General features: G+C 55.3%; 53 protein-coding genes (1 of these 53 cut by a window edge). 28 read left to right on the top strand and 25 right to left on the bottom strand.

Features of this window, described 5'->3' with window-relative positions; genetic code table 11:
- The 3 genes in view from betA to betI are tightly spaced (at most 23 nt apart) and all read right to left on the bottom strand, a layout consistent with a single transcriptional unit that may run on beyond the window.
- Positions 1 to 903: the 5' portion of a choline dehydrogenase gene (betA, locus tag IBT54_RS06980; protein ID WP_013358122.1), read on the bottom strand. Its footprint begins 780 nt before the window's first position; the window shows 903 of its 1,683 coding nt (coding positions 1–903); its start codon is at positions 901 to 903; its stop codon lies off the left edge, out of view.
- Positions 904 to 926: 23 nt separating this feature from the next.
- Complete coding sequence (betB, locus tag IBT54_RS06975) at positions 927 to 2,399, bottom strand: betaine-aldehyde dehydrogenase (protein WP_033783300.1); 1,473 nt, start codon at positions 2,397 to 2,399, stop codon at positions 927 to 929.
- Positions 2,400 to 2,413: 14 nt separating this feature from the next.
- Positions 2,414 to 3,007 (bottom strand): transcriptional regulator BetI, encoded by a 594-nt coding sequence (gene betI, locus IBT54_RS06970; protein WP_013358120.1) that lies wholly within the window; start codon positions 3,005 to 3,007, stop codon positions 2,414 to 2,416.
- A gap of 256 nt (positions 3,008 to 3,263) precedes the next feature.
- On the opposite strand from betI, the gene IBT54_RS06965 reads away from it, so the two are divergent.
- From IBT54_RS06965 to IBT54_RS06950, 4 genes are all read left to right on the top strand, one after another.
- Positions 3,264 to 5,294, top strand: a complete 2,031-nt coding sequence (locus IBT54_RS06965) for a choline transporter (protein WP_201251873.1) — start codon at positions 3,264 to 3,266, stop codon at positions 5,292 to 5,294.
- 134 nt (positions 5,295 to 5,428) lie between these two features.
- Positions 5,429 to 6,787 (top strand): MFS transporter, encoded by a 1,359-nt coding sequence (locus IBT54_RS06960; RefSeq protein ID WP_201251872.1) that lies wholly within the window; start codon positions 5,429 to 5,431, stop codon positions 6,785 to 6,787.
- Between the two features lie 150 nt (positions 6,788 to 6,937).
- Positions 6,938 to 7,186, top strand: coding sequence for a DUF1272 domain-containing protein (locus IBT54_RS06955; protein WP_033783299.1), 249 nt, complete (start codon positions 6,938 to 6,940; stop codon positions 7,184 to 7,186).
- A gap of 232 nt (positions 7,187 to 7,418) precedes the next feature.
- Positions 7,419 to 8,066: a metallophosphoesterase gene (locus tag IBT54_RS06950; RefSeq protein WP_201251871.1), complete on the top strand. Its 648-nt coding sequence runs from the start codon at positions 7,419 to 7,421 to the stop codon at positions 8,064 to 8,066.
- Between the two features lies 1 nt (position 8,067).
- On the opposite strand, the gene rsmF is transcribed toward IBT54_RS06950, so the two are convergent.
- From rsmF to yebS, 3 genes are all read right to left on the bottom strand, one after another.
- Positions 8,068 to 9,495, bottom strand: coding sequence for a 16S rRNA (cytosine(1407)-C(5))-methyltransferase RsmF (rsmF, locus tag IBT54_RS06945; protein WP_201251870.1), 1,428 nt, complete (start codon positions 9,493 to 9,495; stop codon positions 8,068 to 8,070).
- 81 nt (positions 9,496 to 9,576) lie between these two features.
- Complete coding sequence (locus IBT54_RS06940; protein ID WP_201251869.1) at positions 9,577 to 12,210, bottom strand: PqiB family protein; 2,634 nt, start codon at positions 12,208 to 12,210, stop codon at positions 9,577 to 9,579.
- Positions 12,179 to 13,423 carry a membrane integrity lipid transport subunit YebS gene (yebS, locus tag IBT54_RS06935; protein WP_201251868.1) on the bottom strand — a complete coding sequence of 415 codons (1,245 nt, stop codon included), beginning with the start codon at positions 13,421 to 13,423 and terminating at the stop codon, positions 12,179 to 12,181. The genes IBT54_RS06940 and yebS overlap by 32 nt, the downstream gene beginning before the upstream one ends.
- Positions 13,424 to 13,637: 214 nt before the next feature.
- Between yebS and IBT54_RS06930 the strand changes: the two genes are divergently transcribed.
- The 4 genes from IBT54_RS06930 (at position 13,638) to htpX (ending at position 18,121) form a co-directional block, all read left to right on the top strand.
- Complete coding sequence (locus tag IBT54_RS06930) at positions 13,638 to 14,138, top strand: GAF domain-containing protein (RefSeq protein WP_013358112.1); 501 nt, start codon at positions 13,638 to 13,640, stop codon at positions 14,136 to 14,138.
- Between the two features lie 96 nt (positions 14,139 to 14,234).
- Entirely contained in the window at positions 14,235 to 14,936 is a 702-nt protein-coding gene (gene proQ / locus IBT54_RS06925) for an RNA chaperone ProQ (RefSeq protein ID WP_013358111.1), read from the top strand.
- A 19-nt stretch (positions 14,937 to 14,955) separates the two neighbouring features.
- Positions 14,956 to 16,995 (top strand): carboxy terminal-processing peptidase, encoded by a 2,040-nt coding sequence (gene prc / locus IBT54_RS06920; RefSeq protein ID WP_013358110.1) that lies wholly within the window; start codon positions 14,956 to 14,958, stop codon positions 16,993 to 16,995.
- A gap of 244 nt (positions 16,996 to 17,239) precedes the next feature.
- Positions 17,240 to 18,121 carry a protease HtpX gene (htpX, locus tag IBT54_RS06915; RefSeq protein ID WP_003852678.1) on the top strand — a complete coding sequence of 294 codons (882 nt, stop codon included), beginning with the start codon at positions 17,240 to 17,242 and terminating at the stop codon, positions 18,119 to 18,121.
- Between the two features lie 53 nt (positions 18,122 to 18,174).
- Here htpX and IBT54_RS06910 read toward each other — a convergent pair whose 3' ends face one another.
- On the bottom strand, positions 18,175 to 19,545 hold the full coding sequence (locus IBT54_RS06910; RefSeq protein ID WP_201251867.1) for an MFS transporter: 1,371 nt from the start codon (positions 19,543 to 19,545) through the stop codon (positions 18,175 to 18,177).
- 186 nt (positions 19,546 to 19,731) lie between these two features.
- Between IBT54_RS06910 and kdgR the strand changes: the two genes are divergently transcribed.
- Positions 19,732 to 20,523, top strand: a complete 792-nt coding sequence (kdgR, locus tag IBT54_RS06905) for a DNA-binding transcriptional regulator KdgR (RefSeq protein WP_013358108.1) — start codon at positions 19,732 to 19,734, stop codon at positions 20,521 to 20,523.
- Between the two features lie 30 nt (positions 20,524 to 20,553).
- Here kdgR and IBT54_RS06900 read toward each other — a convergent pair whose 3' ends face one another.
- Complete coding sequence (locus IBT54_RS06900) at positions 20,554 to 20,790, bottom strand: YobH family protein (protein WP_033732884.1); 237 nt, start codon at positions 20,788 to 20,790, stop codon at positions 20,554 to 20,556.
- Positions 20,791 to 21,002: 212 nt separating this feature from the next.
- Here IBT54_RS06900 and IBT54_RS06895 point away from each other — a divergent pair, with 212 nt between their 5' ends.
- The 4 genes from IBT54_RS06895 (at position 21,003) to rlmA (ending at position 24,103) form a co-directional block, all read left to right on the top strand.
- The gene (locus tag IBT54_RS06895; RefSeq protein ID WP_013358106.1) at positions 21,003 to 21,275 is read left to right on the top strand and encodes a YebO family protein; all 273 of its coding nucleotides are present in this window, start codon (positions 21,003 to 21,005) and stop codon (positions 21,273 to 21,275) included.
- A gap of 18 nt (positions 21,276 to 21,293) precedes the next feature.
- A complete protein-coding gene (locus IBT54_RS06890) occupies positions 21,294 to 22,298 on the top strand; it encodes an MBL fold metallo-hydrolase (RefSeq protein WP_201251866.1) in 1,005 nt (334 codons plus the stop codon).
- A 648-nt stretch (positions 22,299 to 22,946) separates the two neighbouring features.
- A complete protein-coding gene (gene cspE, locus IBT54_RS06880; RefSeq protein ID WP_003852684.1) occupies positions 22,947 to 23,156 on the top strand; it encodes a transcription antiterminator/RNA stability regulator CspE in 210 nt (69 codons plus the stop codon).
- Between the two features lie 137 nt (positions 23,157 to 23,293).
- Positions 23,294 to 24,103 (top strand): 23S rRNA (guanine(745)-N(1))-methyltransferase, encoded by an 810-nt coding sequence (gene rlmA, locus IBT54_RS06875; RefSeq protein ID WP_201251865.1) that lies wholly within the window; start codon positions 23,294 to 23,296, stop codon positions 24,101 to 24,103.
- On the opposite strand, the gene IBT54_RS06870 is transcribed toward rlmA, so the two are convergent.
- From IBT54_RS06870 to manX, 4 genes are all read right to left on the bottom strand, one after another.
- Positions 24,100 to 24,558: a DUF986 family protein gene (locus tag IBT54_RS06870; protein ID WP_201251864.1), complete on the bottom strand. Its 459-nt coding sequence runs from the start codon at positions 24,556 to 24,558 to the stop codon at positions 24,100 to 24,102. The two genes, rlmA and IBT54_RS06870, sit on opposite strands and share 4 nt — an antisense overlap.
- A 91-nt stretch (positions 24,559 to 24,649) precedes the next feature.
- Complete coding sequence (locus tag IBT54_RS06865) at positions 24,650 to 25,495, bottom strand: PTS mannose transporter subunit IID (protein ID WP_033783289.1); 846 nt, start codon at positions 25,493 to 25,495, stop codon at positions 24,650 to 24,652.
- Between the two features lie 15 nt (positions 25,496 to 25,510).
- Positions 25,511 to 26,311, bottom strand: a complete 801-nt coding sequence (locus IBT54_RS06860; protein ID WP_033733019.1) for a PTS mannose/fructose/sorbose transporter subunit IIC — start codon at positions 26,309 to 26,311, stop codon at positions 25,511 to 25,513.
- Positions 26,312 to 26,374: 63 nt separating this feature from the next.
- A complete protein-coding gene (manX, locus tag IBT54_RS06855; RefSeq protein ID WP_095707096.1) occupies positions 26,375 to 27,337 on the bottom strand; it encodes a PTS mannose transporter subunit IIAB in 963 nt (320 codons plus the stop codon).
- Between the two features lie 509 nt (positions 27,338 to 27,846).
- On the opposite strand from manX, the gene IBT54_RS06850 reads away from it, so the two are divergent.
- Positions 27,847 to 29,439, top strand: a complete 1,593-nt coding sequence (locus tag IBT54_RS06850; RefSeq protein ID WP_201251863.1) for a TerC family protein — start codon at positions 27,847 to 27,849, stop codon at positions 29,437 to 29,439.
- Positions 29,440 to 29,575: 136 nt separating this feature from the next.
- Here the strand turns inward: IBT54_RS06850 and IBT54_RS06845 are convergent, their stop codons facing one another.
- The 4 genes from IBT54_RS06845 to pabB all read right to left on the bottom strand — a co-directional run bounded on the left by IBT54_RS06845 (position 29,576) and on the right by pabB (position 34,841).
- On the bottom strand, positions 29,576 to 31,138 hold the full coding sequence (locus IBT54_RS06845; protein WP_201251862.1) for an EAL domain-containing protein: 1,563 nt from the start codon (positions 31,136 to 31,138) through the stop codon (positions 29,576 to 29,578).
- Positions 31,139 to 31,363: 225 nt separating this feature from the next.
- Positions 31,364 to 32,728, bottom strand: coding sequence for an L-serine ammonia-lyase (locus IBT54_RS06840; RefSeq protein ID WP_033783286.1), 1,365 nt, complete (start codon positions 32,726 to 32,728; stop codon positions 31,364 to 31,366).
- Positions 32,729 to 32,914: 186 nt separating this feature from the next.
- The gene (locus IBT54_RS06835) at positions 32,915 to 33,478 is read right to left on the bottom strand and encodes a CoA pyrophosphatase (RefSeq protein WP_135908516.1); all 564 of its coding nucleotides are present in this window, start codon (positions 33,476 to 33,478) and stop codon (positions 32,915 to 32,917) included.
- A complete protein-coding gene (gene pabB / locus IBT54_RS06830) occupies positions 33,462 to 34,841 on the bottom strand; it encodes an aminodeoxychorismate synthase component 1 (RefSeq protein WP_195858024.1) in 1,380 nt (459 codons plus the stop codon). The genes IBT54_RS06835 and pabB overlap by 17 nt, the downstream gene beginning before the upstream one ends.
- Before the next feature lie 110 nt (positions 34,842 to 34,951).
- Between pabB and IBT54_RS06825 the strand changes: the two genes are divergently transcribed.
- A complete protein-coding gene (locus tag IBT54_RS06825) occupies positions 34,952 to 35,146 on the top strand; it encodes a YoaH family protein (protein ID WP_013358092.1) in 195 nt (64 codons plus the stop codon).
- A gap of 12 nt (positions 35,147 to 35,158) precedes the next feature.
- Here IBT54_RS06825 and IBT54_RS06820 read toward each other — a convergent pair whose 3' ends face one another.
- Both IBT54_RS06820 and IBT54_RS06815 read right to left on the bottom strand, forming a co-directional pair.
- Positions 35,159 to 35,503: a RidA family protein gene (locus tag IBT54_RS06820; RefSeq protein WP_013358091.1), complete on the bottom strand. Its 345-nt coding sequence runs from the start codon at positions 35,501 to 35,503 to the stop codon at positions 35,159 to 35,161.
- 76 nt (positions 35,504 to 35,579) lie between these two features.
- The gene (locus tag IBT54_RS06815; RefSeq protein WP_013358090.1) at positions 35,580 to 35,939 is read right to left on the bottom strand and encodes a hypothetical protein; all 360 of its coding nucleotides are present in this window, start codon (positions 35,937 to 35,939) and stop codon (positions 35,580 to 35,582) included.
- Positions 35,940 to 36,280: 341 nt separating this feature from the next.
- On the opposite strand from IBT54_RS06815, the gene IBT54_RS06810 reads away from it, so the two are divergent.
- The 7 genes from IBT54_RS06810 to rnd all read left to right on the top strand — a co-directional run bounded on the left by IBT54_RS06810 (position 36,281) and on the right by rnd (position 44,508).
- On the top strand, positions 36,281 to 36,448 hold the full coding sequence (locus tag IBT54_RS06810) for a hypothetical protein (protein WP_013358089.1): 168 nt from the start codon (positions 36,281 to 36,283) through the stop codon (positions 36,446 to 36,448).
- 644 nt (positions 36,449 to 37,092) lie between these two features.
- Entirely contained in the window at positions 37,093 to 37,839 is a 747-nt protein-coding gene (locus IBT54_RS06805) for a carbonic anhydrase (RefSeq protein WP_195858025.1), read from the top strand.
- Between the two features lie 249 nt (positions 37,840 to 38,088).
- Positions 38,089 to 40,005, top strand: coding sequence for an ATP-dependent DNA helicase (locus IBT54_RS06800; protein WP_107319808.1), 1,917 nt, complete (start codon positions 38,089 to 38,091; stop codon positions 40,003 to 40,005).
- A 44-nt stretch (positions 40,006 to 40,049) separates the two neighbouring features.
- On the top strand, positions 40,050 to 40,748 hold the full coding sequence (tsaB, locus tag IBT54_RS06795; protein ID WP_033783280.1) for a tRNA (adenosine(37)-N6)-threonylcarbamoyltransferase complex dimerization subunit type 1 TsaB: 699 nt from the start codon (positions 40,050 to 40,052) through the stop codon (positions 40,746 to 40,748).
- 60 nt (positions 40,749 to 40,808) lie between these two features.
- Positions 40,809 to 41,405, top strand: a complete 597-nt coding sequence (locus IBT54_RS06790; protein ID WP_013358084.1) for a Slp family lipoprotein — start codon at positions 40,809 to 40,811, stop codon at positions 41,403 to 41,405.
- A 206-nt stretch (positions 41,406 to 41,611) separates the two neighbouring features.
- The gene (gene fadD, locus IBT54_RS06785; RefSeq protein ID WP_147789145.1) at positions 41,612 to 43,288 is read left to right on the top strand and encodes a long-chain-fatty-acid--CoA ligase FadD; all 1,677 of its coding nucleotides are present in this window, start codon (positions 41,612 to 41,614) and stop codon (positions 43,286 to 43,288) included.
- Between the two features lie 98 nt (positions 43,289 to 43,386).
- Positions 43,387 to 44,508 carry a ribonuclease D gene (gene rnd / locus IBT54_RS06780; protein ID WP_095707103.1) on the top strand — a complete coding sequence of 374 codons (1,122 nt, stop codon included), beginning with the start codon at positions 43,387 to 43,389 and terminating at the stop codon, positions 44,506 to 44,508.
- A gap of 53 nt (positions 44,509 to 44,561) precedes the next feature.
- Here rnd and minE read toward each other — a convergent pair whose 3' ends face one another.
- The 3 genes from minE to minC are packed head-to-tail and all read right to left on the bottom strand — an operon-like array spanning position 44,562 to position 46,394.
- Positions 44,562 to 44,831 (bottom strand): cell division topological specificity factor MinE, encoded by a 270-nt coding sequence (minE, locus tag IBT54_RS06775; RefSeq protein ID WP_008925314.1) that lies wholly within the window; start codon positions 44,829 to 44,831, stop codon positions 44,562 to 44,564.
- Between the two features lie 3 nt (positions 44,832 to 44,834).
- Positions 44,835 to 45,647 carry a septum site-determining protein MinD gene (gene minD / locus IBT54_RS06770; protein WP_003852716.1) on the bottom strand — a complete coding sequence of 271 codons (813 nt, stop codon included), beginning with the start codon at positions 45,645 to 45,647 and terminating at the stop codon, positions 44,835 to 44,837.
- Between the two features lie 33 nt (positions 45,648 to 45,680).
- Positions 45,681 to 46,394 carry a septum site-determining protein MinC gene (minC, locus tag IBT54_RS06765; RefSeq protein ID WP_013358080.1) on the bottom strand — a complete coding sequence of 238 codons (714 nt, stop codon included), beginning with the start codon at positions 46,392 to 46,394 and terminating at the stop codon, positions 45,681 to 45,683.
- Positions 46,395 to 46,549: 155 nt separating this feature from the next.
- On the opposite strand from minC, the gene IBT54_RS06760 reads away from it, so the two are divergent.
- The 3 genes from IBT54_RS06760 (at position 46,550) to IBT54_RS06750 (ending at position 48,314) form a co-directional block, all read left to right on the top strand.
- A complete protein-coding gene (locus IBT54_RS06760) occupies positions 46,550 to 46,825 on the top strand; it encodes a YcgL domain-containing protein (RefSeq protein WP_003852719.1) in 276 nt (91 codons plus the stop codon).
- A gap of 317 nt (positions 46,826 to 47,142) precedes the next feature.
- Positions 47,143 to 47,802 carry a fumarylacetoacetate hydrolase family protein gene (locus IBT54_RS06755; protein WP_201251861.1) on the top strand — a complete coding sequence of 220 codons (660 nt, stop codon included), beginning with the start codon at positions 47,143 to 47,145 and terminating at the stop codon, positions 47,800 to 47,802.
- A 65-nt stretch (positions 47,803 to 47,867) separates the two neighbouring features.
- The gene (locus IBT54_RS06750; protein ID WP_013358078.1) at positions 47,868 to 48,314 is read left to right on the top strand and encodes a YcgN family cysteine cluster protein; all 447 of its coding nucleotides are present in this window, start codon (positions 47,868 to 47,870) and stop codon (positions 48,312 to 48,314) included.
- A 71-nt stretch (positions 48,315 to 48,385) separates the two neighbouring features.
- Here the strand turns inward: IBT54_RS06750 and dsbB are convergent, their stop codons facing one another.
- On the bottom strand, positions 48,386 to 48,916 hold the full coding sequence (gene dsbB / locus IBT54_RS06745) for a disulfide bond formation protein DsbB (RefSeq protein ID WP_013358077.1): 531 nt from the start codon (positions 48,914 to 48,916) through the stop codon (positions 48,386 to 48,388).
- A gap of 471 nt (positions 48,917 to 49,387) precedes the next feature.
- Between dsbB and fadR the strand changes: the two genes are divergently transcribed.
- Complete coding sequence (gene fadR / locus IBT54_RS06740; protein ID WP_013358075.1) at positions 49,388 to 50,107, top strand: fatty acid metabolism transcriptional regulator FadR; 720 nt, start codon at positions 49,388 to 49,390, stop codon at positions 50,105 to 50,107.
- A gap of 41 nt (positions 50,108 to 50,148) precedes the next feature.
- On the opposite strand, the gene IBT54_RS06735 is transcribed toward fadR, so the two are convergent.
- Positions 50,149 to 51,684, bottom strand: coding sequence for a SpoVR family protein (locus IBT54_RS06735; RefSeq protein ID WP_013358074.1), 1,536 nt, complete (start codon positions 51,682 to 51,684; stop codon positions 50,149 to 50,151).
- Positions 51,685 to 52,188: 504 nt separating this feature from the next.
- On the opposite strand from IBT54_RS06735, the gene IBT54_RS06730 reads away from it, so the two are divergent.
- Entirely contained in the window at positions 52,189 to 53,490 is a 1,302-nt protein-coding gene (locus IBT54_RS06730; protein ID WP_013358073.1) for a D-amino acid dehydrogenase, read from the top strand.
- A 19-nt stretch (positions 53,491 to 53,509) separates the two neighbouring features.
- Entirely contained in the window at positions 53,510 to 54,580 is a 1,071-nt protein-coding gene (dadX, locus tag IBT54_RS06725; RefSeq protein WP_201251860.1) for a catabolic alanine racemase DadX, read from the top strand.
- On the opposite strand, the gene IBT54_RS06720 is transcribed toward dadX, so the two are convergent.
- Both IBT54_RS06720 and wbaP read right to left on the bottom strand, forming a co-directional pair.
- Positions 54,573 to 55,766: a multidrug effflux MFS transporter gene (locus IBT54_RS06720; protein ID WP_201251859.1), complete on the bottom strand. Its 1,194-nt coding sequence runs from the start codon at positions 55,764 to 55,766 to the stop codon at positions 54,573 to 54,575. The genes dadX and IBT54_RS06720 overlap by 8 nt on opposite strands.
- A gap of 127 nt (positions 55,767 to 55,893) precedes the next feature.
- The gene (gene wbaP, locus IBT54_RS06715; protein ID WP_201251858.1) at positions 55,894 to 57,360 is read right to left on the bottom strand and encodes an undecaprenyl-phosphate galactose phosphotransferase WbaP; all 1,467 of its coding nucleotides are present in this window, start codon (positions 57,358 to 57,360) and stop codon (positions 55,894 to 55,896) included.
- Positions 57,361 to 57,443: the final 83 nt, after the last annotated feature.

The raw sequence follows: 57,443 nt of genomic DNA, 5'->3' as shown, positions 1-57,443 counted from the left end.
CTCCAGGTGGTCCTGCAGGTTTTCACCCACGCCCGGCAGGTCATGCACCAGCGGGATGTCGAACTGCTTCAGCAGCTCAGGCGAACCCACGCCAGAACGCTGCAGGATCTGTGGCGAGGCGATAGCACCCGCGCACAGCAGCACTTCACGGCGAGCGGTGACTTTGTTAATGGTGTTGCTGTCGCCCTGCAGATACTCCACGCCGACCGCGCGCTTACCGTCAAAGATGATGCGATCGGTGGTAGCATGCGTAATGATCTTCAGGTTAGTGCGGCCTTTGGCCATATCGAGATAGCCACGCGCGGTGCTGGAACGACGACCCTTTGGCGTCACGGTACGATCCATCGGACCGAAACCTTCCTGCTGGTAACCATTCAGGTCGTCGGTGCGCGGATAACCCGCCTGCACGCCTGCCTCAATCATCGCTTCAAACAGCACGTTATTGCCCGCTTTCGGTGTTGCAACGCACACCGGGCCATCGCCGCCGTGGAAGTCGTTCGGGCCGATATCACGGGTTTCCGCTTTACGGTAGTAGGGCAGGCAGTCCAGATAGCTCCAGTTCTCCAGTCCCGGCTCGCTGGCCCAGTTATCCAGATCCATCGCGTTGCCGCGGATGTAACACATGCCGTTAATCAGGGATGAACCGCCCAGACCTTTGCCGCGACCACACTCCATGCGGCGGTTGTTCATGTAAGGCTCTGGCTCGGTTTCATACGCCCAGTTATAGCGTTTTCCCTGCAGCGGGAAGGCAAGGGCCGCAGGCATCTGGGTGCGAAAATCAAAACGGTAATCCGGGCCGCCCGCTTCCAGCAACAGAACGCTCACATTGCTTTCTTCGGTCAGGCGGGTCGCCAGAACGTTTCCTGCGGATCCGGCTCCAATAATAATGTAATCAAATTCCATTCGTCGTTCCTCAGGTTAAGTGATTAAAAGACTGACTGAAAACGCGTCAGCTCAACCTGCACTGACTTCACCTGGGTGTAGCTCTGCAGCGTCATCAGACCATTCTCGCGGCCAATGCCGGAATGCTTGTAGCCGCCCACCGGCATCTCTGCGGCGGACTCGCCCCAGGTGTTGATCCAGCAGATACCGGCTTCGATCTGATGAATCACACGGTGCGCCTTATTAAGGTCCTGCGTCACCAGTCCGGCGGCCAGACCGAATTCGGTGTCGTTGGCGCGGCGGATCACTTCTGCTTCGGTTTCGTAGCTCAGAATCGACATCACCGGCCCGAAGATCTCTTCACGGACAATCTTCATCTCATCCCGGCAGTCGGTGAACACGGTCGGTGCCACCCAGGCACCCTGGTCGAAATCGCCACCGGTCAGACGTTTGCCGCCGCACAGCACGCGTGCGCCTTCAGCAATGCCGGACTCGATGTAGCGCATCACGTTGTCGCGATGGCTGAAGCTGACCAGCGGACCAAAGTTGGTGGCCGGGTCACGCAGGTTGCCTGCTTTGATACGGGCAACGCGTTCGCTGATTTTGGCCTCGAACGCCGCCTGCAGTTTTGCAGGAATAAAGACGCGGGTGCCGTTGGTGCAGACCTGACCGGAGCTGTAGAAGTTCGCCATCATGGCGATGTCAGCGGCCAGATCGAGATCGGCATCATCGAAGATGATCAGCGGTGATTTACCGCCCAGCTCCATGGTGACCTCTTTCAGCGTTGAACCCGCAGCATTGGCCATCACTTTTTTGCCGCTGACAACGCCGCCGGTGAAGGAGACTTTGTCGATACCTGGATGCTCAGTCAGTAACTGACCGGTAACCGAACCGATGCCCGGCAGCACGTTAAACACGCCATCCGGCAGGCCCGCTTCGGTGTAGATTTCTGCCAGCTTCAGGGCGGTAAGCGGGGTCATTTCGCTGGGTTTGAAAATCATCGCGTTACCCGCAGCCAGTGCAGGTGCGGATTTCCACAGGGCGATCTGAATCGGGTAGTTCCAGGCACCGATACCGGCGACCACGCCCAGCGGTTCGCGGCGGGTATAAACAAAGGAGGTTTCACGCAGGGGGATCTGCTGACCTTCCAGCGCCGGAACCAGACCCGCGTAGTACTCCAGCACGTCTGCACCGGTGACGATATCGACCGCGGAGGTTTCGCTGTAAGGTTTACCGGTGTCGAGCATTTCCAGCTCTGCCAGCTCATCATTACGCTCACGCAGAATATCGACGGCGCGACGCAGGATGCGTGAACGCTCCATGGCGGTCATCGCGGCCCAGACCTTCTGGCCTTTTCTGGCGGCAGCAACGGCGCGATTGACATCGTCCTGGCCGGCGGCATGAACCTCTGCCAGCACTTCGCCGTTGACCGGATTGATCGTCTGGAACGTTTCGCCAGACGCTGCGGCAACATAAGCGCCATCGATGTAGAGTTTCTGCTCGGTGAATCTGGACATGTTTTCTCCTTCCGTTATTCGTGCTCGCCAGCCAGTTGCTGACGGATGAATTGGGTGGTCAGTGTGAGGGCGATAGCGGGATCGAATGGCTTACCGCTCAGCGCGGCGCGCAGCCACAGACCGTCGATCAGGGCCGCCAGGCCGTGTGCGGCCAGGCGTGCTTTATCCAGTGGCAGTTCACGACGGAATTCGACCACCAGCGTTGAGAAGAGCCGACGGCTGCTGACCCGCTCAAGTCTGTTGAGCTGGGGCTGATGCATGCTGCTCGACCAGAAGTCGAGCCAGGCTTTCATTACTGCGGTGTGCACCTGGGTTTCATCAAAATTCCCGTCGACAATGGCGCACAGCCGCTGTTCTGCGGAGGCATCGGCCAGCGGTTTCAGCCGCGTCAGCACCGCCTCGCGCAGCTGACGCGTCACGTCACGCATCGTGGCTTCCAGCAGACCGTTCTTGTCTTTGAAGTAGTGACTGATGATGCCGGTAGAGACCCCCGCCCGACGGGCGATCTGGGCAATCGTGGCATCATTAATCCCCATCTCATTAATCGTGCTCAGGGTCGCATCAATCAGTTGCCGACGACGTATCGGCTGCATCCCTACCTTTGGCATAGCTCCAGCTCCACCCTCAAATCGAGCCCCTATTAAATCTTTTTTTGATTGCACGTTCAATATAAAAAGAAAATTTGTTAGGGTAGTGTTCTTTAAATGTAGCGTAAGCGAAACGGTAATGAGTGCTAAGCTCTTTACCAGCCGCTGCGCTTAAACAGGAAGTGACAGAACGAGATGAGGCCGCACGGCCTGAAAACCCCGTGAGCGGCAAACGTTATCCATTGCGTATTTTCAGGATATTAACCAGAGGTAATTGATGAATAATCCACCTGCCGGTGAAAAAGACAGACTCAATCCCGTTGTATTTTATACCTCTGCCGGATTGATTCTGACGTTTTCACTTGTGACGATTCTCTACAGTGAACTGGCCGCGAGCTGGATCCTCAAGGCGGTCAATTGGGTTTCCGCCACCTTCGGCTGGTACTACATGCTGGCTGCCACCCTCTATATTGTCTTTGTGCTCTATATGGCCTGCTCACGCTTTGGCTCGATTAAGCTCGGGCCGGAGCACTCCAAACCCGAATTCAGTGTGCTCAGCTGGTCCGCCATGCTGTTTGCCGCCGGGATCGGCATCGACCTGATGTTCTTCTCGGTCGCCGAACCGGTGACGCAATATATGCAGCCGCCGGAAGGAGCAGGGCAGACGCTGGAAGCCGCCCGCCAGGCGATGGTCTGGACGCTGTTCCACTACGGACTGACCGGCTGGTCGATGTATGCACTGATGGGCATCGCGCTGGGCTACTTCAGCTACCGTTATAACCTGCCGCTGACTATTCGTTCGGCGCTCTATCCCATCTTCGGTAAACGCATCTATGGTCCGATAGGTCACACGGTAGATATCGCAGCCGTGGTCGGCACCATCTTTGGTATCGCCACTACGCTCGGCATTGGGGTCGTGCAGCTCAACTACGGCCTGAAAGTGCTGTTTGATATCCCGGAAGGCCTGACCGCGCAGACTGCGCTGATTGTCCTCTCCGTGGTGATCGCCACCATCTCTGTGACGTCGGGTGTGGATAAAGGGATTCGTTTCCTCTCCGAACTTAACGTGATCATGGCGCTGGGCCTGATTCTGTTTGTGCTGTTCTTCGGCAACACGGAGTTCCTGCTGAATGCGCTGGTGCTGAACGTCGGCGATTACATCAACCGCTTCATGGGCATGACGCTCAATACCTTTGCCTTTGATCGCCCGACTCAATGGATGAACAGCTGGACGCTCTTCTTCTGGGCGTGGTGGGTGGCCTGGTCACCGTTTGTCGGCCTGTTCCTGGCGCGTATCTCACGCGGTCGTACTATCCGTGAGTTCGTACTGGGCACGCTGATTATTCCGTTTACCTTTACGCTGCTGTGGCTGTCCGTATTCGGTAACGCCGCGCTGTACCAGATCATTCACGGCAATACGGAATTTGCGCAGGAAGTGATGAACCATGCGGAGCGCGGCTTCTACAGCCTGCTGGCGCAGTATCCGGCGTTCAAACTCAGCGCATCGGTTGCCACCATCACCGGGATGCTGTTCTACGTTACCTCGGCGGATTCCGGTTCGCTGGTGCTGGGTAACTTCACCTCGCGGCTGAAAGACATTAACAGCGATGCGCCGAACTGGCTGCGCATCTTCTGGTCCGTGGGGATTGGGGTGCTGACGCTGAGCATGCTGATGACTAACGGGATTACTGCCCTGCAGAACACCACGGTGATCATGGGGCTGCCGTTCAGCTTTGTTATCTTCTTTGTGATGGCGGGTCTGTTTAAATCGCTGAAGATTGAGGATCACCGCCGGGCCAGCGCGACGCGCGACACCGCGCCCTATCTGGCGCATGCGACCGACCGTCTGACCTGGAAGAAGCGTCTGTCACGCCTGATGAACTACCCTGGCTCGCGTTATACCCAGCAGATGATGGAAAAGACCATTTTCCCGGCGATGCAGGAAGTGGCGAAAGAGCTGGAACTGCGTGATGCCCGCGTCACGCTGGAAAGCGTCGAAGCAGATGAGGCGAATCCGATTGGCTATCTGGATCTGCGCGTCCATCTGGGCGAAGAGCAGGACTTCATTTATCAGGTCTGGCCGCAGCAATATTCGATTCCGGGCTTTACCTATCGCGCCCGCAGCGGTAAGTCGACCTACTACCGACTGGAAACCTTCCTGATGGAGGGCAGCCAGGGTAACGACCTGATGGATTACAGCAAAGAGCAGGTGATCATCGACATACTGGATCAGTATGAGCGACACCTGAACTTCATCCATCTCAACCGTGAAGCGCCGGGCAGCAATATCAGCTTCCCGAGCGTGTAAACCAGGCCCGCCAGCAGTGTGCTGGCGGGCTTTTTTTTGCCATCAACGAGTTGTTACACGCCGTCGCCTGCCGATATCGTCTATCTTTAGGGCTTTGCTGGCCTGATGCCTGAAGGGTATAGACAGGGAGTCATATGGGAAAAATATTCAGTACGTTTCTGCCGCTCTACACCACCACGCTGTTGATGCTGCTCGGTTCCGGTCTGCTGACCACCTATGTCTCCCTGCGGCTGGCCAGTGAGCAGGTTAACGGCGCGCTGATTGGTGCGATTATCGCGGCAAACTATATCGGGCTGGTGATTGGCGGCAAGGTGGGGCACAACCTGATCGCCCGCGTCGGCCATATCCGCGCCTATGTGGCCTGCGCCGGGATTATTACCGCCTCTGTGGTGGGTCACGGTCTGACTGACTTGATTCCGCTGTGGGTCTTTCTGCGTCTGATTATCGGACTCTGCATGATGTGCCAGTACATGGTGCTGGAGAGCTGGCTCAACGATCAGGCGGAATCGTCCCAGCGTGGCATGATTTTCGGCTTATATATGGTCGCGACCTACCTTGGACTGAGTGGCGGGCAGGTGATACTGAGCCTGCAGACCGGATTTGGTGTCAGCACGCTGCTGATTGTCGCACTCTGTTTCGCGCTCTGTCTGGTGCCGATAGCGCTGACCACCCGCACTCATGTCAGGCCGATGACGCCAGCCCCGATGGAGCTGGGCTATTTTATCCGCACTATCCCCAAACTGCTCGGCACCACGCTGGTAACCGGCATGGTAATTGGTGCCTTCTACGGTCTGGCACCGGTTTATGGCAGCAGCAAAGGCTTTACCACCAGCCAGACCGGCTATTTTATGAGTCTTACGATCTTTGCCGGGCTGGTGTCGCAGTTTCCGCTGAGCTGGCTTTCTGACCGCTACGATCGTCAGCGGCTGTTATTCATCATTGCGATGCTGTTTGCCGTCATCTGCGTGCCGCTGATCCTGCTGCCGCATCTGACGTTTGACTGGATGATCGGCATCGCCTTTGCCGCCAGCATGATGCAGTTCGCGCTCTATCCGTTGCAGGTGGCGCTGGCCAACGATCAGGTTGCCGCCGAGCGCCGCGTGTCGTTAACCGCCTGTCTGCTGATGGCGTTTGGTATTGGTGCCAGTATCGGCCCGCTGGTGGTGGGTGCGCTGATGCAGCCGCTGGGCAGCAATATGCTTTATCTCTTCTTTGCGCTCTGTGCGCTGGTGATTGGCGGACTGAGTTTTGTCCGTGCGCCAGGTCCGCTTCCGACAACCGAAGTGCCGTTGCCGCACGTGGTCATGCCTGACAGTCTGGCGACCTCGCCACTGGGTGCCGCGCTGATCCCGACGCTGGAAGAGGAGGTGATTCATGCGTCGATGGGCGGTCAGGAACCGGAAGTGGAGAGCGAGGAGGATGCTGATACGGCTGATGAAGAGGTGTTGCCCGATGATCATCCCGGTGATGTTCGCGAAGATCAGCGTCATTAATAGCCGCGACAGGGCATCACGTTGTTCGCCCCTCTCTGCGGGGGGTAAATGTATGATGTCCGGATCTGGCTCACTTCTGTCCGGTCGCTGGCTCGACATTCGGGCCAGCAGCGACGATGCTGGGTAACCCGTTTCTTCAGGAGTCACACCATGCTCGAACTGCGCCCTAATTGTGAACGCTGCGACGTCGATCTGCCGCCATCCTCTCTGGCGGCACGCATCTGCTCGTTTGAATGCACCTTCTGCGCTGACTGCGATGAGCATTTCGCGCATGTTTGTCCCAACTGCGGTGGTGAACTGGTGCGCCGTCCGGTGCGTCCGGCAGAGAAGCTACAGAAATATCCGGCTAAAATGCGCAGCCGATCTCAAATGACGACGAATACGTCAGAGGCAGAATAGCCTGCGCGGCCCGATGTCGTTATGATGAATTTCGTCCCTGACAGAGCTACCACCTTAACTGAGTGCCGGAGATAAGCGCCGGGAGGGACGTACTTTTCAGGCCCGGCGAATCTTTCATTCCCGACAGTGTGACGCCTTTTCTGTCACAACCTGCTTTCTCTCTCCTCACTCCTGTTCTCCGTCAGCTCTTATACTCTTAGGGTACTTTCAGCACAGAGAGGCACATGCACCGATGTATTATGAATTCCTGAATGGCGCAGCATGGCGACAGATCTGGGTCGTTGGCGATCTGCATGGCTGCCGCCGCGAACTTGATGCGCTGTTGCAGCAACATCAGTTTGATCCGCAGCAGGATTTACTGATTTCGGTTGGCGACATCATCGATCGCGGGCCCGACAGCCTGGGCTGTCTGGCGCTACTGCAGGAGCCCTGGTTTCGCTGCGTGCGCGGCAATCATGAGGAGATGGCGGTGTCGGCGTTACAGGGACAGGACATGGCGCTCTGGCAGATGAACGGGGGCGACTGGTTCTTTCGGCTGCGGGGCGCAGCGTTAATCGCGGCACGGCACGCGTTGCGGCACTGTCGTGAACTGCCGCTGATACTGCATCTGCAATTGGGTGAGCGCACTGTTGTGATTGCTCATGCGGACTATCCGGCACGGGAATACGCGCTGAATAAGCCACTCGACTGGCAAAAGGTGGTCTGGAGCCGTCAGCGACTGGAGGAGATGGAGTCAGGTGAGCAGGCGGGCATCCCTGGCGCAGATGCCTTTTACTTCGGTCATACTCCGCTGAAACAGCCGCTGACGATTGCCAATCTGCATTACATCGATACCGGCGCAGTGTTTGGCAATCATCTGACGATGCTGCAACTAAAGTGACTCAGCGGAACAGGCGGCCGTCACGCACCAGTTCGCGTGGATAGCTGTTCTTGATGCGACTGCCGACTTTCTTCGCCAGCCCCAGCGGCTGCTGCTGCCAGGTCACAATCATCTCATTGTTTGCCGGGGCAGTTTCCGGATAGATATCGCGGCCGCGATACCACTCTTCTGCTTCTGCCCCCGTGAGCTCAAAGGTCTGCGTCGCATCAGGTTGCGCCAGTGCTATCACCGCTTCATGTTGCCAGCGATAGCCTTTGGCAAAGGTTTCTGCCAGCTTCAGGCCAATGCGCGAGAAGCGCACTTTGCCCAGCAGCGGGGTGACCGCTTTAGGGAACAGCCAGATCTCTTTATCACGCTGCCAGAGTTCCAGTGACTCATCCCATTTGATAGAGACAGCAGCGGCGGCCTGTGCGATCTCACTTTCCAGCTTACGGCTGAGATGGGAGAAGGGCAGCTTGCCGACTTTGTAGCCCGGCACAGGCAGTGGCTCGACTGATGTGGTTTTACGCAGACGCGCCACGAAAAAGCCTTCGCTGTCGAACATCTGCGGGAAGACATGCAGATAGCCCTCGGGTGTCGCGGCCCGTTCGGCACCCTCAAACAGCCCGTCGAGCGGCACGACCTCAACCGCATCCGGATAGCGCTGCAACAGCCAGTCAATCACCTGCTGATTCTCAATCTGATTCAGGGTGCAGGTTGAATAAACCAGCGTGCCACCGGGTTTGAGTGCGTGAAAGGCACTGTCGAGCAGATCGCGCTGGGTCGCGGCGATCTCTTCGGTGCTTGCCAGCGACCAGTTTTTCAGCGCATCCGAATCTTTGCGGATCACTCCTTCGCCGGAGCAGGGCGCGTCCAGCAGGATGGCGTCGAACTGTTCCGGCAGGGCGGGCCCGAAGATCCGCGCGTCAAAGTGCGTCAGCGCACTGTTGCTGACGCCGCAGCGGCTGATATTAGCGTGCAGCACTTTTACCCGGCTGGAGGAGAATTCGTTTGCCAGGATAACGCCCTGATTGCCCATCCGCGCCGCAATCTGGGTGGTTTTAGAACCCGGTGCCGCTGCCATATCCATCACGGCGCTGACCTCTGGCTGGGCGTCAAACAGGGCGGTTACCGGCAGCATGGAGCTGGCTTCCTGGATGTAAAACAGGCCGCTGAGATGTTCAGCCACGCTGCCCAGCGGCAGGCTCTCATCTTCCCGGCTGATCCAGAATCCCTCGTCGCACCACGGCACCGGCGTCAGCTGCCAGTCATAACCCGCCGTCTGGCTCAGAAAATCGGCCACGCTGATCTTCAGGGTATTGACGCGAATACTGCGGCGCAGGGGCTGCTGACTGTAAGCGATGAACTGCGTGAAGCTCGCCTCATCGGGCAGGCTCTGACGCATTAATGAGAGAAAATCGGCGGGGAAAAACGAAGACGCATCTGACACGGGCACATTCCAGTTAAGGCAAAGGCGGCAGTGTACCATGAGGAATGAAAACGGGCAGCCAGGCTGCCCGTTCAGAGTAAATTAACGCGGAGACGGAATCGCCGTTCCCCAGTTGCGCCACTCTTTTGGCGCTTCATCCTGCAGCAGGAAGTGTTTATCCGGGTTCGCCTGCGGTGCCAGCGGCACCGTCGGTGGCGTCGCAAACTGAATGCCACCGCGAATAAACTGCTGGAAGGTCCCGGTTTTCACCACGCCGCCCACCAGACCGAAGTCGAGGTTGTAGCCGGACGCCAGCCAGAACACCGAATTGTTCCGCACCAGATGCTGATACTTCTTACTGATGCGCAGGGCGATCTGCACGCGGTCCGCCATATTCCCCAGTGACGTGCCGGTGACGGTACCCACTTCCACACCCCGGAACAGCACCGGCGTACCCAGCGACAGGGAACCTGCCTCGGTGGCATCAACATAAATGTTCAGGCCATTCAGGTAGCGCGAATCGGTAATGGTGCTCTCCTGCAATTCAAAGGTGCGTGCGGCACTGCCTTTGCCCGGATCAACGTTGACGTACGGCTGTAACAGGGTCTCCAGATGATTCACGCCGGTAGCGGAAATCTCCGGTGAAACCACTGAGAAACGGCTGCCGAGGCGGGCAAAATCATTCACATACTCAGGGTAAAGTACGGCTTTCGCCACGACCTGATTGTTATCTTTGCTTAACGACAGAGATTCTACCTGTCCGACGTTGATACCGAGATAACGAATCGGCATTCCGGCAGAGAGTTTGCTGGCGTCATAGGTGTGCAGCGTAATCTGACTGCCCACCGCGCGGGCAGCGGTTTCAGAGGAGTAGAGCATGCGTTTAGCCCCTTTGACCGACTGCGCACCACTCATATTGTCGAAACTGATTGCGCCTTTCAGCGCACGGTTAAGCGGCGAGGCCTGCACCGTCAGGCCGCTGCCGTTCAGGCTGACGCGTGCGCCACCCTCAGCCCAGAACACGCTTTCGCTGGTCAGCAGCTTGCGATACTCCGGCTGAATGTGCACCGCGATATCAAAAGCGTCAGCGCGCGGCGTCACTTTGACAATCTCACCCACCTGGAATTTACGGTAAAGCACGACCGAACCGGCCTGTACGTCAGGCAGGCTGTTGGCGGTCAGCATCAGCGTCGTGGACGGGCCATCGCCGGTAATGCCTTCGTCCGCTTTTTCAGCATCGGCAAACAGCGGATAGGCCGTTTTCGGCTCGCCTTTTTTGCCCGGCTCCAGCCGGATGCCACCATCCACCCACTCGCGGGCGCTGGCACCTAATACCTGCATGCCATCAAGGCCGAACTTCACATCGAGGCGACTGTTGACGATAAATTTGCTGTCGCCATGCACCAGATTGCGGTTTTCAGGATTGACCGCGACAACGAAATTGACGCCATTTTCATCCAGCGAACGCGACATCACCTGACCAATCTGCATACCGTGCAGCATCAGCGGCTGGCCCTGATCGATGCCGTAGCTCTCCGGTGCGCTGAGTTTTACCGTCAGCACGTTGGGTTTCTGCAGCAGGGTCTCATTGGACGCCAGCACGGTGTAGTGCTGCTGCGGTTCGCCTTCACCCGGCACAAGTTCCAGCGTATTGCCGGTCAGCAGTGCGCTGAGGCTGGTATCGGTCAGGCTGATTTTCGGGCTGTGCATCTCGATGCGGGTGCCGCTGCGCATCAGGCCAACTACAGAAGGATCAATCGTCAGCTCGCCGGTCACCTTGCCGCCATCCAGCAGATTCAGTTTAGTCAGCGTACCTACCTCCAGGCCCTGGTACATCAGCGGCGTGCTGCCGGCCTTGAGATTTTTACCGTTGGGCAGGTCAAGCGTGATCTGTACGCCGCGCTGGCTGTGCGCCAGATCGGGATAGAGCCGGTAGTTCTGCTCCGCTTTGGCGGTTTCGGCCCCCTGCGGTGAGTCAAACGCAATCGCGCCATTGACCAGCGCCGCCAGACTCTCCAGCTGGACTTTAGCCCCGCTCAGGCTGACGTCGGCATTGACGCCTGACACGTTCCAGAAGCGGCTGTTGGTCTTCACCAGATTGATAAAGCGACGGTCAATCAGCACATCAATTGCCACGCCATCGGCTTTATTATCAATGCTGTAGTCATAGACCCGGCCAACCGGAATTTTGCGGTAGTAGACCAGCGAGCCAGTGTTGAGTGAGCCGAGATCGGGCGCATGCAGATGGATCATCAGCTCGCCGGTATTGACCCGATATTTCGGTTGCGTATCCAGCGCGGTAAACGCCTCGCTGGGTTTACCTTTACCTGGCATCATCCCGATGTAGTTACCGCCGACCAGCGCATCCAGACCCGAGACGCCCGCCAGTGAGGCTTTGGGCGTCACCAGCCAGAACTGGGTATCCTCACGCAGCGCGTCGCGCATGTCGCTTTTGATGCTGGCTTTAATCTGGATGCTGCGATAATCGTCGCTGAGATTAATGCCCTGTACGGTGCCCACTTCCACGCCCTGATAACGGATCGGGGTACGACCCGGCACGATACCATCCGCCGTCTGGAAATTGATGGTGATAGTGGTGCCTCGCTCCTGATAATTGGTCCAGAGCAGCCAGCAGGCGATCAGCATCGCAATGACTGGCAGCAGCCAGAAGGGCGAAATTTTTCGCTTATTACGCAGCGTTGCGTTAGTCGGTGTAGTCGGCGTTTCCTGTTGCATGTGCATCCCAGAGCAGGCGGCTGTCCAGCCACTCAACAGACATAATGGTCAGGATGACGGCCGCGCCAAAAAACAGCGCAGCCGGTCCCATGGTAAAAGCCAGCAGCTGATCACGATTGACCAGCGACATGGTTAATGAAATGACAAACAGATCGAGCATGGACCAGCGGCCAACCCAGGTCACAAAACGCAGCAACCGGATGCGGGTTCTCAGTCCCTGTTCACAGCGGAAATGAATGCTGAGCAGCAGGGTCAGCATGACCAGTACTTTGGTAAAGGGCACCAGAATACTGGCGATAAACACAATCGCTGCCACCGGAATGTTGCCTTCACCCAGCCCCAGGATGCCGGAGAAGATGGTGTCCTCGCGCCGTGAGCCATTGAGGTAAACCACGGAAATGGGCATCAGGTTCGCGGGTATTAGCAGCACGATCGACGCGATGAGCGCGGCCCAGGATTTCTGCAGGCTGTGGCGGCGTCGGAAGTCGAGCGGCGTGTGGCAGCGCGGGCAGCGCCCCCGTTCGTCAGGTAGGCCGGTGTTGTGACAGTTGAGGCAGACCTGCATGTCGTCACGGGCCATATTGCCGGGGTTTTGCGGGTAGAAATGCTCCCACAGCTGCTCCATATTCAGATGGATCATGGTCAGCACGCTCAGCACCGTCAGGGCAATGTAAGCCGCCAGCCCATAGCCAATCTCCAGCGAAGCATAGTCCTGCACTTTGATGGATGCCACGGCGATGCCGATCAGATAGATGTCGAGCATCACCCACTCTTTGAGCTTCTCCAGCATGATCAATACGGGCCGCAGGTTCATGCCCAGACGATGACCGATACCGAGATAACAGATGCCGGCCACCAGCGTTACCGGCGCGCCAATAGTGCAGAACGCCACCATCGAAGCGGTCAGCACATCACCCTGCTGGGTCATCTGAATCACCCCTTCCAGTACGCTGGCATTGATGCGCATACCCAGCAGCCGGATATCCACCAGCGGCAGGGAAAAGGCGAAGGGCATTAACACGATCATGGTGGCGGCCATGGCCATCAGTCTGGTCATTGGCCAGTCGCGTCCACTGAGAATCTCAGCGTTGCAGCGCGGGCAGTGTGCCGACTGATGCGTTTTCACATCCGGTAAGGAAAAAAGGGTATCGCATTGCGGGCAACGCTGATAACGTGCGTGAGGCAATGTCTGGCTGATAGCGTGAATTTTCATAGGGTGATGCAATTTTCGCTCTTCAGAGGGAACAGATATCGGTCATTAAGACATTGTCTGTGTGCCTGTCTCGGGCATCACGCTTCGATCCACAGAATGCTAAGGGTATAGCAACTAACGCTATGATTCACCTTGTGGCTCTGGATATTTAAAACTTATTTTTAACGAACGGTTTCTTTTGCCCCGTTCAGATGTCATTGGTAACGGTTAAATAATGAACAAAACTGCCTTTTACGCCGATTTGAATCGCGATATGCGCGCCTTGCTGGCGGGAGAAACGGCGTTCCTCGCCGCGATGGGAAACTTTAGCGCGCTGCTGTACGAACGTCTCGATGGCGTGAACTGGGCAGGTTTCTACCTGCTGACGGAAGCCGATACGCTGGTGCTGGGCCCGTTCCAGGGCAAAATCGCCTGTGTGCGTATTCCGGTCGGTAAAGGTGTGTGTGGCACGGCGCTGGCAGAAGAAAAAGTGCAACGCGTAGATGATGTGCATGCCTTCCCGGGCCACATTGCCTGCGATGCTGCCAGCAATGCTGAGATTGTGATTCCTCTGAAAGTGAATGGCACTGTGGTTGGGGTGCTGGACATCGACAGCGTGGAGTACAATCGCTTTGACAGCGACGACGAAGCGGGACTGGTCACACTGACCGATGGGCTTTGTGAAGTGCTTGCGAACAGCGACTTAGAAAAATATCTGCAGCTGACGCGCAGCTAATCGACTGGATCACATGGCATTTAGCGATGTTGTCATTATAATGTCGCCTGTTCATGCCTGCGCTGGTCGGCAAACCCGTTGTAATCAGGAAATTTCATGGAAAATCAACCTAAGTTGAATAGCAGTAAAGAAGTCATCACTTTTCTGGCGGAGCGCTTTCCGCACTGCTTTAGCGCTGAAGGTGAAGCGCGTCCGCTCAAAATCGGTATCTTTCAGGATCTGGTCGAGCGTGTTCAGGGCGAAATGGGTCTGAGCAAAACACAGCTGCGTTCCGCGCTGCGTCTTTATACGTCAAGCTGGCGTTATCTATACGGCATCAAAGCCGGTGCGATTCGTGTCGATCTCGACGGCAACGCCTGTGGCGTGCTGGATGAGCAGCACGTTGAGCATGCACGCAAGCAGCTGGAAGAAGCCAAAGCGCGCGTTCAGGCGCAGCGTGACCAGCAGCGTGCTGCACGCCGTGAAGCAGGCGAAAGCGAAGAGGGCGCTGCACCGCGTCGTCCACGCAAGCCCGCGCCGCGTAAGCCTGCAGAAGCCGATGCTGCGCGTAAACCCCGTCCGCAGACGACTGCTCCGCGTGCGACCGCCTCACAGCATCGTAAGCCAGCCCCACGTCCGGAGCAGGAAGCCCGACCCATCACTGATACCTCAACTTTGCAACCCGGCCAGAGTATTAAAGTTAAAGCAGGCAAAAGTGCGATGGACGCTACCGTTCTTGAAGTATCAAAAGACGGCGTTCGGGTCCAGCTCGCTTCCGGCATGGCAATGATTGTGCGCGCAGAACACTTGCAGTTCTGAAACGGAGGCTAACCCCGGCATGAACACCCTTTTTAAAGTTGGACTTATTGCGGGCCTGCTCTTAGCAGGCCCAACCTTCGGCGCAGAGAATATTACCCGCGCCGATCAGATTCCCCAGCTTCACGAAGACCCGCAGGATCCGACGGTCAGTGAGCGCGTCACGTCGCGCTTTACCCGTTCCCACTACCGCCAGTTCGATCTGGATCAGAACTTTTCCGCGAAAATTTTTGATCGCTACCTGAACATGCTCGACTACAGCCACAATGTGCTGCTGGCGTCAGATGTGGCGCAGTTTGCCAGCAAAAAAACCACCGTCGGCGATGAGCTGCGCAGTGGCAAGCTGGATCTCTTTTACGATATTTATAATCTGGCGCAGAAACGCCGTTTTGAGCGCTATCAGTATGCGCTGACGGTGCTGGCGCGTCCGATGAATTTCAGCGGCAATGACACCATCGACATTGACCGCGCCAAAGCGCCCTGGCCGAAAGATCAGGCTGAACTGAACGCGCTCTGGGATGCCAAGGTTAAATATGACCAGCTGAGTCTGAAGCTGGCAGGCAAAGACGATAACGAGATCCGCGACGTTCTGACCAAGCGTTATAACTTCGCGATCCGTCGTCTGGCCCAGAGCAACGGTGAAGACGTTTTCCAACTGGTGATGAACGCTTTCGCCCGCGAAATCGATCCGCACACCAGCTATCTGTCGCCGCGTAACACCGAGCAGTTCAATACCGAGATGAGCCTGTCACTGGAAGGTATCGGCGCTGTACTGCAGATGGACGACGACTACACCGTAATCAACTCAATGGTGGCAGGCGGTCCGGCAGCGAAAAGCAAAGCCATTACGGTGGGCGACCGCATCGTGGGTGTCGGTCAGCCAGGCAAGCCAATGGAAGATGTGATCGGCTGGCGTCTCGATGATGTCGTGGCAAAAATCAAAGGACCCAAGGGCAGCAAAGTGCGCCTGGAAGTTCTGCCCGCCGGTAAGGGCACCAAAACCCGTACTGTGACGCTGACGCGTGAGAAAATCCGTCTGGAAGATCGCGCGGTTAAACTGACCATCAAAAATGTCGGCAAGCAGAAAGTAGGCGTGCTTGATATTCCTGGCTTCTATGTCGGTCTCACCGACGACGTGAAAGTTCAGCTGCAGAAACTGCAGAAACAGAACGTCGATAGCGTGGTGATCGATCTGCGTACCAACGGCGGCGGCGCGCTGACTGAAGCGGTCTCGCTTTCCGGCCTGTTTATTCCGAGTGGTCCGGTGGTGCAGGTTCGCGATAACAATGGTCGGGTGCGTGAAGACAGCGATAACGACGGCGTGGTCTACTACAAAGGTCCGCTGGTGGTACTGGTCGATCGCTTCAGCGCCTCCGCCTCTGAGATCTTTGCTGCCGCGATGCAGGATTACGGTCGTGCAGTGATTGTCGGCGAGCCAACCTTTGGTAAAGGCACCGTTCAGCAGTATCGCTCGCTGAACCGCATCTACGATCAGATGCTACGTCCGGAGTGGCCAGCGTTAGGCTCCGTTTCTTACACCATCCAGAAGTTCTATCGCATTAACGGCGGCAGTACACAGCGTAAAGGCGTCACGCCGGATCTGCTGATGCCAACCGGCGTTGAAGCGGCTGAAACCGGTGAGAAATTTGAAGATAACGCCCTGCCATGGGATAGCATCAAAGCGGCTACCTATACCAAAACCGGTGATGTTAAACCGCTGGTCGCGCAGCTGACGAAGCAGCATGCTGACCGTATCGCTCAGGATCGCGAGTTCCAGTACATCATGAAGGATATTGCCCGTTACAATGCCCTGAAAGATAAGCGCAACATCGTGTCACTTAATCTTGCTCAGCGCGAGAAAGAGAACCACGAAGATGATGCGTCACGTCTGGAACGAATCAATGCGCGCTATCAGGCCGAAGGCAAAAAACCGCTGAAGAACCTGGATGAGTTGCCGAAAGATTATAAAGAGCCGGATCCGTATCTTGATGAGACGGTGAAGATCGCTAACGATCTTGCGCAACTGGAGAAATCCCAGCCAGACGCGCCAGCAGCGAAATAATCCGCTGTTGTCAGAAAAAGCACCGCTCTGCGGTGCTTTTTTTTGCCCCCGGAAAAGTTTCCGGTAACCAATGATTAGCGATGGTGAACCCGTCTGCAGGCCGCGCCCCCCGGCAGACGTGTCAGAATGTAAAGTTATGTCTTTTTAGGCACTTAAACGTTAAGGTCGCTTGAAAAGCCGCACAATGCTCATAGGATATGTATCCGCGTATAGGCGCGTGAACTACTGAGGAAGATTAACAAAAATGATGCGTATTGCTCTTTTCCTGATGACCAACCTGGCTGTGATGTTGGTATTCGGGCTGATTCTCAGCCTGACAGGGATCCAGTCAAGCAGTGTTCAGGGCCTGATGATCATGGCAGGCCTGTTTGGCTTCGGCGGTGCGTTTGTTTCACTGTTGATGTCGAAGTGGATGGCGCTGCGTTCGGTTGGCGGTGAAGTAATTGAACAGCCACGCAATGAAACTGAGCGCTGGCTGGTGGATACCATTGGCCGACAGGCCCAACAGGCGGGTATTGCGATGCCACAGGTCGCGATCTATCACGCACCTGATATCAACGCCTTTGCGACCGGTGCGCGTCGCAACGCCTCACTGGTGGCTGTCTCAACCGGTCTGCTGCAGAACATGAGCCGTGATGAGGCGGAAGCGGTGCTGGCTCACGAAGTGTCGCACATCGCTAACGGTGACATGATCACCATGACGCTGATTCAGGGTGTGGTGAACACCTTCGTGATTTTCGTTTCACGTATTCTGGCGCAGATTGCGGCGGGCTTTATGTCCGGCAACCGTGATGGTGAGGAGAGCAGCAACGGCAATCCGCTGGTCTACTTTGCGGTGTCGATGGTGCTGGAACTGGTGTTTGGTATTCTCGCCAGCATCATCACCATGTGGTTCTCCCGTCATCGTGAGTTCCACGCCGATGCCGGTTCAGCGAAGCTGGTCGGTCGTGAGAAGATGATTGCGGCGTTGCAGCGTCTGAAAACCAGCTACGAACCGCAGGAGCCGAGCAGCATGATGGCGTTCTGCATCAACGGTAAGGGCAAATCGTTCAGCGAGCTGTTCATGTCACACCCGCCGTTAGACAAGCGTATTGAAGCCCTGCGCAGCGGTCAGTATCTGAAGTAGCGCTAAGCAGAGCAAACAAGGCGACCCCCGGGTCGCCTTTTCTGTTTCTGCCATCAGGCGCGTGTCTGCGTCATGCGCGACACGCTCACCAGCGCCGCCACGGCGGCAAAGCTCCCTGCAAGCAGCAGCGAAACGTGCGTCCCACTTTCATCAAACAGATTAAACATCAGTGCGACCAGCGCGGCACCTATACTCTGCCCCAGAAGACGCGCAGTACCCAGCATGCCGCTGGCACCGCCACTGCGATTACGTGGCGCGGAGGTGACAATCGTGTGGTTGTTGGGTGACTGGAACAGCCCGAAGCCGGCACCGCATAGCATCATGCGCCAGATAATATCGCCATCACCCGGATTTACCGGCAGCCAGGCGAGCAGGAACAGCCCCAGCGCGAACATCGCCAGTCCGATTCCCCCTAACAACCCGGCATGCACCCGTTCAATCAGACGGCCGGCAATCGGCGCAAATACCATCGTTGCCAGCGGCCAGGGCGTCAGCAGCAATCCGGTCGCCACCTCATTACGCTGCAGGACGTTCTGCAGAAAGAAGGGCAGTGAGACCATCGCCAGCATCTGGGCACAGAACGAACAGACCGACGTTCCCATCGACAGGCTGAAAATCGGGATACGCAGCAGATCAACCGGCAGCAGCGGCACTGCCATATTGAGCTGACGACGAATAAAGAACCAGCCGATGACCAGCAGCGCAACGACCTCGGAGAGCACCAGCAGATGACTCTGTCCCTGGGCAAAGCCGCTCAGAGCGGAGATGATCAGGCCAAAGAACAGGGCATTCATGATTGCACTGGGCACATCGAATTTCTGTGTTGTGGCTTTCTGCGGGTTATCAGGCAGGGTTCGCAGCGCCAGCCAGAGGGCAATAGCCCCCAGCGGGACGTTAATCAGAAACAGCCATTTCCAGCTGGCTACCGAGAGTATCGCTGCCGCTACCGTCGGGCCAGCCGCGGTTGATACGGCCACCACCAGCGAGTTGATCGCCATGCCGCGTCCCAGATAACGCTGCGGATAGATAATGCGTATCAGCGCGGTATTCACACTCATCAGCGCTGCGCCGCCCAACCCCTGCAGCACACGGGCAAAAGTCAGCATGGTTAGCGTGGTCGAAAAGGCGCAGAACAACGAGGTTGCAATAAACAGCGCGAGGCCAGCCTGATAGACGCGGCGATAACCCAGCATGTCGCCCAGAAACGAAAGTGACAGCAGCGAGACGATAATCGCAATCTGATAGGCATTCACAATCCAGATGGACTGCGCCGGGCTGGCATTCAGTTCACGCGAAATAGTCGGCAGCGCGACGTTGGCAATCGCGCCGTCTAATACCGCCATGGTCAGGCCCAGCGCAATAGTGACGATAGCCATATAGCGCTGACGCGTCGGTAATCCATCCTGAGGAGGAGAGAGTGTCATAAGTTAATTACTAAAGAGGGTGAATATCATCATGCTAATGAAATCAGCGCTGAAATGCAGCGATCAGATGGATAAAAAACTGTCTTAAAATATGACTTAATGGTTAAAGCATTGCTGCCGTCCTGTGCATCCCTCTATACTGACAGTCCGTTCCATTTTTTTTGAAACAGGCTAATAAGGTGCGTGATGTCCTCTGCTGAAAATGATAAACAGCCCGATTCCGTCTCTTCGGTACTTAAAGTGTTCGGCATTCTGCAGGCGCTGGGTGAAGAGCGCGATCACGGTATAACCGAGCTTGCGCAGCGCGTGATGATGTCAAAAAGTACTGTCTACCGTTTTCTGCAGACCATGAAGTCGCTGGGCTATGTCACGCAGGAAGGTGAAAGCGAGAAGTACTCACTGACGCTGAAGCTGTTTGAACTGGGTGCCAAAGCGCTTCAGAACGTCGATTTAATCCGCAGCGCGGATGTGCAGATGCGTGAGCTGTCGCGTCTGACCAAAGAGACGATTCACCTGGGGGCACTGGAAGAGGACAGCATTGTCTACATCCATAAAATCGACTCACTTTACAATCTGCGCATGTATTCGCGCATTGGCCGTCGCAACCCGCTGCATACCACCGCGATTGGTAAAGTCCTGCTCGCCTGGCGTGATCGCAGCGATGTTGAGGAAATTCTGCGGGATGTGGAGTTCAAACGCAGCACGGCCAATACGCTGCTGAGCGCCGAGGCGCTGATTACGACGCTGGATCAGGTCAAAGCGCAGGGTTACGGCGAAGATAATGAAGAGCAGGAAGAGGGATTACGCTGCCTTGCCGTGCCGGTGTTTGATCGGTTTGGCGTGGTGATTGCGGGACTCAGCATCTCGTTTCCCACCATTCGCTTTTCGGAAGATGCCCGCCAGGATTATGTGGCGATGTTGCATCGGGCGGCGCGTACGCTTTCAGCAGAAATGGGCTATCACGACTACCCATTCTGAATAAAGCGGGCCATCCGGCCCGCTCTATCACTAGTTATCGATCACTTCTCCGCTTTTCTTCAGCAACGGACAATCCGTCACGCCCACCACGCCACTGTCGGTATGCAGATACTGCGCGCTGATAACGCCGCGAGCGGTAAGATAGCTGCACTGCAGGCCAAGTCCGGCAGCATTTTTAGTGCTGCCGGTTAACACGCCATAGCCGGTAAGCAGCATTGCCAGCCAGATCACCGCCAGCAAGCCTATTGTGCGAATAAACAGTTTCATTGTGTCTCCTTGTGAAAGATAACTCAGCGCGCCACCTGGTGCTGCCGGTTATGATGATATCAGCATGCCTCGCTTTTCTGGTGGGATCGATCAGAGATAACTGAAACGGCAAATTCTGCATTGCTGCATCCCCCATTATCTTTTGCGATAGCTACAGGTAGAATAGGCGGTTGCCATGTTCTGGCGTTTCCACTGAGTTTTACGAGGCAGTTATGAATGAGTTAGCCGCAAATCCGGGCCCCCTGGTCAGCTATGGCCTGCTGGTCATTATTTTGATTGTGGCGTTTATCGCCTGGTTCTTTGTTAACCGGGCCAGCGTGCGCGCGGGTGAGCAAATCCGCTTACTGGAATCCTTACTGGAAGAGCAGAAGAAGCAGAATCAGCTGCTGCGCCGCCTGATTGAGATGCAGCCCGGGGCAGAAAATACAAAAACCGATGACGATCGGGAGAAGCGCGACTTTATCCGGTTAATCCCGGAACGTTAATCACAGCAGAGAGGCGGAATGGCCGGGAAAAATCCGTGGTATGACAGCAGCAAAGCGCATCACACGCCAGAGGGATTCCGTAATCCTGAACCGGAACAGCGAAAACCGGGTGACCTGAAACGCTGGCGCAGGGAGCGTAAAGCACAGGCGCTCCCTGCGCCACCCCAGCAGGGTTATGCGGCCTTCACCAGGCAATGGTGGCAGCCCGCGGATATCAGCGGCAGTGACGATCGTATCTGGTGGCTGGGACATGCTGCCGTCCTGTTACGGCTCAATGGACACTATATCCTGATCGATCCGGCGCTCTCACCACGCGCCTCACCGCTGGCGTTTGCGGGGCCACAGCGTAAAACGCCCGCGCCCATCAGCATCGCTGATCTGCCGCAGCTTGATGTCGTGCTGATTTCACACAACCATTACGATCATCTGGATAAACCGACGGTTAAAGCGATTATCCGGCATTTTCCGCAGGCGACCTTTATTGTGCCGCTGGGGCTGGCGAAATGGTGCAGAGCGAAGGGCGTGAAACAGGTGCACCAGCTCGACTGGTGGCAGCAGATAACGCTCGGCGACCTCTGTTTTGATGCGGTGCCAGCCCGTCACTGGAGTATGCGAACCCCACGCGATCGCAACCGTTCGCTCTGGTGCGGCTGGGTCGTGCGCTCTGCCTCCCTGCGTTTCTGGTTTTCGGGCGACAGTGGCTATAGCGATAGCCTGCTGGAGATTCCGGCCCGGCTTGGCCCGTTCAGCGTGGCTGCGTTGCCGATTGGCGCGTATGCACCCAAATGGTTCATGGCAAGCCAGCATATGGATCCCGACCAGGCGGTGGCGTTATGGCAGGCGGCAGGCAGGCCATTGACGCTGCCTATTCACTGGGGGGTGTTTGAGCTGGCCGATGAGTCGCTGGATGCGCCACCCCAGGAGTTAGCGAATGCGCTACAGCGGGCAGACGAACATAACGGCCGCTTCGCCCCCTGGCGAATAGGCGAAGGTCGCAGTCTGAATAATTGCAGCCAGGAATAATCCTAAAGCCTCCGGTATAAATAAAAGCCGGAGGTTTTTTATCAGACATCAATTTTTCAAATCGAAAGTTAAATTCTTAATAAGGAAAATCCGCATCGTTGCTTTTATTTGGAGCAAGGCTAATGGCTGGCTCCTGCTTTTGGTGCAAAAAAAGCGTTATTTGTACGAAATAAAAGTCGCTGTACAGGATTGATGCCCGATCTTTGATATCTGCCACGGTTACCGTTTCGCTTATTCATTTCGCCATTGCCATATTTGTGAAATATTAATTTCTTATGGTATCCATCGGGCTAAGCCTGGCAACACAGGCAGGAGAGGGCGCTGGCTGCCCGCGTACTTTATTCGCAGGTGCAGTTGTAAACCCCACGGAACAGGCAATGTGAGCTTTCTGGCAAATATGTGCGCAGGCGCGCCAGGGCTTTAAAAATGGCTTGCCATTATTTTTGGGATATGTGATAACAATTCGTGGGTTAAACGAGGTACAGTTCTGTTTATGCATGGCATCTTCAGTAAAGAAGTACGAGTAAAGACGTTGACGTTGAATACCGCTTCCTTGCCGAACCTTAATTAGTGCCTCATGCAGTAATGTCTCTGGTTTTTCTGTAAGACAGCCTTCGGGCTAAATAAACATCTAAAGGAATTTGCAAAATGGCAAAGATTAAAGGTCAGGTTAAGTGGTTCAACGAGTCTAAAGGTTTTGGTTTTATCACTCCTGCTGACGGCAGCAAAGATGTGTTCGTACACTTCTCTGCTATTCAGGGCAACGGTTTTAAAACCCTGGCTGAAGGCCAGAGCGTTGAGTTCGAAATTCAGGACGGCCAGAAAGGCCCTGCAGCTGTTAACGTCACTGCTATCTGATTCGACTCCACCTCGGTGCAATGCACCCTGACATGGAATCTTAAAGCCCTGGCTCTTCAGTCGGGGCTTTCTTTATGCTTCCGATGCGTAAACGTTAAGGTTACACTGCGCCGCGTTATCTGATGCCGGAGCACCCTATGTCCCTGATTTGCCCTCTTTGTCACTCTCCACTGACCCTCACCGACCGCAGCTGGTGCTGTGAAAACCGCCATCAGTTCGATCAGGCGAAAGAAGGGTATGTCAATCTGCTGCCCGTTCAGCATAAACGATCGCGTGAACCGGGTGACAGTGCAGAGATGATGCAGGCACGACGGGAATTTCTTGAGGCAGGCTATTATCAGCCGCTACGTGAGCAGGTAGTCAGCCTGCTTGCGCCGGTGCTGAATCAGCCGGAGTGCAAAATCCTGGATATCGGCTGCGGTGAAGGGTACTACACCGCCGCACTGGCGGAGGCGGCAGACAGAGACGCTGAGATTTATGGCCTGGATGTTGCCAGAATGGCCATCCGGCTGGCGGCTAAGCGCTATCCTGCAGTACGTTTCTGCGTGGCTTCCAGTCAGCGCTTACCCTTTGCCGATCAGTCCCTGGATGCGATTGTACGCATCTACGCACCCTGCAATGAAGCAGAACTGGCTCGCGTGCTGAAGCCGGGTGGCATGGTGCTGACGGTCACGCCAGGCCCGCATCATCTGCAGCAGTTCAAAGCGCTGATTTACCGCGAAGTGCAGCTACATGTGCCGGAACAGAAAGATTATCCTGGCTTCCGGCAGGTAGCGCAGCATGCCCTGCGTTATCCGATGGCATTAACCGGCGCAGCCGCGACGACCCTGCTGCAGATGACGCCCTTTGCCTGGCGGGCGCGTGAAGACGTCTGGCAAACGCTGCAGAAGAGTGAGCAGTTCAACTGCGATGCTGATTTTACCCTGACAATGTGGCAGCGCGACTAGCGAGCGTCAACCAGCGTATTGTAGATGCGCTCCAGGTCGTCGAGTTGCTGCACGGCAATCAGCAGACGGCGTTGTTCCAGCTGAATCACCAGAATGCCATCCTCAGAAAGATTCATGCCCTGAATCCGCCGGTAATCGATCCAGACACCGGCGTAAAACAATCCCTCATTTTTCATCAGCAGCATGGGTTTGCGCAGCCAGAAGAGCCAGAACGCCACAAAACTCAGCACCATCAGCAGTGAGGTAGTGAGCTGTGGGCCGTGATGACTGACATTGTTCCACAGCAAAATCAGCAGCAGGCCGATGAAAATCAGGCTATCGAGTTTATGCTGTCTCCGCAGCGTTACCCGTAAGCGGGCCGGTCCGTGCCGACGCGGCAGAATCGCCTCATGGTAAACGGCAAATCCCATCAGGGCGGCGATACAACACGCAATCAACGCGTCAGTTAAAGACATCACTTCTACCTCAAACAGGGTGAGCTCAGCCAGTTGTGGCTCAGCTCACCACGCTTAAAAGCCGGGAGCAGAGGCTCCCGACAGGATGAAATTACAGACCGAGCAGGCCGATCCAGTAACCAAAGATACCGATGGCAAAGAAGCCGACGATAATCCACAGCGCATTCACTTTACGGCGTAACAGCCACATACAGCCAAAGGTCAGCAGCAGCGGCACAATGCCTGGCATCAGCTGATCGAGGATTGACTGTACCGTAGTGACGGTGGTTTTGCCGGTTGAGTCAGTAATGCGCGACACCACCAGCGGGATGTTGACGTGCGTCCACTTGTTGACCAGCGCCCCCATGACAAACAGCCCCAGAATCGAGGCGCCCTCCGTGAGCTTCTGCAGGAAACCGCCGCCCATGTCGCTGACGATGTCGATCCCTTTGCGATAGCCATACGCCACGCCGTAGTAGCGGGTCAGCAGACGTGCCAGGTTAAACAGTACAAAGAACAGCAGCGGACCCAGCAGACTGCCGCTCATGGCAATACCGGCACCCAGTGCGGCAAACACCGGACGTACCGTACCCCAGAAGATCGGGTCGCCAACACCGGCCAGCGGTCCCATCAGCCCGACTTTCAGGCCGTTAATCGCACCGTCGTCGATAGGTGCGCCGTTGGCACGCTGCTCTTCCATCGCCATGGTAACGCCCAGTACCGGCGCGGCGACATAAGGATGGGTATTGAAAAACTCCAGATGACGTTTTATCGCCTGCCTGCGCTCATCGTTATTCTCAGGATAGAGACGGCGGATGACCGGCACCATTGAGAAGCAGAAGCCCAGCGCCTGCATACGCTCAAAGTTCCATGAACCCTGGAAAAGGTTAGAGCGCAGAAAGACGGCGCGGACATCACCGGGGGTCAGTTTCTTTTCAACTTTCGTCATATCAACCATGTGATCACCTGTTCCTTAATCGAGTTCGTTATCAAGATCGTTTGCGGTTGCAGCACCCGTGGGTGCGCCCGCCACACGGTTGTATTTCGGGCTGAGCTGAATGTAGAGCACCGCCATCACCACGCCAATCACGCCCAGCGCCACCAGGTTGAAGTTGGTGAAGGCCGCGGTAACGAAGCCGAGGTAGAAGAACGGCATCAGATAGCCTGCGCGCATCATATTGATGACCATCGCGTAACCGACCACCACAATCATGCCACCGGCGATATTCAGGCCGTTGGTGACGACTTCAGGAATGGAACTCAGCAGCGCATGAACGGCACTGGTGCCGACCGAAATCGCCACAATCAGCGCCGGGATGGCGATACGCATCGCCTGTAACAGCAGGGCAGAGACATGGATCCAGGAGATGGCCGTAAGGTTGCCTTTCTCGGCAGCTTTATCAGCCGCGTGCTGGAAGGCCACGGTGAGCGTACGCACGATAATAGTCAGCACCTGTCCGGCGGCAGCCAGCGGAATCGCCAGTGCAATACCGGCCCCCACACTCTGACCGCCAGCGATGACCAGGATAGTCGAGATGATAGAGGCGAGGGCGGCATCAGGGGCAACCGCCGCACCGATGTTCATCCAGCCCAGTGCAATCATCTCCAGCGTACCGCCGATGATAATACCGGTTTTCATATCACCCAGTACGATACCAATCAGCGTACAGGCGACCAGCGGACGGTGAAACTGGAACTCATCCAGAATCGACCCCATACCGGCAATACAGGCGACAATAAAAATCAAAATAATTTGTAGCGAGGTTATTTCCATCATACTTCTTGTCCTCAGCAGGATAATCAGGAGCCCGGAAACGCAGGCGCAGAAGTGCTTCTGTTACGCGTTTACTTTCGCAATCAGATCCATCATTTTCAGTTTTTGATCGCTGGAAACTTTACGCACTTCCAGTTCAATATTGCGTTCATTGAGTTTGCGGAATGCGGCGATATCTTTTTCATCAACCGAGACCGCATTATTGACCTGGGTTTTTCCCTGGCGGAACGCCATCCCGCCGATGTTGACCGTTTTAATATCGACACCCTGTTCAACTACGCGCAGGACATCGGTGGGGTTGGTAAACAGCAGCATGACGCGATCCTGACCATACTTCGGGTTGTTCCACACCCGCACCATTTTGTCGACATCCACCACATGGGCCGTCACGCCGGGCGGCGCGACCTGCGTCAGCAGGGTTTTGCGCACGTGATCGTTGGCCACTTCATCGCTGACCACGATAATACGCTGAACGTTAGTCTCTTTAGTCCAGCGCGTCGCGACCTGTCCATGAATCAGACGGTCGTCAATGCGCGCCAGCCCGATCTTCATGTGATCACCAGGCGCCATTGGCTTAGCCGGTTGTGCCGCAGCGGCCGGTTTCACCGCAGCCGGTGCCGGTGCTTCTTCTTTCGCTTTCAGGGCTTTGACCCCTTCACGACCGGTCTCCACCGCCACGGCGACCAGTTCGTCAAATCCGGGGTCGTCATCGCGTGCCATCAGGGTTTCGACCAGCATCGGAATATTGACCCCGGCGATGACCTCATAGTGTGGCTTGTCGACAACAATGCGGCTGGCCGCATTGAACGGACTGCCGCCCCAGGTATCGACCAGAAAAAGAACCCCCTTGCTGGTATCCAGTTCTGCCAGTCGTGCCTGATATTTTTCAATCAGCGTTTCTGCATTTTCACCGGGGACAAAGTCTATCCAGCCGATATTCTCCTGCTCGCCTAACAGCATTTCTGCTGTCTTCAGCAGTTGTTCCGCTGCCCAGCCGTGTGTACCAATTACTATCGCAATGGTCACGTGCTACCTCCGTTCGCTAGAGATGCTCATCTGAGTAAATGAACTGTATTGAGACATGTTTTGATTATCTGTTTAACCCGATCATTCGACTTTCTGATATAGCGCCGAAAAAACAGGGGTTAACTTCATCAAGGCGGTAAAGTCGCGATTTATTTTAGTGATCGAAAAAATAAATTATGTGATGTCTGTCAGCTATTCACCCCGTCAGGTGGCGCTTTACCTTTTTTATGCGCCCGATCATCCGTTATGCAGATTGTAAAAATAAGAAAATTTTTTGACGCAATTTACCGACCTGATACATTAACGTTCTGTTTATTACTCAGGAGTAACGGGCTTCAGCCCACCTTTATGGATCGTCACCGACGTCGCTTAATCTGTTCTTTGCGCCTGCTGGCGCGTCACCTTTCGCCTCGCGGCGTTTTCACCGCTTTCCCGACTACCCGGATGTCACGCTTCGCTGTGCTGACAGGCACCGGCTCGATCTGTTCCCTGTTCTGGAGTCATAAATAATGGAATTTTTATTCGACCCCTCAATCTGGGCGGGTTTACTGACGCTTATCGTGCTGGAAATCGTACTCGGTATCGATAACCTGGTGTTTATTGCTATCCTGGCCGACAAACTGCCGCCAAAGCAGCGTGATAAAGCACGTCTTATTGGCCTGTCGCTGGCGCTGGTGATGCGTCTGGGCCTGTTGTCGCTGATCTCCTGGATTGTCACGCTGACCACGCCTCTCTTCAGCGTAGGCGGTTTCAGCTTTTCCGGACGAGATTTAATCCTGCTGTTCGGTGGTTTCTTCCTGTTGTTTAAAGCGACCATGGAGCTACACGAGAGGCTGGAGAACCGTCAGCTTGATGGTTCCGCAAATCGGGGATATGCCAGTTTCTGGGCAGTGGTATTGCAGATTGTAGTGCTGGACGCGGTCTTCTCACTGGATGCGGTGATTACCGCCGTGGGTATGGTGAACCACCTGCCGGTGATGATGACTGCCGTGGTGATTGCCATGGGTGTGATGCTGCTGGCGTCTAAACCGTTAACCAACTTTGTTAACGCGCATCCGACCGTGGTGGTGCTCTGTCTGAGCTTCCTGTTAATGATCGGTCTGTCGCTGGTGGCAGAAGGCTTTGGTTTCCATATTCCGAAAGGTTACCTCTATGCGGCGATTGGCTTCTCGATTCTGATTGAGCTGTTCAACCAGATTGCACGTCGTAATTTTATCCGCCATCAGTCAAATCGTCCGATGCGTGAGCGTACCGCAGAGGCGATTCTGCGCCTGATGGGCGGCCGTAACCGCGCGCAGACGGCCAGCAATGGCAATAGCAGCAGTAACACCAGCACCAGTGAAGAGTCGGCGCTGACGGAAGCGATGCCGCAGGAAGCGTTTAAAGATGAAGAGCGTTACATGATTAATGGCGTGCTGACGCTGGCTTCCCGCTCGATTCGCAGCATTATGACGCCACGCGGTGATATCTCCTGGGTTGATGCGAATCGTCCGGTAGATGAGATTCGCGGTCAGCTGCTGGATACGCCTCACAGCCTGTTCCCGGTCTGCCGGGGTGAACTGGATGAAATTGTTGGCGTGGTGCGCGCCAAAGAGCTGCTGGTGGCGCTGGAGAAGGGTGTGGATGTGGCGATCTTCGCAGCGAATACACCAACCATTGTGGTGCCGGAGACACTGGATCCGATCAACCTGCTTGGCGTGCTGCGTCGTGCTAAAGGCAGCTTCGTGATCGTCACCAATGAGTTTGGCGTGGTGCAGGGTCTGATTACCCCGCTGGATGTGCTGGAAGCGATTGCGGGTGAATTCCCGGATGAAGATGAAACGCCTGATATTGTTGCAGATGGCGATGGCTGGTTAGTGAAAGGCGGAACCGATCTGCACTCGCTGCAGCAGTTACTCGACTTCCATGAGCTGGTCGATCCAACAGAAGATCACGCCTCGCTGGCGGGCCTGCTGATTGAGCAGAAAGGGCAGTTACCGCTTCCCGGCGAGGTGATTGATATCACGCCGCTGCACTTCCAGATTATCGAAGCGACGGATTACCGTATCGATCTGGTGCGCGTCACCAAAGATAAACCGCATGACGAGGAAGAAGAGGGGTAACGCTTCACGTTGTTACCGAGGCGCTGCCGGTATCACCGGCCGCGCTGAATCTCTCTGACAGCCGCTGCTGAAACGCCGCGGCTGTTTTTTTATGTGCGGGGAGTCGTATCAGGGCGGCGCGGCGCTGACGCGGCAGTTAACGGCGGGCATCAGCCTGATGCAGCGTCAGCCAGGCTGGAAAGTCTTCCAGCGGCATCGGGTGGGCAAAATAGTAGCCCTGCAGATGATCCACCCCGCGTTCGCGCAGATAATCCGCCTGTTCAGCCGTTTCTACCCCTTCTGCTACCAGACTGATATTCAGGCGCTGGGCCAGCGAAATCACCATATCCGTTACCGTGGCGTTAATGGCATCCGTACCGATAGCCGCTGTGAAAATCTTGTCGATTTTGAGCACGTCTGGCTGCAAATCTTTCAGGTAGGAGAGCGAGCTGTGACCGGTGCCAAAGTCATCAATCGCCAGCCGGACGCCAATGTCGTGCAGTTGTGTAATCACTGATTGATCGACGACCGGCAGGGCATCCCGCTCAGTGAGTTCTACTACCAGTTGCGGCACCGGACTGGCAGGCCACCACAGGTTCTGCAGATCGTCCAGAATGGCACGGTCGCGGAAATGACTGGCGGCCACATTGATGGCGATATGAAAGGCGGGATCATCGGGCAACTGCGGCAGCTTTCTCACCACCTCGTTCAGCACAAAGCGCGTCAGCGGCTTGATCAGGTTTTGGCGCTCGGCCAGCGGAATAAAGACATCCGGTGCGATCCAGCCCTGGCGGGCGTTATGCCAGCGCAGCAGCAATTCTATACCGTCACACTCGCCGCTTTTGCTGTTGATCAGCGGCTGGCAATAGACCATAAACTCACGGGCCGTAATGCCATAGCTGATTTGCCAGCTGAGGCTCATGCGATTTGCCGTTGCCAGCCAGATAATGTAGCCCATCAGCAGGCTCAGCAGCAGCGCCAGCGGCAGCTGTGAGGGAAGTGTCGCCAGCGCCAGCCGTGTCGGCGAAGGGCCATAGAGGGTGAGCGTAAACGGGTAGCGCAGCGAACCCTGCTCGTAACTCACTTCGTCATCTGCCGGCACCGTTGGTTCTATCAGCGGATTGCCATACTCTAGGCTCTCACCATTAACATTAAACACAGCGCGTTCAACCCAGGGCAACTGAGGCTCCAGCAGGTAGTTACTCATCATTTCAATGTTGATGACCTGCAATATTCCCGAACGGTTATCCAGGCTTTTTGGCGTCCACAGCAGTAAAACCGGCGAGCCTTTCAGCAGATACTGATCGGTTGAGAGGGTCATACGCTGGCTGTTGAAGGCAAGGTCAGGATAAGTCTGGCTGAAAGGGATAGTGCGCGGGCCGTAAATACTGGAGCAGTAAAGCATGTCGTTTTCGACCAGCAGAATGGCACGTACCGTCTGCAGAGAGGAGATTTTTTCGACGAGCGGAAAACGCACGTCCTGACAGGGAACGCCCACCAGCCCCAGCGTATTATTGGCTGAAACCTCCAGCGGTGAAAACATCCGGTCAAACCGCATAATCGCTTTGTCGGCGAAATCCATCGCCTGCTGTTCAATACGTGACTTCTCTTCGATGTAGCGAAAGGCCAGCGTTAATATCAGCACCACGGTGGCGATTGACAGTGCGATCAGCAAACGCTTGCGTCTGAATTGTCCAACAAATTGCTGGGCCATAAACATCAGTATCCACCTTCCCAAAAAGCCAGAAAAAAGCAAAAAATAACGGGGTTAGTATCGGCACGGCCAGGTCAATATTGAGGCCGGAATGTAGAAAAGCGGGTCTGGAAAGCTGCGCAGACCGGACGGCTGCGCGGAAAACACTCTACCGTTTAAACCTGCGCTGAGATAGCGCAGGATGCGGATTTTATTACGTTTGCACGTTATTTATGCGATTAAACGTTTCGCTTAATCACACTGAACTTTAATCGCCAGACCGCCACGGGAAGTTTCACGGTATTTCGCGTTCATATCCTTGCCGGTCTCATACATGGTCTCAATAACCTTATCCAGCGAGACGCGGGGTTCACTGGTGCGACGAAGTGCCATACGCGCCGCGTTAATGGCTTTAACCGAGGCGATAGCATTACGTTCAATGCAGGGAACCTGAACCTGACCGGCCACGGGGTCGCAGGTCAGTCCCAAATTATGCTCCATGCCAATTTCAGCGGCGACACACACCTGTTCCGGGCTACCCCCCAGCAGCTCTGCCAGACCGGCAGCCGCCATCGAACAGGCGACACCCACTTCACCCTGGCAGCCCACTTCCGCACCCGAAATAGAGGCGTTCATTTTGTACAGCACGCCTATGGCGCCCGAGGCGAGGAAATAGCGCAGGAAAATATCAGGCGTCACCGGCTCGATAAAGTGATCGTAGTAAGCCAGCACCGCAGGCACGATACCGCAGGCACCGTTCGTCGGCGCCGTGACCACACGGCCACCTGCGGCGTTCTCTTCGTTGACCGCCAGCGCAAACATATTGATCCAGTCGATAACAATCATCGGATCGCTGGAGTGCTTGGTGGAGGAGGTCAGCAGGCGACGCAGGGAGGCGGCACGACGGGGCACGCGCAGCGGGCCTGGCAAAACGCCTTCAGTATTCAGACCGCGATCGATACAGGCCTGCATGGTCTGCCAGATTTTGGTGAAATAGGCATGAATCTCGTCGCGGCTGTGCAGTGCCAGCTCATTTTTCATCACCAGGCCCGACAGTGACAGGCCGGTTTCGCGACAGTGCGCCAGCAGATCTTTGGCGGAGTGGAACGGCCAGGGCACAGAGACCTCATCCAGTGCCGACTGACCGAAGTGCTCTTCATCCACAATGAACCCACCGCCCACGGAGTAGTAGGTTTTCGACAGGATCAGCAGGTCGCCCGCAAATGCCAGCAGGCGCAGGCCATTTTCATGCAGTGAGAGGTTCTCACTGCGGAACACCATGCCGCCTTCGCGCGGGAAATCAACTTCATGCGCGCCTTTTGCCAGCAGCAGACGCTCACGCTGTTCAACATCTTTAATAAATGCGGGAATGGCATCGATATCTACCGTGTCCGGCGATTCGCCAGCCAGACCCATAATAATGGCGATATCCGTGTGATGCCCTTTGCCGGTCAGCGACAGAGAACCGTAAACATCAACGGCGATCCGGGTGACCTCCTGCAGCTTTCCCTGTTCGCAGAGCAAATCCACAAATTGTTTACCCGCTTTCATCGGGCCGACAGTATGCGAACTCGAGGGGCCAATGCCCACTTTGAACATGTCGAAAACACTAATCACAGGTGACACTCCTCACATTTATTCTCAGTCTGCCGGGGCAGTTTATGGCGCCCATAGTAATGGTCATGCACCGGAAAAGAGCAGCTTTTCGCATGAAATAAACTTATCAAAACTGATAGAAAAAATTATAGCTCAGCCCGGCAGCTCGCTGACGGGCTGGAAGGGAGAAAAAAAAGTAGAAAGGTCTCAGAAGGCGATCTGCGTACTCAGTGAACGGATAATCCCTGCTGTCATGCCCCACACCAGATAATCCTGATAGCGCGACAGCCAGACCGGATGGCGTACACCCGCCCGATGCACCTCCAGCGCGCTATAGCGGCTGAGCTGCAGTGCCTCAGCCAGCGGCATCTCGAAGGCACTGCTCACCTCATCCGGATTAATCGTTAAGCGCAGATCGGCCGGAATAATGCCCAGCACCGGTGTTACCTGAAAGCCGGTGCTGCTGGTGACGGCGGGCAGCGCGCCTAATATCTCGACCTGCTGTGGATCGATACCGACCTCTTCCTGCGCCTCACGCAGGGCGGTGGCGATCAGCGAGGCATCGGTGTCATCCTGCATCCCGCCAGGAAAGGCGACCTGTCCGGCGTGTTTCCGCAGGGCGTGTGAGCGCTGCGTCAGCAACAGACCCGGTTCGTGACGGGCTACAACCGGCACCAGCACCGCGGCATGACGTCCGGAAAGACGCTGCGTGCTGCGGGCCGGCTGCTGCAGGAGAAAGCGGCTGCGGAAAACCTCAAGCGTCAGTGCCAACTGAACCTCCTGTCTGTTCCAGAGCCGGTAAAATCCGGCTGACTTTGTCGAGCGTTTCCTGATACTCCGCTTCAGGATCGCTGTCTGCCACCAGCCCGCCACCCGCGGCACAGTAAAGCTGCTGGCCTTCGGCAATCAGTGTGCGGATCGTGATGCTGGTATCCATCCGGCCACACAGGCTGAGATAGCCGATACTGCCGCACCAGGCATTGCGCCGCTGCGGCTCCAGCTCATCAATAATCTCCATCGCCCGAATCTTAGGCGCACCGGTTATCGAGCCGCCCGGAAAACAGGCGCGCAGCAGATCGGTGGCCTGCAGGGTGTCAGGCAGCTGCGCCCGCACCGTGCTGACCAGATGATGGACGGCGGGGAAGGGTTCAACCACAAACAGTTCAGGCACCGTGACCGAGCCGGGCAGCGCCACGCGGCCAATATCGTTGCGCAGCAAATCGACAATCATCAGGTTTTCAGCCCGATCTTTCTCCGCATGACGCAGTGCCTCAGCCTGTTGCGCATCCGCAATCGGATCGGCACAGCGTGGCCGGGTGCCTTTAATTGGTCGGGTTTCAATCTGGTTTTGATTCAGCGACAGAAAGCGCTCCGGCGACAGGCTGAGGATCGCACTTTCCGGCAGGCGCAGAAACGCGCTGAACGGCGCGCGGTTAGCCGCGTTAAGCAGAGTAAACGCCTGCCACTCATCACCCTGATAACCGGCCTGAAAACGCTGCGCCAGGTTAACCTGGTAACAGTCACCGGCCTGAATATAGGCCTGAACCGCAGCAAAACGCGCGGCGTAATCGGCATAGCTCAGATTAGAACGCCAGCCGCTGGTCAGTGAAAAAGGCACGGCTTCACGCGCGGGCCACTGCGCCAGCCAGGCGGCGCGCGCCTGAGCGTCATTTAAGGCCACCAGCGTCAGGGTTTGCTGATGATGATCGGCAATCAAGGCCCAGTCATAGATCCCCACGGCCATGTCCGGGGTTGTAAGATCGGCTGCGGCTTTTTGGGGCAGCAACTCAAACCGGCGGCCCAGATCATAACCAAACAGGCCGAGCGCACCGCCCTGAAACGGTAGCGCTTCGCAGGCCGCAGGCGTCACGCCCAGCGCATCACATTGTTGCTGCACCAGCAGCAGGGGATCCGCGGCCGATTCGGACGTGCCGGTCGTGTCGCTGATGGTCGTGATCGGCCCGCGGGTCACCAGGGTGGCGCGGGGATCGGCCGTCAGAATATCGAAGCGGTTGTCGCTGTGGCTGGCCTGCGCGGAGGAGAGCAGCATCGCCCACGGCAGATGGGCAAGGGTGGCAAAACGCTGTGTCAGCGCATCCGGGGTATAATCAAGCGTGAGGGTTTCAACAATCATCGGGCAGACAAATCAGCAGGCAAAGAGGCGGTCAGACTGACATATTTTTTCCCGACTGGCACCTGTTAGTTCCGCATGGGATACTGTCGGCCCCAACGCAGGAGTAGAACATGTTTATTGGATTACCGGCTCTCTCACATGAGCAGCAACAGCAGGCCGTCGAACGTATTCAGGAGTTAATGACGGGTGGTTTATCGAGCGGTGAAGCGATCGCCCAGGTGGCGCAGGAAATCCGTCAGAATCACAAGGGCGAACAGATTCGGGCGTTATTCGACGACGAAGATGAAGAAAACGAAGAGGAATAACACCCGACGTCTTTAGCGTGCAGCGATGATTTTAATTTCGATTTTGTACTTTGGATTCAGCAGCCCGGCCTGAACCGTACAGCGCACTGGCGCATTGCCCGGTGAGACCCAGGCGTCCCAGGCGCGGTTCATGGCGGGGAAATCAGCCTTATCCACCAGAAAGAGCGTGGCATCAAGGATCTTACTTTTATCGCTGCCGAGCCGGGTCAGAATGGCATCAATCACCGCCAGCGCGTTAGCGGTCTGCGCTTCTGCGTCAGCCTCCAGATTCTCAGGCACGCTGGTGTAATAGATGGTGTCGTTATGAATAACAGCTTCGGACATGCGATGTTCCGGGTCAATGCGGGTAATACTCATCGGTTTCTCCCTGGTTAAGTGCGCATTAGCCTGGCACACTCCCGATACTGCTGTCACCCCTTACGGCCCTCTCGCCTTACAGGCAGCGCTCAACAATCGCCTGTCTGTCTGCCATCACATCCGGGGACATCCGGAAGGTCGTGAAATATTTCACCTCCGCCCCTTTCCTGTGGGGTGAGACATCCGCAAAAATAGAATCTTCCCAGGTGAAGACGCTGATCTCACTGCCGGCAGGCTGGGTGTGAGTAGTGTTATCCCGGGCAATAACGCGGGTGGTGGACCAGCCACGATAAATACAGTCGCTGAGCTGAGGGACGGTACGGGTGCTTTGACCCTGAAAAACGGGTGGCTGCAGACGAGCCTGATCAGGCGTGGGAGCCTGGCAGCCACAAAGTAGCAGCACGCCAGCCAGAGAGCCGATGCGGTAATAGTTCATAACATGCCTCCGCCTGAGTCAGGCAGTCGGGTTAAGGCCATCTGCATAACACCGCCTGAACGGCAATGTTAAACCAGTCTCAGCACGTCAGCCTGCGGATGCCACATCCCAACCGTAAGCTGATTTAATCATTATAATCCGGGCGGTTATTTCCTCGCTGCGTTCCTCTGCATTTGATAACTGCATCACACTGTCGGTCTGGCAGGATTGAATGAGGTGTCAAAGGTTACTTGCCAGCCCATGACGTTAACAGGCGGGCAAAGGCACGGAATTGAGGGCGCTGATGGCTTAGAAATGGTATAAATCCGCCAAAGTTAACGCCACAGGATGAGGATGAGAATATGGCGAATACGCAGTATCTGTTTTGGGTGATGGCTGGCGCACTGACGCTGCTGTTTATTGTTATTGCGGCGTTTGTGGGGTTATCCAAAGGCAGTAAGCAGGGCGTGATTACATTTGCGGTACTGTTCGTCATTATGCTGGCGGGCGCGCTTTACATACACCACTAGCGCTAAGCAATCAGATCATTTTCAGACTGTTACAGCAATTTCACGCCTTGCTCACATTTCAGGCGGAAAATGTGCGGCCTCAGTTGCCGGTTAACTATGCTCAGTTGAAATAGCAGCACTGCTATTTATCACCGGAGGTAATTATGTCTGAACGTCCTGATTATGATGAACCGCTGCCAGATGATGCTGAGATCTATCCGGAAGATGAAGAAGAGGATGAGGAAGACGATCCGTCAGAAAAGGATGTTTAACCGTCTGAAAGGGATATCTGTCGAAGTGCCTTTCTTCTGATTCAGGCTTACACCGCAAAACCGCCAGTCGTGCAGTTTTGCGGTTTCTCACTTCTGTAGCCTGCACCGATTCGCCTCTTTCTTCGCTGTTTTATCTCTGAGCCTGCCGATCAATTTGTTCTTCAGGTTTACTACTGAGTCTATTTCCTGAAGCAGGTAATCCATTTTAATTATCGCGAAAACCGCTATTTGAAATATAAATCCTACAAGTGATATTTATTAAATTAACATCGATAAAAATTATAGACTCGTTATTCAATCCTGTTTTGATTAACCGCATTTTGTCATCTTGCTGACGCAAAGCTGAGAGGAATAGTATTCCTGCCGCACATTAGCTTATTAAGCAGGGATAAAATGAAACAACTAAAAATGTTAAGTCTGGTTATAGCAATTTCGTCTGTCAGCGCAGCAGGCGCAGCAGGCGCCGCAGAGCCACACTGGACGTATGAAGGCAAAGCCGGTCCGGCGCACTGGAGTGAACTGACCAGCGACTTCCACATGTGTCACGAAGGCAAGTCACAGTCGCCCATTAATATTACAAATCCGATCGAGGGACATTTACAGCCGCTTGATCTGGCTTATCACACATCCGCTGAAAAGGTTATTAATAATGGTCACACCATTCAGGTAACCGTTGATGAGGAAGATGACTTTGTGCTGGATGGTGAAAGATTCACACTGCGTCAGTATCATTTTCATACGCCGAGTGAAAACCAGATTAACGGAGAAACGTTTCCGCTTGAAGCCCACTTCGTTCACAGCAAAGAGGATGGCGATCTGGCCGTAGTCGCGGTGATGTTTAAGGTTGGTAAAGAGAATCCGGCACTGATGCCATTAATTGACGCAATGCCGAAACAGGAAAACAAACAGGTAAACATTAACCGGCAGGTCGATTTACGCGCACTCTTTCCGGCAGACCTGCACTACTATCGTTTCAGTGGTTCCCTCACGACGCCACCCTGCAGCGAAGGTATTCGCTGGCTGGTGCTGAAAGATCCGGTTACGCTCTCTCAGGCGCAGCTCGACGCGTTTAAGCAGGCGCTGAAAACCACCAATAACCGTCCGCTGCAGCATCTTAATGGCCGGATGATTGTTCAGTAATAACGGCGTTTAGCGCTTCTTCAGCCTGCGCAAATGACTGATATGTCCTCAGGCATACCGGCAACGCGATGGGTTCTTTTCAGGCGGCTTCGGGCCGCCTTTTCTGTGTCTGTCAGCTGTAAATTCGGGTGGCTTAAGACGGCATTGCTATCGGCATAAAAATCATAAGTGGTTGATATTTTTCGATTTTGCTTTGTTAATCCAATACTGACATAATTACAGTGTTTTTGCCGTTCTTAGTGAGGGTATGTGGCAGACGATTTTGCAGTGGATGGCGCTCTGGCGCTGGCAATCGCAGGCTTTAAGCCGCGTGAAGCACAACGTGAGATGGCGCAGGCGGTATCTGAAGCCGTAAAACAGCAGGGTGAACTGGTGGTCGAAGCCGGCACCGGCACCGGTAAAACCTATGCTTACCTGGCACCCGCTTTGCGGGCCGGTAAAAAAGTGATTGTCTCTACCGGATCCAAAGCGCTGCAGGATCAGCTCTATGCCCGCGATCTGCCCACGATGATCAAGGCGCTAAAGTTCAAAGGAAAAACTGCCTTACTGAAAGGACGTTCCAACTATCTCTGTCTGGAACGCATGGAACAGCAATCTATGGCAGGCGGCGATCTCACCGTACAGGCTCTGACTGACCTGGTGACGCTGCGTAGCTGGTCATCACAGACGGAAGATGGCGACATCAGCAGCTGTGCGGGCGTCACCGAAGACAGCCCGGTCTGGCCGCTGGTGACCAGCACCAACGATAATTGCCTCGGCACCGATTGCCCGCGCTATAAAGAGTGCTTCGTGGTTAAAGCGCGTAAGCGCGCCATGGACGCCGATGTGGTCGTGGTTAACCACCACCTGTTTCTTGCCGACCTGGTGGTGAAAGAGGGCGGCTTCGGTGAACTGATTCCCGAAGCGGATGTGATGATATTCGACGAAGCCCATCAGTTGCCTGACATCGCCAGTCAGTATTTTGGTCAGCAGCTCTCCAGCCGTCAGTTACTCGATCTCGCCAAAGATATTATTACCGCCTACCGCACCGAGGTGCGTGATGCTCAGCAGCTGCAGAAATCCGCTGACCGCCTGGCGCAGTGCGCGCAGGATTTCCGCCTGGCATTAGGCGATCCCGGCTATCGCGGAAATCTGCGCGAATTGCTCAGCGATAATCAGATACTGCGTATGTTCACCCTGCTGGATGATGCGCTGGAGCTCTGTTACGACGTCATCAAACTTTCTCTCGGGCGTTCAGCCCTGCTGGATGCTGCCTTTGAGCGGGCCGCGCTCTATCGTGGCCGATTAAAACGGCTGCGGGCGATCAACGAGCCGGGCTACAGCTACTGGTATGAATGCACTTCACGCCACTTTATCCTGGCGTTGACGCCGCTCTCGGTAGCGGAACGCTTCCGTGAGGTGATGGATAACCGCAAGGCGGCGTGGATTTTCACCTCGGCGACACTGGCGGTAGATGAGAAAATGGCCCACTTCGCCGAACGACTGGGTGTGAATGCGGCAAAGAGCCTGATTCTGAACAGCCCGTTCGATTTTGCGAAGCAGGCTTTGCTTTGTGTACCACGCAATCTTCCGGAACCTAACCGTCCCGGTAGCGCACGCCAGCTGGCCGCGATGATGAAACCGCTGATCGATGCCAATAAAGGCCGCTGTTTCTTCCTCTGTACTTCGCATCTGATGATGCGAGAGCTGGCCGCAGAGTTTCGCGCCTCGATGACACTGCCGGTGCTGGTGCAGGGTGAAACCAGCAAGGGTCAGTTACTGAAGCAGTTCATCGAGAAGGGTAATGCTCTGCTGGTGGCGACCAGCAGCTTCTGGGAAGGGGTGGACGTGCGGGGTGATGCGCTGTCGCTGGTGATCATCGACAAACTGCCCTTTACCTCACCGGAAGATCCGCTGCTAAAAGCCCGAATGGAAGACTGCCGGATTCGCGGCGGCGATCCCTTTGCTGATGTGCAGTTGCCGGATGCGGTAATCACCCTGAAGCAGGGTGTAGGCCGTCTGATTCGTGATACGGACGATCGTGGGGTGCTGGTCATTTGCGATCAGCGTCTGGTCTCACGGCCTTATGGCGCGCTGTTTCTCAACAGCCTGCCGCCGACGCCGCGCACACGGGACATTGCCCGTGCCATCGCCTTTATCCGCCAGCAACCCGAACCAGACGCATAATTTTATGCTAAGATGCGCGCCGTTTTCTTTCTTCTGAGGTAGTCATGTCAGCCCGAATTTTAGCGCTGGATACGGCGACAGAAGCCTGTTCAGCCGCCTTGCTGAATCAGCAACAGATTGATGCCCGATTCGAGATTGCTCCGCGCGATCATACGCAGCGTATTCTGCCGCTGGTCGAGGAGTTGCTGCTGGCGCAGCAGCTGGAGCTGACCGAACTGGACGCGCTTGCTTTTGGCCGGGGTCCTGGCAGTTTTACCGGCGTGCGGATCGGTATTGGTATTGCGCAGGGACTGGCACTGGGCGCATCACTGCCGATGATCGCCGTTTCCACCCTGGCGACGCTGGCGGAAGGGGCCTGGCGTCTGCACGGGGCAACCCGGGTCTTAACCGCTATCGATGCGCGGATGGGCGAGGTTTACTGGGCCGAATATCAGCGTGATGAGCAGGGTGCCTGGCAGGGTGAGGCCAGTGAAAGCGTGCTGTCACCTGAGGCAGCACTCGCCCGGATGCAGGCGCTTTCTGGCGACTGGATGACCGCCGGCACCGGCTGGCAGGCCTATCCAGCCTTGCAGCAGGGACACGATCTGACCCTGAACGCCAGCGACGTTACACTGCCCGCCGCTCAGGATATGCTGCCACTGGCGACTCTGGCGCTGGCGCGGGGAAATACGCTGCTGCCGGAGACGGCGGAGCCGACCTATCTGCGGAATGAAGTTGCCTGGAAAAAATTACCAGGCCGGTAAAATACACGCAACTTATTGTTATACGTCCAGTCTAAGTCTTTACCTAACGGGAGAACGTCTATGTCGTCAATGTGTGGTAAAGGGCTTTCAGGTCTGCTGCTGACCTGTGTGCTGGCGTTAACCGGCTGTGTTTCCATTCCTGACACGCTGCAGGGCAGCTCACCTCAGCCGCAGCAGGATCTGTTGCGGGTGATGAGCGATCCCTCGCTCTTTGTCGGGCAGGAATCGCGCTTTGGCGGCAAGGTGGTGAATGTCACTAACCTGAACGGCAAAACCCGGCTTGAGATTGCGGCACAGCCGCTGGATGAGAGCGCCAGACCGCGTCTGGGTGCGGCCTCGGTTGGCCGGATTTATGCTGACATTCACGGTTTTGTTGATCCGGTGGATGTCAGAAACCAGTACGTTACCGTACTGGGTACGCTGAAGGGCACGGAGCAGGGTAAAATTGGTGAGGCCGATTACAAATTTGCGGTCATCGATGTGCGCGGTTATCAGCGCTGGCGGATTGCCCAGCAGGTAACAGCACCGCCACAGCCGATGGATCCCTGGATCTGGTATGGTCCGACCCGTCATCGCGGCGGATACTGGGGACCTAATCCCTACTGGGGAATGGTCAACACCGGACCCTCAGAGGTGCAGACCATCCTGACCGAATAAGTGTAAACATGATTTATCCAGCCCGGTCGCGGTGCTCGCTACCGGGCTTTTTATTGGCCTGTTTTCCCGGCACGAAATTTAGTGATGCACTTCGCAACCTCAACATGCCGAAACAGGCAAACTGGTACAATCAGTTAAAATATTGTTAACAAACCAGATTGGCTGAGGCAGCGATGGAAATACAACATAATTATCGGGGTGGATCCTTGAATAAGGTTTGGCTGAAACGCTACCCGGCAGATGTGCCTGCCGAAATAAGTGCAGATCGTTACACCTCGCTGGTGGATCTGTTTGAGCAGGCCGCAAAACGCTACGCCGATCAACCCGCGTTCCTGAACATGGGTCAGAAGATGAGTTATCGTCAGCTGGAAGAGAAGAGCCGTGCCTTTGCTGCTTATCTCCAGCACCAGCTGGGCCTGAAAGCAGGTGACCGGGTGGCGCTGATGATGCCTAACTTACTGCAGTATCCGGTGGCCCTGTTTGGTGTGCTGCGTGCCGGTATGGTGGTGGTCAACGTGAATCCGCTCTACACGCCGCGTGAGCTGAAGCATCAGCTCAATGACAGTGGAGCCAGCGCCATCGTGATCGTCTCAAATTTTGCGCATACGCTGGAAAAAGTGGTGGCGGAAACCGCTGTGCGGCATGTCATCCTGACCCGGATGGGCGATCAGCTGGCACCGATCAAAGCCACACTGGTTAACTTTATCGTTAAGTATGTGAAGAAGCTGGTGCCGAAATACCATTTGCCGGGCGCCATTTCGTTTCGCCAGGTACTGGAAGTGGGTGCCACGCTCAATTATCAGCGACCGACGGTCTCGAATGACGATCTCGCCTTCCTGCAATACACCGGTGGCACCACCGGCGTGGCGAAAGGGGCGATGCTGACCCATCGCAACATGCAGGCGAACCTGGAGCAGACCCGCGCGACCTACGGCAAAGTGCTGCGTGACGGAAAAGAATTTGTGGTCACCGCGCTGCCGCTTTACCACATCTTTGCTTTAACCGTGAATGGCCTGCTCTTCCTGGAGCTTGGCGGCCAGAATCTGCTGATCACCAATCCCCGCGATATTCCCGGCTTCGTTAAGGAGCTGGGTAAAGTGCCGTTTACAGCGATTACCGGCGTGAACACGCTGTTTAACGCGCTGCTCAACGATGAGCAGTTCAATAAACTCGATTTTTCAACGCTGCGTCTCTCTGCGGGTGGCGGAATGGCGGTGCAGAAAGTGGTAGCTGAGCGCTGGGAAAAGCTTACCGGACACTATCTGCTGGAAGGCTACGGCCTGACCGAATGTTCGCCGCTGGTATCCGTCAATCCGTATGACATCAACTGTCACACGGGCAGTATCGGCCTGCCGGTTCCTTCAACCGACGTACGCATTCTGGATGATGCCGGAAACGAAGTGCCGCCGGGGGAGCCGGGCGAACTCTGTATCAGCGGCCCGCAGGTGATGCTGGGCTACTGGCAGCATCCGCAAGCGACAGCGGAAGTGCTGAAAAATGGCTGGCTCCACAGCGGTGATATTGTTACCGTTGACGAGGAAGGGTTTATTCGCATCGTAGACCGCAAAAAAGATATGATTCTGGTATCAGGCTTTAATGTCTATCCGAATGAGATCGAAGATGTACTGATGCAGCACCCGAAAGTGCGTGAAGCCGCGGCAATTGGCGTACCCAGCGATCTGTCAGGCGAAGCGGTAAAAGTCTGCATCGTGAAAAAAGAGGCGTCGCTGACCAAAGAAGAGGTGCTCGATCACTGTCGACGCCAGCTGACCGGTTACAAGGTGCCAAAAATCATTGAGTTCCGTGATGAGCTACCGAAAACCAATGTGGGCAAGATCCTGCGGCGTGAGCTGCGCGACGAGGCGAAGCCCGGCGCGAACTGAATCTGTATAAGAATCGAGGTTGAACGCCGGCATGTCCGGCGTTTTTATTGTGTTTAACATGGAGCGCCGCGCGTTGTTGGCTGCGGTGGAAATCAGACGTGAACTATTCCCTTATTGACCAGGATGAACAACTGGCTGACGTGTGCCAGAAAGCCCGCCAGCATGCAGCGGTAGCACTGGACACCGAATTCGTCCGCACTCGCACCTACTACCCTCAGCTTGGCCTGATCCAGCTGTTCGACGATCACCAGCTGGTGCTGATTGACCCGCTGAATATCCGTGACTGGTCACCCTTTATTGCGCTACTGACCGACACCAGCGTGACTAAATTCCTGCATGCCGGGGGAGAAGATCTGGAAGTCTTCCTGCACCGTTTCGGCGTGCTGCCGACGCCGATGATCGACACCCAGATTCTGGCAGCCTTCTCCGGCCAGCCTCTCTCCTGGGGCTTTGCTTCCATGGTGGCGCATTTCACGCAGGTCGAGCTGGATAAAAGTGAATCACGTACCGACTGGCTGGCTCGCCCTCTGACCCAGCGTCAGTGCGAGTATGCGGCAGCGGACGTTCACTATCTGCTGCCGATTGCCCGTCAGCTGATGTTCAACACGGAAGAGGCCGGCAACATGGCGGCGGCACTCAGTGAGTGCGATAACCTGTGTCAGCGCCGTCTCGACAGTGTGGCACCGGATGAAGCCTGGCGGGATATCACCAACGCCTGGCAACTACGTCCGCGTCAGCTGGCAGCACTGCAACGGCTGGCGGCCTGGCGTCTGAAGCTGGCGCGTGAAAAGGATATGGCGGTTAATTTTGTGGTGCGCGAAGAGCATCTGTGGAAAGTGGCGCGCTTTATGCCTGGCTCTCTGGGTGAGCTGGATCATCTGGGGCTGTCAGGCCACGAAATCCGTTTCCATGGCAAAACGCTGGTGGCGCTGGTAGCTGAAGCAGAGGCGCTTGATGAGAATGAACTGCCGGCTCCGCTGGGCAATCTGATCGACCATCCGCACTACAAGCAGGTGTTTAAGGCAATGAAGGCGCTGGTACAGCAGGTGAGCGAGCAGAGCGGATTCAGTCAGGAGTTACTGGCGTCACGACGTCAGATTAATCAGGTGTTAAGCCTGCACTGGGGCCTGAAGCCACAGGGACGTCAGCCGGAACTACTTACCGGATGGCGGGGCGAACTGCTGAAACCCGGCATTGAGGAGATTCTTGCGGGTTGTTAACCGGTTAAATTTCCCCTGCCACTGCGCAGGGGAAATTCAGGAAACGGTCAGCGTCATTTAGTCACTTCATCCGTTTCCGGCAGCGTGACGTTCAGCTCCAGAATCGAGATGTCATCACCTTTCTGATCGAGCTGTACCGTGACCATTTCCGGATCGATCTTCACATATCTGCAAATCACTTCCAGAATGTCGCGCTTAAGTTGCGGAAGATAGTGGGGCTCACTGTCGCCCCTTCTCCGTTCTGCCACGATAATCTGCAGCCGTTCCTTGGCTATGTTGGCAGTGTTCTTCTTCCGGGATAAAAAGAAATCAAGTAATGCCATGGTTTATCCCCCGAACAGGCGTTTCAGGAAACCCTTCTTCTCTTCTTCGATAAAGCGGAAGGGGCGTACTTCACCGAGTAACCGTTCAACGGTATCGGCATAGGCTTTGCCAGCATCAGATTCGCCGTCAAGAATCACCGGCTCGCCCTGGTTAGAGGCACGTAACACCGATTGATCTTCAGGGATCACGCCGACCAGAGGAATGCGCAGAATTTCCAGCACATCTTCCATGCTCAGCATATCGCCACGGTTTACCCGGCCAGGGTTATAACGGGTCAGCAGCAGATGCTCCTTCACCGGGTCCTGACTGTTTTCAGCGCGGCGGGATTTAGAGGAGATGATGCCGAGGATGCGGTCGGAGTCGCGGACAGAAGAGACTTCCGGGTTGGTGGTGATGATGGCTTCATCAGCAAAGTAGAGCGCCATCAGTGCGCCCGTTTCAATCCCTGCCGGTGAATCGCAGACGATGAAATCGAACTCCATTGCGGCTAAATCGTTCAGGACTTTCTCAACACCTTCACGGGTCAGCGCATCTTTATCGCGGGTCTGCGATGCAGGCAGAATGTAGAGCTGCTCAGTGCGTTTGTCGCGAATCAGCGCCTGGTTGAGCGTGGCATCGCCTTGGATAACGTTAACGAAGTCGTAGACCACACGGCGCTCACAGCCCATGATCAAATCCAGGTTACGCAGACCGATATCAAAGTCGATAACGACCGTCTTTTTGCCTTTCTGCGCTAAACCGGTGGCGATGGCCGCGCTTGACGTGGTCTTACCAACGCCCCCTTTACCGGATGTAACTACAATAATGCGTGCCATAAATGTTGATTTCCTTAACAAAAGAAAAGGGGCCTAATTAAGTGTCTGGATAGTCAGCGCGCCATCCTGCAGGCACAGGCGCGCGGCTTTACCAAAAAATTCTTGTGGGATCTGATCCATGATCCAGTACTCCCCGGCAATCGAGACCAGCTCGGCCGCCAGGTTAGTACAGAAAATCTGGCAGTTGCGGTCGCCGCTGGCACCTGCCAGGGCGCGACCGCGCATCATGCCATAAATATGAATGTTGCCATCGGCGACCAGTTCGGCACCGGCACTGACGCTGCTGGTGATAATTAAGTCGGCGTCACGCGCATAAATCTGCTGGCCTGAGCGCACCGGCGTGTTCACGATGCGGGTTTTCGCTGCTGCCGTCTCGGTTACAACCGGCTGCGGTTCAGGAGTGGGGGCCGGCTGCGGTGCCTCGGCGCGCGGCCTGGCCTCTTTGCCTTCTGCCAGTACCGGCAGCCCTGCACGCACGATCATGCGTTTCAGTGCTTCATCTTTGCAGCCGCTTACGCCGACAATGCGCAAGCCGGTAGCAAGAATCGCCTGCTGCAGCTGTTTCCAGTTAACATCGGCACTCAATGTAGCGACGTTAAGCACCACCGGGGCGTTTTTCAGGAAATCGGGAGCCTGGTCAATCTTGTCCTGGAGTGCCTTGCGAATCACCGCAGGGTCATGGTGATGCAAATGGACGACAGACAGGGTGAAACTGCTACCTTTGAATTCGATTGGCGTTTGCGACATCTGTCCCGACTCAGTCCTGTTTTCACTACCGTTAACCTGACGATGATAAAATCATCGCTGAAGCGCTAACGGTGAATATTCGAAGTTCTGCAAGCATGTTATAGTTACAGCTATATTCAGACAAGCCTCAACGCCGGTTAATTCGAGTAAAAAATATGTTTTGTGTGATCTACAGAAGCCCGTTACGTGACCAGACTTATCTCTATGTTGAAAAAAAGGACGATTTCTCGCGCGTTCCGGAAGAATTGCTGAAAGGATTTGGCAAGCCGCAGCTGGCGATGGTGCTAAAGCTGGCGGGCCGCGACAGGCTGGCTAATGCGGATATCAATAAAGTTAAGCAGGGATTGAGCGAGCAGGGTTATTATTTACAGCTTCCACCGCCGATTGAAAGTCTGCTAAAAATTCATTTAGAGGCCGATAAAAAAGTTTAACTCGGATTCTTCTGTAAATATAAATCCTGTTGGTGCGATACTGCAGGGTTAATATTGCTCTGAAGCTGCGCAAAATTAACGGCGCAGCTTATCTGTTTCACCCCTGTTTAAATACCCAGTCCACATTCTCATACCTTATTTGTACGATTATTCAGCATGCCAGGGGCATCGTTTACGCTTTTTGACAAATTCCGCACCCCGAATGGTTAAAAGGATCTTATTATCACGCTCTGTTGCTGGCATTTCGATCAATGCATCAGCAAACATCAACCCGCCAGCCGCGCTGGCATCACACCTAACCTGAACAGGGGATGAGCATGTATCAGCATCATAACTGGCAAGGCGCTCTGTTAGATTTTCCGGTCAGCAAAGTGGTTTGCGTCGGCAGTAATTATGCAAAACACATTAAAGAGATGGGCAGTGCGACGCCAACCGAGCCGGTGATCTTTATCAAACCGGAAACGGCGCTGTGTGATTTGCGCCAGCCGCTCTCCATTCCCGACGCTTTTGGCGAAGTTCATCACGAAGTTGAACTGGCGGTGTTGATTGGTGCAACGCTGAAACAGGCGAGTGAAGAACACGTGGCTAAGGCGATTGCAGGCTATGGTGTGGCGCTGGATCTGACGCTGCGCGAACTGCAGTCCGGGCTGAAAAAAGCGGGCCAGCCATGGGAAAAATCAAAAGGCTTTGATAACGCCTGTCCCATCTCCGGTTTCATCCCGGTAGCCGAATTCAGTGATGATCCACAGAATGTCGAGCTTAAGCTGGTGGTAAACGGAGAAGTGCGTCAGCACGGCAACACCGCCGATATGATTCATAAAATTCTGCCGCTGATTGCTCATATGAGCCACTATTTTACGCTGCGTGCAGGCGATGTCATTCTGACCGGGACACCTGAGGGTGTGGGTCCGATGCGCTCGGGTGACAAGCTGGAAGTGTCGCTGGCGGGTCACGGCATTAGCACGCGCGTACTCTAAAAACTTGCATCACCGCAGCATAGGCTTTATAAGGTGCGTTTCAGGCACAACCCGGACAAATCATCATGACTGACACCCCTTTCTGGCAACAAAAACGCCTGGCACAAATGAGCGATGAGGAATGGGAATCCTTGTGTGATGGTTGTGGCCAGTGTTGCCTGAACAAGTTGCAGGACGCTGACACGGATGAGATTTACTTCACCAACGTCGCCTGCAATCAGCTCAATATTAAAACCTGCCAGTGCCGTAACTATGAGCGCCGCTTCGAATTAGAAGAGGATTGCATCAAGCTGACGCGCGAAAATCTGACCACCTTCAACTGGCTGCCGCGCACCTGCGCCTACCGGTTGCTGGGTGAGGGCAAAGGATTGCCAGTCTGGCATCCGCTGCGGGCCGGTTCGAAAACCGCGATGCATGCGCAGCGAATTTCGGTGCGTTATATTGCGGTGCGGGAGAGTGAAGTGCGGGACTGGGAAGATCATATTATTGATCGCCCCGATCGCAATGGCTAAACGCCACGGCATCATCTGAAACGTAAAAAGGCTGCCAGTGGCAGCCTTTTTTGATCTCAGCACGTTTCGTGTCAGCGACCAAAGAGATCGCGACGCTTAGGTTTGAAAGGCTGAGCAATCAGTACCAGCACGGCGACCAGCAGATAACCAGCAAACACCCCAATCATCCACTGCGGCATGCTGAGCGTCAGGAAAGTCCAGCTGCGTTCTGCACAGTCGCCGCTGGCCAGAAACACCGACGGCAGCCACTTATCCAGCGGTAACCCGCTGGGAAAACGGGCAGCAAAATCACAGGTCGTAAACGGGTTTGGATGCAGCTGAATCATCGTATGTTCATAAGAGAGACGCAGGCCCTCCCAGGCACTGTAGATCCATAACGCCAGAGCGCCCAGACGCAGCGGTGATTTCGGCGCAATCGCACCGACCAGACCCGCGCCCAGCACACCAAACAGCGCATTACGTTCATAAATACACATCACGCAGGGCTTTAATCCCATCACGTGCTGAAAGAAGAGTGCCGTCAGTTCCAGTGCAAGCGCCGTCAGTGCCAGTAATAACCAGGCTCCCCGACCACGAGAACATTGATTCAGATATCGCAACATATTGCATTCCCTGTAAACGTTAATGCCACGCAGTGTAAACCAAAAGCGCGGGCAAACCAGCCAGGGACAGGGAAAAATCGTGTGCAAACATGACCTGATTCTGATCCAGAGCAGGTTACAGGAGGATAAGCGGAGGTCTTCAAGCTGATGCCTGCTCAGTTAACAGCGCCAGGATGTCGACGTTGAGAAAAACCCGGCTGCAATTGGCAGAAAGCGAAACGGCAAGTGCAGGCCATCCGGAACCCGCATACTGTGCTTTCAGGATGATTTTTTGCTGCTTTTGAGACTGAATGTTCCGGCGCAGAAAAGCGTGCATCCGGCCATCGTCTTATAACAGCAGCGTTCGCCGTCAGCCAGTCTGAAATATGCGCCCGCGCCAGGTTTAAATGGTTACGCAGGCTATATCCGCTATAGGGCGTCTGGTATGATGAGTCCCCATCATGATTAGAAAAGCAACGAGAACACATTGCTATGGTTATAAAGGCTCAGAGTCCAGCGGGATTTGCTGAAGAGTATATTATTGAAAGCATCTGGAACAGTCGCTTTCCGCCCGGATCGATTCTTCCTGCTGAGCGTGAGCTTTCTGAATTGATTGGGGTAACGCGCACCACATTGCGTGAAGTGCTGCAGCGTCTGGCACGTGACGGCTGGCTGACGATTCAGCACGGCAAACCGACGCGCGTGAACGATTTCTGGGAGACCTCCGGCCTTAATATTCTGGAAACGCTCGCCCGCCTCGATCACGACAGTGTGCCGGTGCTGATTGACAACCTGCTGTCAGTCCGCAGCAACATTTCATCGATTTTTATCAGCCGTGCGCTGCGCCATCATCCGGACAAAGCGCGTGAAGTGCTGGAAACGGTAAGTGCCGCGGCCGATCAGGCGGATGCTTATACCGAGCTCGACTACCGGGTGTTTCGCGGTCTGGCATTTGCATCAGGCAATCCGATTTACGGTCTGATTCTCAACGGCCTGAAAGGCCTCTATACCCGAGTGGGTCGTCACTACTTTTCCAGTGCGGAAGCGCGCCAGGTTGCGCGGGATTTCTATCTGACTCTTCTGGCCTTGTGCGACAAAGAGCCAGGACAGGATGAGATTGTAGAGGTGGTGCGCAACTATGGCCGCCGCAGCGGCGAAATCTGGCACAGCATGCAGAAGAACCTGCCAGACGACCTCGGCAATAAACGATAAAAAAAACCGGACATCGCGTCCGGTTTTTTGTTTTTAGCCCATCAGAGCGATGAACCGCGTGGCGGATTACGATCCAGCAATTCGACGCTGCCATCTTCGTTCTGCTGTTCCAGGATTACATCAAATCCCCACAGACGATGTACATGCTTCAGCACCTCGCGACGACTCTTATCGAGCGGCGTACGGCTCTGTGGCACATAGCGCAGAGTCAGTGAACGATCGCCACGCAGATCGACGTTGTAGACCTGAATATTAGGCTCAAGATTACTCAGGTTGTACTGTGCAGAGAGCTGCTGCCGAATGGCGCGATAGCCTGCCTCATCGTGGATAGCGGCGATCTCCAGATAGTTGTTGCGGTCATCATCCAGTACGGTGAAGAGACGGAAATCACGCATCACTTTCGGCGACAGGAACTGGCTGATAAAACTTTCATCCTTAAACTCACGCATCGCAAAATGCAGCGTTTCCAGCCAGTCGGAGCCGGCGATATCCGGGAACCAGTAACGATCCTCTTCAGTCGGTGACTGACAGATCCGCTTGATATCCTGCATCATCGCAAACCCTAACGCATAAGGGTTGATGCCGTTGTACCACTGACTGTTATAGGGCGGCTGATAAACGACGTTGGTGTGACTGTGCAGGAACTCCATCATAAAGCGTTCCGACACTTTGCCTTCATCGTACAGGTGATTAAGGATGGTGTAGTGCCAGAACGTCGCCCAGCCTTCATTCATTACCTGCGTCTGCTTCTGCGGATAGAAATACTGGCTCACCTTGCGCACAATGCGCAGGATCTCACGCTGCCAGGACTCCAGCAGCGGGGCATTTTTTTCCATAAAATAGAGCAGGTTTTCCTGCGGCTCAGAAGGGTAGCGTGCCGCTTCAAAAGCCACTGTCTCTTTCTCACGCCGTGGCAGCGTTCGCCATAGCGTATTCACCTGGCTCTGCAGATACTCTTCACGGCTTTTCTGCCGCGCTTTCTCCTCCTGAAGGGAGATTTTCTGCGGGCGTTTATAGCGATCGACGCCATAATTCATCAGGGCATGGCAGGAGTCGAGCAGTCGCTCGACCTCTTCGACGCCATAACGCTCTTCGCAGTCACTGATATAGTTTTTGGCGAACAGCAGGTAATCGACAATCGAGCCGGCATCGGTCCAGCTGCGGAACAGATAGTTATTTTTGAAGAAGGAGTTATGGCCATAGCAGGCATGCGCCATCACCAGCGCCTGCATGGTCATGGTGTTCTCTTCCATCAGATAGGCGATGCAGGGGTTTGAGTTGATAACGATTTCATAGGCCAGACCCTGCTGACCATGCTTATAGCGCTGCTCGGTCTCGATAAACTTTTTACCGAATGACCAGTGTGAATAGTTAATGGGCATGCCAACGCTGGAATAGGCATCCATCATCTGTTCTGAGGTAATCACTTCAATCTGGTGCGGGTAGGTATCAAGCCGGTAGAGTTTAGCAACCCGGTCTATCTCTGCTAAATAGACATCAAGCAGTTCGAATGTCCAGTCTGGTCCGTCATTGAGTCGTTTGCTGTCTCTGATGGCTTCGTCAAAGATTGTCGTCATAGCGCACCTCTTTTTTGCAAACCGGCTGACCCGAAAGACAACCCGTTCTGGTTATTTAAGGCTTCATCCTGAAAAAGGGAACCCGAAAAAAACTGAGCGAACACAACAATGATAGCCCACTGTCGCTTATCCGAAATGCGAACTCAAACGAATTCTTTGGCACAAAATCATTAAGACAGGTGCGGCAGAGAATTTAATAGCCTTTAATTCGAACGTTATTTCAAAGCGCGGAATATCATCCTGTTTATAAGCAGAATGTATGGGGTTGAATGATTCTCCTGCCATGCGCAGATTTAACTGCATTCGTTGTCATTTATTTCTGTGTTTATGGATTAAGGCGCATAAAGCGCTGAAATTGGCCGTGCGACAAGATTTTAGTTACCTGAAAAGTGAAAAAGATGTGAAATAGATGCTGAATTTATGGGGTGGTGTCCGCTGTGTAAATCCGCTGACTATCATCTGCTGAACAGTGAATTATGCTTTTATATGCCGGGTGGGGGAGCTATGCACGTAGTCATTCTTGGAAGTGGTGTGGTTGGCGTGGCAAGCGCCTGGTATCTGGCGCGTGCCGGACATCAGGTTACCGTCATCGATCGTCAGCCCGCTGCCGCGATGGAGACCAGCGCAGGCAATGCGGGTCAAATCTCACCGGGGTATGCCGCACCCTGGGCGGCGCCTGGCGTGCCGCTGAAAGCGGTGAAGTGGATGTTCCAGCGCCACGCGCCGCTGGCTATCCGGCTTGATGGCAGCAGTTTCCAGCTGGAGTGGATGTGGCACATGCTGCGCAACTGCGACATCAACCACTATCAGCAGAACAAAAGCCGCATGGTGCGGATTGCCGAATACAGTCGTGACTGTCTGAAAGCGTTGCGCGCTGAGACCGGCATCGCCTATGAGGGTCGTCAGGGCGGCACATTGCAGCTTTTCCGCACGCAGCAGCAGTTCGACAGCGCCAGTAAAGATATTGCGGTACTGCGCGACGCGGGCGTGCCCTATGAGCTGCTGGAGGCGCATGAGCTGTCTCGCGTGGAACCAGCGCTGGCGGCAACCCAGCATAAACTCACTGGTGGACTGCGCCTGCCTAACGATGAAACCGGTGACTGCCAGCTCTTTACGCAGCGGCTGGCAAAAATGGCCGAAGAGGCGGGCGTGGTTTTCCGCTTTAACACCCCGGTCGATCACCTGCTGCGCGATGGCAATCGCATTTATGGTGTGAAGTGCGGCGAGGAGATCATCAAGGCAGACAGCTATGTAGTGGCCTTTGGTTCCTACTCGACCGCACTGCTGAAAAACGTCATTGATATTCCGGTCTATCCGCTGAAAGGCTACTCACTCACTATTCCGATTAAAAATCCTGAGGCTGCACCGGTTTCGACGATTCTGGATGAGACCTACAAAGTGGCGGTGACCCGGTTTGACGATCGTATCCGCGTCGGCGGGATGGCGGAAATTGTTGGTTTTAACACCAGACTCACCGAAGCGCGGCGGGAAACGCTGGAGATGGTGGTCAGTGATCTCTATCCTGAAGGCGGTCATCTCGCGCAGGCGAGTTTCTGGACCGGTCTGCGTCCGATGACGCCGGACGGTACGCCGATTGTCGGTGCCACGCCACTCTCAAATCTTTATCTTAATACCGGTCACGGTACGCTGGGCTGGACGATGGCGTGTGGTTCTGGTCAGTTGCTGGCCGATCTCATCTCCGGTAAAAAGCCAGCCATTGCGGCGGATGACTTAGCGGTGTTCCGCTACTTACCCGGTTTCGCGGCGACCTCATCGCCGCTGCGTAACGCCAACGCAACTCGTTAAGTATTCAGGGAGAGAAAGGATGTCACGTCCGATTGTCGCTACCATTAACCAGCAGGCGCTTCGTCATAACCTGACTGTTGTTCGCCAGGCGGCACCCGCATCCCGCGTCTGGTCAGTGGTGAAAGCCAATGCTTATGGCCATGGCATTGATCGCGTACGCGAAGCGTTATCTGCCACCGACGGCTTTGCGCTGCTTAATATGGAAGAAGCCATTCTGCTGCGCGAGCAGGGCTGGAAAAAACCGATTCTGCTGCTGGAGGGCTTTTTCCAGCCAGAGGATCTGCAGCTGATTGACCGCTATCGCCTGACGACCAGCGTACACAGTAACTGGCAAATCAAGGCGCTGGCCAGTGCCAGCCTCTCTGCGCCGGTTGATATCTATCTCAAAATGAACAGCGGCATGAACCGGCTGGGCTTTCGCCCGGAGCAGGTTTCTGGCGCCTGGCAGAAATTGCGGGCGCTGAGCAATGTCGGTGAGATGACACTGATGGCCCATTTTGCCGATGCCGAAAATCCGCAGGGCCTGATTGCACCGCTGCAGCGTGTTGAGCAGGCGTCCGAGGGGCTGAACTGCCCACGGTCGCTTTCGAATTCCGCCTGCACCTTATGGCATCCTGAAGCGCATTTTGACTGGGTCCGGCCCGGTATTATTCTGTACGGCGCGTCGCCCAGCGGTGACTGGCAGGACATTGCCGGCAGCGGCCTGAAGCCAGTGATGACCCTGAGCAGTGAGATTATTGCGGTTCAGCAGTTACAGGCGGGCGATGGCGTCGGTTACGGCTACCGTTATCACGCCAGCACAGCGCAGCGGATTGGCGTCGTAGCCTGTGGTTACGCCGATGGCTATCCGCGCCATGCCCCGACGGGCACGCAGGTCTGCGTCGATGGCGTGATGACACAGGTGGTTGGCGCGGTTTCCATGGATATGATTACGGTGGATTTAACCCCCTGTCCGCAGGCGGGCATCGGCTCATCTGTTGAGCTGTGGGGTGAGCAGGTGAAAATCGATCAGGTGGCAAAAGCGGCCGGAACGGTAGGGTACGAGCTGATGTGCGCGCTGGCACCCCGCGTCCCGGTCACGGTTATTTAAGCGCGGTCAGGCTACCGCGCATCTTTCTGCTGCAGCGCCAGGCGATAAAGGCCAGCGCTGCACCCAGCAGCATCATCAGACTCAGCGACAGCTTCTCCGCCACCGGCAGCGCGACGATCACCAGGCTGCCTGCCGCACCACCGGCCATCTGAATAAAGCCCTGCAGGGCGGACGCCACGCCCGCCTGTTGCTGATAGGGCTCCAGCGCATAGCTGGTGGCCGGCCCCACCGTAAAGGCCAGTCCTGCCACCGACACGGCGACCGGGAACATGTAGAGCGCCCAGTGCGTCTGCATCTCCGCCGGGAAAATCTGCATCCCTGCCACCAGCAGCACCGCGCCCAGCAGCATGGTGAAGAATCCCATCGCCAGACAGAATGGTCGACCCGCTTTACGAATCGCTTTATTCACGAACGTGCTGACAAACATGATCCAGAAACCGTTAGCGCCAAACGCAAAGGAGAATTGGATCGGCGTCAGCCCGCCTTCGGTCATTAACACCTGCGGTGCCAGCGACACATAGGTCAGCACCATACCCAGCGCACCGGCATTGGCAAAGGCGAAGGCCAGGAAGCGCGGCTGACGCAGGATTTCAGCGTACTGCTTAATCGGCAAGCCTTTCACCCGCAGCGTATCCGCCGGACGTGTCTCCGGCAGCCAGATAATCACCAGCAGCGTAATCAGCACGCCGTAGGCGCAGAGGAACCAGAATGGCGCGCGCCAGTCGAAGGCGCTGGCCAGCAGTCCGCCCAGCAGCGGGGCCAGAGCCGGGACGATGTTCAGTGCGCCGTTCAGGAAGCCATAGGCGCGGGCGGCATCATCACCGCTGAGTCGGTCACGCACGCCGCTAAAGGCGACTACCGCGCTGCAGCAGACGCCACAGCCCTGCACCAGACGGGCCACGACGAACAGCGGAAATGAGGTCGCGGTAGCGGCGATGGCGCTGCCGGTGATGTAGAGCCCCAGCCCCAGCAGGGCAATCGGCTTACGGCCATAGTTGTCCACCAGCGGACCGGTCACCAGTTGTCCCAGTCCCATCACCAGCAGAAACAGGGGAATGGTGGTCTGTACCAGTGAGACCGGCGTATCCAGCCCTTCTGCGATTTGCGGCAGCGTGGGCAAATAGAGATCGATGCCTAAAGGTGCCAGCAGCACCAGGCTTAATAACAGCAGAGTAAATTTTTGCATAACAACCAGAGGGTAAACGTTCTGTTAAAAAACGAGCGCAGAGGGTAATGATTCAGAGGCAAAAAAGATAGAGGAAGTCGTGCGGAAAGTGCGATGCCTGCTGTAAACAGGCATCGCAGGGTCTTTCTTAGTAAGCACCGTCGCGGCGTAGCACCACGCCTGCGGTTTTGAACAGGATCGCGATATCGGTCCAGAGCGCCCAGTTTTTAACATACCAGGAGTCAAAATAGACGCGGGTATCATAGTCGATATCGTTACGTCCGCTGACCTGCCAGAGGCCGGTCATGCCTGGCTTGGCCATCAGGTAGTAGTCGACGTCACCGGCATAACGCTCCAGTTCAGCTTCGATGACCGGACGCGGGCCGACCAGACTCATCTCACCACGAATCACGTTCCACAGCTGCGGCAATTCATCGAGGCTGGTTTTACGCAGGAAGCTGCCAATCCGGGTCACGCGCGGGTCATTCTTCAGTTTGAAATCTTTTTCCCACTCCATCCGGGCCTCTTCACTGGTCGCCAGCAATTTCTCCAGCACCTCTTTGGAATTGGTCACCATGGAACGGAATTTCAGACATTTGAATTTTTTGCCATTCTGGCCCACACGCTCGTGACCATAAATTGCATTCCCGCCGTCACGCTTCACCATATAGCATAGCAGGGCGAAGATTGGGCCAAGGAACAGCAGCAGCATCGACGCGACGACAATATCAAAGGCACGCTTCATGAAACGGGAAGAGTGTTTCGCCAGGTTATTACTGACGCGCAGGATCATCACTTCATGACTGAAGATGAAAGACATGTCCGTGCCGTAAAGTGGCACGCCGCGCAGCGTCGGGATCACCGAAACTGACCGGCAGTTCATCTTCGACAGGAACTTCAGCCAGCGATCGCGCATCGGCTGCTGCTCATATTCCATAGCAACAATAAACTGCACGTTGTCACGGTCAATGGTCTGCCAGTTAATATCTTTCCAGGTGATCACTGGCACACCATTCACGCTCTGCTGAGCCGGAACATCATCCACCGAGATAAAGGCCTGCACGTTGTAGCCCAGGATCTCTTCACTCTGCAGCGCCGCATACGCTTCAGTGGCGTTGCGGCCGGAACCGATAATGATGGTCTCTTTCTGCCACTGGCCCGCCTTGTTAATGGCACGTTTAACCAGAGCGCGCATCAGCGGCAGCAGCAGCAGGGCATATGTCCAGCTGAAGACCCACACCATGCGGGAGAAGTCCCATTTAGAGAAGGCGATAAGCGCCAGGTCGAGCAGCGAGAAAACAAATAATGTTTTAACGATCTCTTTCAGCTCAAACCAGAAGGGTTTGCGATAGGTATAATGGCGCAGTCGTACCCAGAACCAGCCGGTACACATAACTGACATAATAAACTGCGCCACAAAACGATATTCAATCTGATGCGGTGGAATAAAGGTATCCAGCTCGCCCCAAATACCCTGTATCGTCGCGGCAGATAAAAACAGCGCCAGGTTAAGTGCAATCAGATCGGAAAAACTCAGGGCGAATTTCACGATGATATTTTTACGCGTTCCGCTCCACGAGCGGCTCGGGCTATTCATTATCAATGTACTTGCCATAAAACCTGCTCTCTTTCTCAAGTAAAAGATGGCCTGATCAGAATCAAATACGCGCTCAGGAGTGGGCCTCTGAAAAATTAAAA

Source organism: Pantoea sp. S62 (genome assembly GCF_016658625.1).
Taxonomy (GTDB): Bacteria; Pseudomonadota; Gammaproteobacteria; order Enterobacterales; family Enterobacteriaceae; genus Pantoea; species Pantoea vagans.
This window is presented reverse-complemented; position numbering and strand designations above follow the sequence as displayed.

Excerpts from the sequence above, each read along its gene's own strand:
- IBT54_RS06860 (WP_033733019.1), bottom strand. The coding sequence starts at position 26,311 with ATGGAAATAACCTCGCTACAAATTATTTTGATTTTTATTGTCGCCTGT.
- IBT54_RS06890 (WP_201251866.1), top strand. The coding sequence starts at position 21,294 with ATGGCCGGGAAAAATCCGTGGTATGACAGCAGCAAAGCGCATCACACG.
- minD (WP_003852716.1), bottom strand. The coding sequence starts at position 45,647 with ATGGCACGCATTATTGTAGTTACATCCGGTAAAGGGGGCGTTGGTAAG.
- wbaP (WP_201251858.1), bottom strand. The coding sequence starts at position 57,360 with ATGGCAAGTACATTGATAATGAATAGCCCGAGCCGCTCGTGGAGCGGA.
- prc (WP_013358110.1), top strand. The coding sequence starts at position 14,956 with ATGAACACCCTTTTTAAAGTTGGACTTATTGCGGGCCTGCTCTTAGCA.
- IBT54_RS06750 (WP_013358078.1), top strand. The coding sequence starts at position 47,868 with ATGACTGACACCCCTTTCTGGCAACAAAAACGCCTGGCACAAATGAGC.
- IBT54_RS06850 (WP_201251863.1), top strand. The coding sequence starts at position 27,847 with ATGGAATTTTTATTCGACCCCTCAATCTGGGCGGGTTTACTGACGCTT.
- IBT54_RS06790 (WP_013358084.1), top strand. The coding sequence starts at position 40,809 with ATGTCGTCAATGTGTGGTAAAGGGCTTTCAGGTCTGCTGCTGACCTGT.
- minE (WP_008925314.1), bottom strand. The coding sequence starts at position 44,831 with ATGGCATTACTTGATTTCTTTTTATCCCGGAAGAAGAACACTGCCAAC.
- rlmA (WP_201251865.1), top strand. The coding sequence starts at position 23,294 with ATGTCCCTGATTTGCCCTCTTTGTCACTCTCCACTGACCCTCACCGAC.
- kdgR (WP_013358108.1), top strand. The coding sequence starts at position 19,732 with ATGTCCTCTGCTGAAAATGATAAACAGCCCGATTCCGTCTCTTCGGTA.
- betI (WP_013358120.1), bottom strand. The coding sequence starts at position 3,007 with ATGCCAAAGGTAGGGATGCAGCCGATACGTCGTCGGCAACTGATTGAT.
- IBT54_RS06865 (WP_033783289.1), bottom strand. The coding sequence starts at position 25,495 with ATGGTTGATATGACGAAAGTTGAAAAGAAACTGACCCCCGGTGATGTC.
- IBT54_RS06760 (WP_003852719.1), top strand. The coding sequence starts at position 46,550 with ATGTTTTGTGTGATCTACAGAAGCCCGTTACGTGACCAGACTTATCTC.
- IBT54_RS06870 (WP_201251864.1), bottom strand. The coding sequence starts at position 24,558 with ATGTCTTTAACTGACGCGTTGATTGCGTGTTGTATCGCCGCCCTGATG.
- IBT54_RS06955 (WP_033783299.1), top strand. The coding sequence starts at position 6,938 with ATGCTCGAACTGCGCCCTAATTGTGAACGCTGCGACGTCGATCTGCCG.
- IBT54_RS06815 (WP_013358090.1), bottom strand. The coding sequence starts at position 35,939 with ATGAACTATTACCGCATCGGCTCTCTGGCTGGCGTGCTGCTACTTTGT.
- cspE (WP_003852684.1), top strand. The coding sequence starts at position 22,947 with ATGGCAAAGATTAAAGGTCAGGTTAAGTGGTTCAACGAGTCTAAAGGT.
- IBT54_RS06845 (WP_201251862.1), bottom strand. The coding sequence starts at position 31,138 with ATGTTTATGGCCCAGCAATTTGTTGGACAATTCAGACGCAAGCGTTTG.
- proQ (WP_013358111.1), top strand. The coding sequence starts at position 14,235 with ATGGAAAATCAACCTAAGTTGAATAGCAGTAAAGAAGTCATCACTTTT.
- yebS (WP_201251868.1), bottom strand. The coding sequence starts at position 13,423 with ATGAAAATTCACGCTATCAGCCAGACATTGCCTCACGCACGTTATCAG.
- IBT54_RS06930 (WP_013358112.1), top strand. The coding sequence starts at position 13,638 with ATGAACAAAACTGCCTTTTACGCCGATTTGAATCGCGATATGCGCGCC.
- IBT54_RS06965 (WP_201251873.1), top strand. The coding sequence starts at position 3,264 with ATGAATAATCCACCTGCCGGTGAAAAAGACAGACTCAATCCCGTTGTA.
- IBT54_RS06895 (WP_013358106.1), top strand. The coding sequence starts at position 21,003 with ATGAATGAGTTAGCCGCAAATCCGGGCCCCCTGGTCAGCTATGGCCTG.
- htpX (WP_003852678.1), top strand. The coding sequence starts at position 17,240 with ATGATGCGTATTGCTCTTTTCCTGATGACCAACCTGGCTGTGATGTTG.
- IBT54_RS06735 (WP_013358074.1), bottom strand. The coding sequence starts at position 51,684 with ATGACGACAATCTTTGACGAAGCCATCAGAGACAGCAAACGACTCAAT.
- IBT54_RS06720 (WP_201251859.1), bottom strand. The coding sequence starts at position 55,766 with ATGCAAAAATTTACTCTGCTGTTATTAAGCCTGGTGCTGCTGGCACCT.
- IBT54_RS06940 (WP_201251869.1), bottom strand. The coding sequence starts at position 12,210 with ATGCAACAGGAAACGCCGACTACACCGACTAACGCAACGCTGCGTAAT.
- fadR (WP_013358075.1), top strand. The coding sequence starts at position 49,388 with ATGGTTATAAAGGCTCAGAGTCCAGCGGGATTTGCTGAAGAGTATATT.
- minC (WP_013358080.1), bottom strand. The coding sequence starts at position 46,394 with ATGTCGCAAACGCCAATCGAATTCAAAGGTAGCAGTTTCACCCTGTCT.
- IBT54_RS06900 (WP_033732884.1), bottom strand. The coding sequence starts at position 20,790 with ATGAAACTGTTTATTCGCACAATAGGCTTGCTGGCGGTGATCTGGCTG.
- pabB (WP_195858024.1), bottom strand. The coding sequence starts at position 34,841 with ATGATTGTTGAAACCCTCACGCTTGATTATACCCCGGATGCGCTGACA.
- IBT54_RS06825 (WP_013358092.1), top strand. The coding sequence starts at position 34,952 with ATGTTTATTGGATTACCGGCTCTCTCACATGAGCAGCAACAGCAGGCC.
- IBT54_RS06820 (WP_013358091.1), bottom strand. The coding sequence starts at position 35,503 with ATGAGTATTACCCGCATTGACCCGGAACATCGCATGTCCGAAGCTGTT.
- IBT54_RS06810 (WP_013358089.1), top strand. The coding sequence starts at position 36,281 with ATGGCGAATACGCAGTATCTGTTTTGGGTGATGGCTGGCGCACTGACG.
- IBT54_RS06910 (WP_201251867.1), bottom strand. The coding sequence starts at position 19,545 with ATGACACTCTCTCCTCCTCAGGATGGATTACCGACGCGTCAGCGCTAT.
- IBT54_RS06755 (WP_201251861.1), top strand. The coding sequence starts at position 47,143 with ATGTATCAGCATCATAACTGGCAAGGCGCTCTGTTAGATTTTCCGGTC.
- tsaB (WP_033783280.1), top strand. The coding sequence starts at position 40,050 with ATGTCAGCCCGAATTTTAGCGCTGGATACGGCGACAGAAGCCTGTTCA.
- IBT54_RS06960 (WP_201251872.1), top strand. The coding sequence starts at position 5,429 with ATGGGAAAAATATTCAGTACGTTTCTGCCGCTCTACACCACCACGCTG.
- IBT54_RS06805 (WP_195858025.1), top strand. The coding sequence starts at position 37,093 with ATGAAACAACTAAAAATGTTAAGTCTGGTTATAGCAATTTCGTCTGTC.
- IBT54_RS06950 (WP_201251871.1), top strand. The coding sequence starts at position 7,419 with ATGTATTATGAATTCCTGAATGGCGCAGCATGGCGACAGATCTGGGTC.
- dadX (WP_201251860.1), top strand. The coding sequence starts at position 53,510 with ATGTCACGTCCGATTGTCGCTACCATTAACCAGCAGGCGCTTCGTCAT.
- betB (WP_033783300.1), bottom strand. The coding sequence starts at position 2,399 with ATGTCCAGATTCACCGAGCAGAAACTCTACATCGATGGCGCTTATGTT.
- IBT54_RS06730 (WP_013358073.1), top strand. The coding sequence starts at position 52,189 with ATGCACGTAGTCATTCTTGGAAGTGGTGTGGTTGGCGTGGCAAGCGCC.
- dsbB (WP_013358077.1), bottom strand. The coding sequence starts at position 48,916 with ATGTTGCGATATCTGAATCAATGTTCTCGTGGTCGGGGAGCCTGGTTA.